We start from the raw sequence: 57671 nt of genomic DNA, 5'->3' as shown, positions 1-57671 counted from the left end.
TCTCGCTGGTGAGCTGCTGATTGTCAATATAGAGCCAGCCGTCATCGCCGATGCGCGACGAGCGGATCAGTTCAATCCCCGCGCGCATGCCCTGTTCGGTGATCTGTAGCGCCTCGGCGATGGCGGCGACTTCATCATCCCGCTTGATGGCGCGCTGGGGCCAGAAAGCGCCCTCAACCACCACCACCGTCACTCCCGCCATACGCAACGCCTCGGCCACGCCCAGAGGGAAGTCAAACGGCGCTTCAAGCTCGGTAATGCCCAGCGACAGCACAAACCCGGCGGCGATGCTCCCGGCGTTCAAGCTCCAATCGGGATGGTCCGCTTTGACCTGATTGCGCACCGCTTCCAGATCGTGCAATTGATCCACGCGGGCGCAACGGCGCGCGCGGTCGATCTCCAACGCGGAGATCACCATATGCGTCTTGCCATCCGCTTGTTGCACAAACAGAAACGGGTCGGGCACAAACATGCCCACGGCGTAGAACAGATCCGCAGAGCGTTCGCTATCGGCGTAGAGGATGCGCGCGCGGGACATGATCAGGCGCGCTTCAGCACTTCAGCCACCAGTTTCTCGATCCCTTCGCCCACTTGGGCGATGCTGGCGGCGCACATATAGGCCGCGGTGGTGACGATGTTGTTGGCGTCGTCCACCACAATTTGCTCCACCGCGCTGGTCTGGTGCGTATTGCCCATGGCTTCGATGGCGCCTGCGGTTCCAGCGTCGTCGCCAATGGTCACCGTGACGCCCTGTTCGGCCAACGCCTTGGAGACCACAGCGGGGCTGATGCACATGGCGCCGATGGGCTTGCCCGCAGCTTTGATCTCGCCCAGCAGTAGGGCCAGGTCGGAGTTGACGGTGGCTTCCGCGCCATCGAAGGCGACCGAGGAGAGATTCTTGGCGGCGCCAAAACCGCCGGGCAGAATCAGCGCGTCCATATCTTCGGCGCGGGCCTCCGACAATGGGGTGATTTTGCCGCGGGCGATGCGGGCGGACTCCACCATCACATTGCGGGTTTCGTCCATCTCACTGCCGGTGAGGTGGTTGATCACATGGTGTTGAGCGATGTCGGGGGCGTAGCAGATGGCCTCGGCGCCGACGCGATCCAGAAAGAACAGCGTCAGGGTCGCTTCGTGGATCTCCGCGCCGTCGAAAACGCCGCAACCGGAGAGCACAACGCCGATCTTCTTGCCCATGCCGCCGTCTCCTTAAAACCATAAACAGAAGCGATGCATCCCGCCAGATGGGGGGACGCTGCTCAATCAACCTGGGGTCCAGCGCGTTGTGCGAACCGGCGGGACGGATATCAGGGAGTGGCCCGAAAGCCGAGGCTTCCCCGTCTTGGGTGGATTAATCCATCCAGGAGTGGGGATTATTCACGCCGAACACGTTGCGACGTTTTTCGCCGGTTTTGATCTTGGCGTTCTTGAAGTAGACCGCCACCCGGTCGCCGTCAAAGGACTTGACGATGGCCATGATGACGAAATAGCCCAACAGGGCGATGGGCATAAGATTGACAAAATCCATCTCTTCCCCCAATAACGATTTCCTTGGGAACCGCTTGCGTCGCCGTACGCAGAATATGGTTGCGTCGGTCGATTCAAACGCGTTCCGCCTTCGCCACCCCGCCACGTCCCGATTCGAGACGCGGAAAATGTGGTAAGGGCCTGACGCGCAGCGGATTCTTTCGGCCGCTCTCCCGCTGACCGGGTATAAGGTTTACCGCACTCTTGGCTGTGTGAAAAGAGGGAAAATGCGCGCTTTTCCCAACAAGCGCGTCAAGTTTCGGAAAAGCCTGGAATCAAGTAAAAAATAAAAAAATCGCCCCCGCGCACGGGGCGCGGGGGCGATGGAAAAGTCGCTCTAAGTCGACGTTGGGAGCGGGCGAAATTACATGCCCATGCCGCCCATGCCGCCCATGCCGCCCATGTCGCCGCCGGGCATGGGGGCGTCTTTCTTGGGCAGTTCGGCCACCATGGCTTCGGTGGTGATCATCAGACCGGCCACGGAGGCGGCGGACTGCAGGGCGTTGCGCACCACTTTGGTCGGGTCGATGACGCCGGCGGCGATCATGTCGCCATACTCGTCGGTGGCGGCGTTGAAGCCGAAGTTGGTCTCGTTGGACTCAACGATCTTGTTGACCACCACCGAGCCTTCGTGACCGGCGTTCTCGGAGATGATGCGCAGGGGCTCTTCGATGGCGCGACGCACGATCTTGATGCCGACGTTCTGGTCGGCGTTGGCGCCGCTCAGGCCGTCCAGTTTGGCGCGAGCGCGCAGCAGGGCCACGCCGCCGCCGGGGACGATGCCCTCTTCCACCGCAGCGCGGGTGGCGTGCAGGGCGTCGTCGACGCGATCCTTACGCTCTTTCACTTCCACTTCGGTGGCGCCGCCGACTTTGATCACCGCCACGCCGCCGGCCAGTTTGGCCAGACGCTCTTGCAGCTTCTCACGGTCGTAGTCGGAGGTGGTCTCTTCGATCTGGGCGCGGATCTGGCCGATGCGGGCCTTGATGTTCTCCCCGGCGCCAGCGCCGTCGACGATGGTGGTCTCCTCTTTGGTGATGATCACCGACTTGGCGGTGCCCAGCATATCGAGGGTGACGCTCTCGAGCTTGACGCCGACGTCTTCGGAGACCAGGGTGCCGCCGGTGAGGATAGCGATATCCTCCATCATCGCCTTACGACGATCGCCGAAGCCGGGGGCTTTGACCGCCGCCACTTTCAGGCCGCCGCGCAGCTTGTTGACCACCAGGGTGGCCAGGGCTTCGCCTTCGATATCTTCGGCGATGATCAGCAGCGGACGCGAGGATTGCACCACGCCTTCGAGGATGGGCAGGATCTGCTGCAGGTTGGAGATCTTCTTCTCCACCAGCAGGATCAAGGGGTCATCCATTTCGCAGAGCATTTTGTCGGCGTTGGTGACGAAGTAGGGGGAGAGGTAGCCGCGGTCGAACTGCATGCCTTCCACCACGTCCAGGGTGGTCTCCAGGCCTTTGGCCTCTTCCACCGTGATGACGCCCTCTTTGCCGACTTTGTCCATGGCTTCGGCGATCATGTCGCCCACCACGCGGTCGGAGTTGGCGGAGATGGCGCCCACCTGGGAGATCTCATCGGAGTTGGCCACTTCGCGGGACAGACCTTTCAAGCCCACCACCACGGCCTCCACAGCGGCGTCGATGCCGCGCTTCAGATCCATGGGGTTCATGCCGGCGGCCACGGACTTCATGCCTTCGCGGATCAGCGCCTGGGCCAGCACGGTGGCGGTGGTGGTGCCGTCGCCGGCTTCGTCGGCGGTCTTGGAGGAGACCTCACGCAGCATCTGCGCGCCCATGTTCTCGAACTTGTCTTCCAGTTCGATCTCCTTGGCCACGGAGACGCCATCCTTGGTCACGCGGGGGGCGCCCCAGGACTTGTCCAACACCACGTTGCGGCCTTTGGGGCCCAGGGTCACTTTCACGGCGTTGGCCAGAATGTTGACGCCGTCGAGCATGCTGGCGCGGGCGATTTCGCCGAATTTCACTTCTTTGGCGGACATAGTGCTTTCCCTCTGTTTCTGAATCCCGCCGCGCAGGCGCGAGGCGGGAGATGATGACGAATGGATAGGCGCGCGGCGCGCAGACTTACTCGATGACGCCGAGGATGTCGGATTCGCGCATGATCAGCAGCTCTTCGCCGTCGATCTTGACGTCGGTGCCGGAGTACTTGGAGAACAGCACGCGGTCGCCCTCTTTGACATCCAGCGGACGCACTTTGCCCTCTTCGGAGACGGCGCCGGGTCCGGCGGCGATCACTTTACCCTCGATGGGCTTCTCTTTGGCGGTGTCGGGGATGATGATGCCGCCAGCGGTTTTTTCGTCGCCTTCGGTGCGCTTGACGACAACGCGATCATGCAACGGACGGAATTTGGTGCTCATAGCGCCTGTGCCTCCAGTGGGGTTGTTTCGGTCGATTCTTTGTGTGTCGATCCGGCCAACGGGGCCGGAAGAACGGTGTTTTGTTTGTCGCCTCCGGGCGGCGCAAGGAGCGCAGGGGCCGGAACGCGGTTGCAGTGCTGATGGCGCTTATGTAAGCACGCATTCCCCAGCGTCAACCCCCTGAAGGCGATTTTTTTTGTTTGAGAGGGAAAAAAGTTGCTGCGCCTGGGCGCCGGGTTGCTGCGCGCCCAGGCGTTGGAGCCGAGGGGAGGGGGCTTAAGCCGGACTCTTAGCCAACGAGCCGCTTGAGCGCCGTGAGGAGACGATAGAGCCGCGGGCAAGCGTGGTTGAGCCAGAGCCCCAGCATGCGGCGCGGGGCGATGTGGGGCAACACGCCGTGTTCGCCATAGCCGCCCGCCAGATCATGGAACTGGAAGTTGCGTTCGCCAGCGAGGGGTTTGCGGATCAAGAACTGGTTGTAGGGCAGGGTGTAGAGTTCTGCGCCCTGGCTCTCGGCAAAGTAGACCACAAAAGGAAACACCATGGTCGGTTCATACGCGGGGGCGTGTTGCCAGATGGTGCGCACCAGGTCGTCGCCGGTGAGCCACCCGCCTGGAGCCAGTTTGGGGTAGCAGGCGATCAGGTCGATGCTCACGCCGCGCAGAGAGTGGTCGCCATCCACATAGACCATGTCGAGGGAGCCGTCGGGCAGGGAGTCGATCACATCCACGGTGCGCCCGCGCAGCACCTCGCGCTTGTGCGCGTGGGCTTCGGTGGCTTGCATGGCGGCGGCGTAGGCGGCGTCCATGCGGGGTTGGGCCTGATTGAGCGGTTTGTTCCACTGGTCCAACTGGCGCCAGGGATCGATCATCACATAGCGCGTCACATTGGGGCAGTTATCCAGCACATGACGGGAGAACGCCCCTTCCCACACGCCGATTTCGGCAATGCTATGAGGCTCCAGGCGGTTGATGATGCTGGTCCAGAGCTGAGTGCGGGTGGAGGACTCGTTGATGCACTCCTGGAGGGTGGCGCTCAGGTTCACGTAGGGATCCTCATGTGTTGAATACGGCGGTTGCAGCGCGCATTGTCATTTTCACCTCATGGCAGGATAGCGCGCAGTGCAGGGGGAGACCAGGGCGCGGACTATTCAAAATCGGCCTGCTCGGCCTCCAGGTAGGCCAGTTCGATCTGCTTGCCGATGTTGCGCTCGAACTCCACCCAACCCTGGAACGGCGCCAGCGCCTGTTTAACCCGGGGTTTGGCTTCGTAGGCTTCGATGCCCTCACTGTAGTAGCGGCGGGTGGTCTCATACAGAGTGGTGAGCAGGGTGCGGAAGGTGATGATGGTCTCCACGCCACCGGTGGGGCCGTGGCCGGGCAGGATGATGCGCGCGCCGCTGGCCAGGGCCACGTTGCAGGCGTTGATGTTGCCGCGGAAGGTGGCGTCATCCATGCGTGCGATACGCCCTGAGAGCACGTTATCGCCTGCGAACAGCACCCCCTCTTCGCGCAGATGGATCATGATATCGGTACCGCTGTGGGCCTTGGGCGGCGCCAGGATATGAAAGGTGAGGCCGCCGATGGTCAGGGTGATGTCATTGTCCACCGCCTGGGCGGGGATCACCGCCTGGGTGCCGTCGGTATAGCCGTCGGTGACCTTGGACATCTGCGCCAGCCACTCGTCGGCGGCGGTGGCTTTGGCTTCGGCGATCATCAACGGATGCGCCAGAATATGCGCGTTGGGGTTCTCTTCCAGCATGGCCTGGTTGCCCAGCCAGTGATCGCCATGCACGTGGGTGTTGAATACATGGGAGATGGGCTTGCGGGTGTGCTGACGAATCTGATCCACCACCATGCGCCCGGCGTAGAGCGAGGAGCCGGGGTCGATCACCACCACGCTGTTGGCGGTCTCCACCCAGGCGGGGTTATTCATGAAGCCCTGATTCTCCACTGTGGGGCTGCCCAGTGGGCCATGGATCGCCCACACATGGGGGGCGATCCTCAGCGCCGGATAGGGGCGCACCGTTTTACGTTCATCCGCATTGGCCAGAGAGGCGTTCAGCATGCAAAAAGAAAACAGGCACAGCAGCAGGGCGGCGGAACGGCGCACGAACATAACCAAATCCTTATAAACGAGAGTGATTCTGCCTCATCGTTCCATATTCACCGCATGGGGCGCAATAATGGATGTTCCTGCAAATGGTTGTCAGAGGGAGGTGGGTGGGCTACGGTGCGCTGTTTTGGCTCTCTCTTTTGCCCCTCTATCGAGTTTGTGAAAATGGCTGATTCTCCTGTGACTGTTCTGGATCTGGACGCTCTGGCGCCGCTGCGCGCAAAGCTGAATGCGCACCCGGTGTATGCGGCGGTGGTGGATATGCCCACGGTGCGGCGTTTTATGGCGCACCACATCTTCTCGGTGTGGGATTTCATGTCGCTGCTGAAGTATTTGCAGGCGCGCCTGGCTCCGGCGCAGCAGCCGTGGGGGCCTGTTGGCGACCCCACGGTGCGGCGCTTCATCAATGAGATTGTGTTGGAGGAGGAGAGCGATCAGGGCATGCCGGGGCCGGAGGGGTCCGAGCCGACGTTCGCCAGCCATTTCGAACTCTACGCCATGGCCATGGAGGAGGTCGGCGCCAGCGCGGCCAACGCCCATGAATTTGTGGCGCGGGTGACGGAGTTGGGCGGGTTGGAGCCTGCTTTGGACGCTGTGCCGGATCATGCGCCAGTGGCGGCGCAGAGCTTTATGCGCTCCACCTTCGCGTTTATTGCGGGAGATCGCCCGCATGAGGTGGCGGCGGCGTTTGCGTTTGGGCGCGAGCAGATCATTCCGGCGATGTTCCGCGCGTTGTTGGCGCAGATGGCCATTGATGGCGACACGGCGCCGGCGTTCCACTACTACCTGGAGCGGCATATCCACTTGGATGAGGATCATCATGGTCCGTTGTCGCTGCGGATGTTGGACTATCTGTGCGACGACGACCCGGAGAAGATTGCCCAGGCGCAGGCGGCGGCGGAGCGGGCGATTCTGGCGCGGATTGCGTTCTGGGACGGCGTGCTGGCTGACTTGCAAAGCACAAAGTAAAAAGTGACTGCGTGACGCAGTTCGAGCTGGCGCTGTCTATTGGCCTCCGGCTGGCCGGAGGCGGGGTCTGGGGCCTGTGGCCCCAGCGGGTCCAGGGCGGCGCCCTGGCGGGGTGTGGGGCGGAGCCCCACGGGTTTCAGCCGTTTCCCCAGTGATCGAAGGCGGCGCCAGCACAAAGCGGCAAGAGAAGCTGGGGAGCTACGAGCCTGCACACAGGAAAACGGGAAACGGCGGTGAGCGATCTGTCGGCAAGGCCGACAGGAGCGAATGCTCTCAAAGCCGCCAACTCGTATGCGCACAAAGTGTTTGAGGGAAAGACGTTGCGCCCCAATATCGCGCCTGAGCAAGCAACCCAAGCATTTGCAGATGGCGCTCCCACCCAATAGCGCGTATGATCCCGCCGCTTGCCGGGAGCCTCCCGGCGTTCCAGCCCGAGCGGCGCGCCCGATGCTCTCCTACCAGCACGCTTATCACGCGGGTTCTCCCGCCGATGTTCACAAACACGCCATGCTGGCGGAAATTCTCACACTGCTCACACAAAAAGATCGCCCCATCAGCTACTTGGAGAGCCACGCCGGACGCGGCCTGTATGACCTCTCCGGCCCCGAGGCGAGCAAGACCGGCGAGGCGGCGGCGGGCATTGTGGCCATGACCGCAGCGGGGCGGATTCCCGCTGAACACCCTTACGCCCGCGCACTGTCGGCCATCTCTCAGCGTCACGGCTCCCACGCCTATCCCGGCTCGCCGCTCATCGCCCGCACGCTGCTGCGGGCGACGGACACGCTGCACCTGATGGAATTACATCCCGGCGAGCATAGCGCCCTACTGCGCCATCTGCGCGCAGCGGGCGTGGCGATTCACCGTCGCGACGGCCTGCAAGGGGCAATGGCGCTGATTCCGCCCACTCCCCGCCGGGGGCTGTTGATGATCGACCCGCCCTATGAAGAGAGCTTTGAATTCCGCCGCGTGGCCGATGTGGTTGTGCGGGCGCGGCGCAAGTGGCCCGAAGGGGTGGTGATGGTGTGGTATCCCATTTTGAACAATGGAACCCATGAGGAGCTGATGGAGCGGCTGAATCTACCGGAAGCAGAACCCGAGGCGTTGGTGAGTGAGGTGATTTTCCCCGTCCCCGAGGGACGCCGCATGATCGGCAGCGGCGTGGCGGTGCTCAAGCCGCCCTATGGGCTGCCTGAGCGCGTGATGGCCATCGCCAAATGGTTTGAGCGGGCGTGACGGCGGTTTTATAGTCGCTAGTATTCAAAAGTGCACATATGGGCGCTGAAAGATATCGAGGGCTCCGCCCTCGAGCTCCCAAGATCAAAATCCAAACCGTGATTCGGGCCATCCATGGCCCTCACCCTGCGGGCTCGCTGCGCGAGTCCGATTCGGCAATCCTGCCGAATCGTGGGCGCTGCCCATGTATGGTCCGCTCCGCCACGGCAAGAGAAAATGTCCACTGATGTGTGAGGCTTAGTCGCGCCCATGTATCCGGCCTGTTGATGAGGGGCTTGTCGCCCTCTGGCCCTGATGGAATTTGCGCGTGGCCCTCCTCAACACACCCTCGGCCTCTATGGGCCCTTGGGCGAAACAGGTTCTTGACCACGCAGGGCTATGCCGTTTCACGCCATCAATCTCGACTCTCTCTCGCAACCTGGCTGGTGGGATCTCTTTCTCTTTCCTTATCGGCCTGTTTTTCTTTTAGAGTTGTATTGCGCTCTCTCTACACAGCGGCGCTGGCCCCATAGGCCTCCTGCTTCACCAGCATCGCCCACGCGCTGCGCGCCATGCGGTTGGCCAGCGCCACCACTGCTCTATTTGCGCCGCGACGTTCCGACACCGACACTGCCCACTGGCTGCGGCGATCCGGCTTGTTTTCACACACGCGCAACGCCGCCCGCGCCCCATGAATCAACAGGGTGCGAAGATAACCGTTTCCCCGCTTGCTGATCCCCGTCAGCCACGCCTTGCCCCCTGTGGAGTGCTGATTCGGAACCAACCCTATCCATGCCGACAGCTCCCGGCCATTCTTAAACGCCCGCACATCCCCCACCGACGCCAACAGCGCCGTCGCCGTGATCGGTCCCACTCCCGGGATCGTCATCAGCAATCGACACTGCGGCTCCGCCTTGGCCAGCGCCTCAATCTCACGCTCATATTTGCCGATGCGCTCATCCAAATGCGCCAGCTCATCGCGCTCATCCTCCAGAATTACGCGAAAATTGGCGCTCATTTCCGAGCTCTCATCACTCAAAATCAGCACAATCGCCCGCCGCGCCTGCTTGATGCTCTTGGGAAAGACAATCCCATACTCGGCAAGCAGTCCGCGAATCTGGTTCACCAACGCCGTGCGGTTCTTCACCGCCAGACTGCGCACCCGATGCAACGCTAGAATTTCTTGCTGGGCAACGCTTTTGATCCCCACAAAACGCATATTCGGCCGCTGTACCGCTTCGCAAATCGCCTCTGCATCCACGCTGTCGTTCTTGTGCCGCTTCACGTAGGGCTTCACATATTGCGGCGCCATCAAACGCACATCATGCCCATATCCCTGAAATTTCCGCGCCCAATGGTGGGCGCCGCTACTGGCTTCCATCCCCACCAGGCACGGCGGCAGTTGCGCCATGAACTCCAGTAACTTATCTCGTTTCAAGCGCTGTTTCAGAACGCTCTTGCCGCTCGCATCGACGCCATGCAACTGAAACACGCTCTTGCCCAGATCAATACCCAGTACCCGTACCTGTCCGTTTTCGATATGATTGCTCATGGTCCGCTCCGACTCCGTTTAGATGGAAAAACACATCACCATCTTGGCCCATTGCGAGGCCGTTTGGGTAGCGGAGCGGACCATTCCATTACACCCGCTTAAGGGTCTCAGACCCTTAAGAATCCCGCCAAATTTCCGTTGGAAATTTGTCCCATAGTCAACGCAAGACCAACCAGTGTCACGCAAACATTGAGCGCTTTGGATTTGTGTCATTCTGGATTCAAGCGGCTATACCACCCCATGGGGCAATACCGCCCCCAACGATCACATGCGGAAGCGCGCCATCTGCTCTTCGAGGGAGTGACTGACCTGATTGAGGCTGGCGACGCTCTGCTGCACCTGTTGCCCCAATCCCGTCACCACCTGCACGGAACTCTCCATCTTCTCCATCAACGCGGTGATGCGGGAGAACTGCTCCACGGAGTCGGCGGTGCGCTGCTTGACCTGCTGACCGCCCGCTTCGGCGTCATCCACCTGGCGGGAGATGTGGTCCACCCCCACCGAGATGTCGGAGACGTTGCGATTGACCTCGCCAATGGCGGCGGAGACTTCGCTCACATTCCCTGCAATCTCCGTAATCGCCTGAGTGGACTCACGCAACTGCCGATGCATCTCTTCCGACTCCTTCACCGTGGCGGTGACGGTGGTGGAGACTTCGTGCAGGGTGTGTTTGAAGGTGTCCACAAACTCCACGATATCGCCGATGACCTGATTGACGCCGTCGATGGTGGTGGAGACGTCCATACTGTCCCGTGAGACGGCGTTGGCCTCCCGTTGAATCTTATCCACGGTCTCGCTGATCAGGTTCACCGATTCGCTGGTCTGTTTGGCCAGCTCCTTGACCTCATTGGCGACCACGGCAAAGCCCTTGCCCGCTTCGCCCGCGCCAGCGGATTCGATGGAGGCGTTGAGCGCCAACATGTTGGTCTGCTCGGCGATATTGTTGATGATGCCGACCACCTTGTTGATCTCATTGGTCATTTCGGTGAGTTGCTTGACCTTGCCCACGCTCTCGCGGGCGTTGGCGCTGGCCTGCTTGGCGCTGTCGTTGGCTTGATCACAACGCTGCTGCACCTCGTCGATGGCCTGATTGAGATCGACGATGGCGTGGGCCATGCCCTGGGCGTTCTCCTGGCTGCGCTGCGACGCCTGGGAGACTTGATCCATGCTGGCGGAGGCCTCTTCCACCGCAGCGGCCACGGTGTTGAGATTGCCCCCCACCTGTTCCGACGCGGCGGAGATGGTGGTCATGTTGGCGTTGATCTGCTGCATGGCGCTGGCGATGGCGCTTAAGTTTTGCGCGCTCTGCTCCACCGACTCGACATTGGCGCGATTGCCCGCATTGACCGCTTGGGCCGACTGGCCGACGGCGCTGCTATTGTCACGCATTTGCGCCATTTGGCCATCCATATCCTGGCTGATCTGACTCAACTGCTTGGCGGTGGCGCCGGTCTGGCCCGCCAAATTTTGGATCGACTCGATCATGCCGCGCAACTGGCCGGTCATATCCACCATGGCGCGGCAGACGCTGCCGGGAATCGATTGCGCGCTTTGCGGCGGCAGCGCCAGATCCCCCGACGCCACCTGCTGGGCGATGCGCGCCAAATGTTTGGGCTCATTGCCCAGAGTTTTGATGATGGCGGAGCTCAAACGTATGGCCAACACGATCCCAATGATCAGTGCCGCCAAGGTCGCCAAAGCGATTCCCCATCGCGCCTCACTGTAGTGCTCCCGGGTGTGCTCCAGAGTGGCCTCGGTGTTGCCCAACAGGGTCTCCTGCAGCTTGTCCATCACGTCGCGCACCCCTTCAAACAGCGCGCCGCCCTCCCCCAATGACAGGCTGCGGGCCGCATCACGCTCGGCGGGATCGGCGCTTTTCAACCCCGCGATGATGCGGTCGGAAACGGACTCCCAAGCTTTCAGCGCCACGTCGTACTCTGCAAACAGTTTGCGCTCCGCCTCGGTGGTTATCAGCGCCCGGTATTTGCCCATACGCTTGACCACTTGACCACGATTGGCCACCAGATCATCCATCTGCCCGGCAAATCCTTCATCCGCTTGGGTCAGCGTCACCAACGTGCGCTCGGCCACCAGCATCTGCTGGAAGTCGCGGTCGGCCTCAATCAAAAAGTCCAAACTGGGCAGATGGGTCTCATAGCCCAAACGGGTGTCATCATTGAGTGCTGAAAGGCCAACAAAGGCTGTGACACTGATGATGAGCATCAGACCGATTAAGGCGAAAAACGCCAGCAGCAACTGCAGACGCACGGTGAGATTGCGCATAGGGAACCCCCTCCCATAGGAGAATTTCCCGGATGCCCAGCAAGGATTCGAGGTTTACAACAACGTCATAAATGCATAGACCCATAATGCGGCGGTACGCAGGGAAAATCCACAAATTTCTCTTAGATACAATGCTATATAAGACTCCTCTAAATTGTCACATAAATTAACATAAATTAGGCTTGATCAATCAGACACCTTACAGTCATAAAATCTTCATATTTTATCTGGGCGTAAGATCGCTCTGCGCCTCTCTTATCTGGGTGGCGCGGGCTATTCCGGTTTGGAAAAATAGTGGCGAGGATTGTCCCACAGGCCGAAATGGCCGCTCTCAAGCCAAAATAACGCGCACGCCTTTTGGGAGATCCCAGGAGCCAACCGCGAATCGATTGTGCCTTGCATCCATCTCAATCAAATCGTTCGCAACTTTTTCATCGACTTGAATACGTATTGAAGTGAAAATTGGCCCCGCGCGTTGACAGCGAATTCGCCGCAAGTTGCCGCTGCTCAGAGTCAGACAGCACAGCCACCCTCCACAGCCGTCTGCGCCGACGGATTGAAAAGACGCCGCCCGATGCACAACGCCAAATCGATTCTGACCATCCTGGGAATCCTGATGCTCTTCGGCGCCCACGCCGTCCACGCGGAAACCCTGCTGCGCATCAGCCAGAGCCTCCCGGCGCACCAGAGCACCGTGGAACCGCAGGGGGTCATTACCCTGACCTTTGATCAACCGATCCCGCCCGGCGTGTCGCTCACCACCAACATCAATGACCGCGAGTGTCTGAATATCGAGAACATTCAGGTATCGACGACCAATTTCGCCTACTGCGTGCAGATGAAGGCGCAACCCAAGCTCTCGCCGGATCGTCGTTCGCTCACCCTGGAGCCCCTCGCTTGGGAGTCACAGTCGCGCTACCTCATGCGTCTGGTCGGGACCAAAAAGCTGTTGCAGGCGGGCGTTCGCCTGGATAACAAGTGGCTTGGGCGGTTTCGCACCGTCGGTCAGGATCTCACCCGCTGCGCGCCCGGCGCGGGAGGATATCGAACGCAACACTTCGCCACACCGCCATCGGACGCCAAACCGATCAAGACGCACATTGTGGTTTTGAGCGATGATTATGCGCTCAAACACACCTTTCCGCTGCGTCGCACGTGGGCCAACGGCTCGCGCGATCGCGCCTTCTTCAAGCTCTGTCCGGCGCCTGTGGGCAAGAATGGCAAACCCGACTGGGCGTCCTATGAGTTCAATGCGTGCATGGCGCCGCTGCTGATTGAGGATCTGAACCGGGAGTTCGCGCCGCTGGCGGCGGGAGAGTTTCAACGCTTTCAGCTCAGCGCCTACACCGTCGCTTGCGCCCCCAAGGCCATGCGCGCGTTGGATCATGCGCAACGCAACCAGCAGTTTGAAGCCATCCAGAACGCCCCGTACATCCTCAACGACCATCTCAATGTGGTCATCGGCTACTCGGGCCGCCAAGTGGGGGGCTTCTCCCTACCTGATCAGCCGATCTCTGAGAAGAGCGCGGGCGTGGTGGTGGTGGATGGCGGCGGACGTTACGACATGCCCATCGTGCATGAGGTTGGCCATCTGGTGGGTTTTCCCCATCTGGTGGGGGCGCGAAACTTTGACGTGATGCGCACCCTGTGCGGCAAGCCGGTGCGCTTTCACTCGTTGCGCGAAGATCAACGCTCTTGTGAGGCCAATATCATGGGAACCTGGCGCCTCAAGGGGTGCCCCAAGCTCAGTTTTGGCGATATCCGTTTTGACACCAGCACGCACAAGCAGATGCTGTCGGATATTTTCGGCTGCTGGCTGACCCAGTTTGACCAGGGGGAATTCTCAAGCGCGCAAGAGTCTGGCTCGCGGGGCAAGCATGTGACGAATTGATTGCCTGCCGGGTGTTTCGGGGAAGTCTGGGGGAGACGGCCCCCTCACGCACACACTTTATTGTCTTTCCTTGGCTTGGAGTTCTACGGCATTCGCTCCTGTCGGCTGCGCCGACATATCGCTCACCACCGTTTCCCGTTTTCCTCCGTGCTGGCTCAACGCCCTCAGCTTCCCTGATTGCTTCTTCTGGCTCCAACCTTGTTCAATGGGGAAACGGCTGAAAGACTCAAGATCGTGGGGCTTTGCCCCACACCCCATGAGGGCGCCGCCCTCAACCCGCCAGGGCGCCGCCCTGGACCCGCTGGGGGCAGCGGCCCCCAGACCCCGCCTCCGGCCAGCCGGAGGCCAATAGTCAGCGCCAGCTCGGACTGTGTCACGCACACACTGTTTATTTCGCGGCAGGCTCGCCTACATGCTCCTGCGCCAGCTCCGCCATCTGCGGCGCAGGCTTGCCCCCCACATCCTCAATAAACCAGCGGATGTATTCGCCCAATCGGCCCAGGAACGCCGCCAGCTCCTCCTCGTCCCGCACATACGGCGTGTTGCCCGTCGCCAAACTCGGCGAATGCAAACTCACCGTCACCACCCGCTCCCCACATCCCAGCAGATGCCGCGTCATACGCTGCATCTCGCCCAGATCATACCCCTCCGGCGACAGCCGCATGCGCGCCATGGCCCGACTGCGATCCAGCAGTGGCGTCAGTTTGAGCATCTGACCCAACGGCGATTCGCACGCATGCTGCAATGCTGGCCCCCATCCGCCCAGCCAACCCGCATAGCCGCCACTGGTGGGCAGACACAACAGACGCCGCCCTTCGCCACCGGAGAAAGTAAACGGCGCCGAGGGAAAACGCGCATAGTCCGGGCCGCCGTCGGCGCTCTGATCAAACCCCGGCGACGGGCTCAAATCCACCCGATAGCCCAGCTCTCCCAGCAAATGCGCCGTATGGGGACCGAAGCCATAGCGTCCTGCTTTGTACACCGTGGGGCGCTGGCCGAAATTCTGCGTGATGGCGTCGGTCAGATGCATCAGTTTGGCGCGCTCCAACGCCAGCGGCAGATTGCCCGGATAGGCATTGCGGGCGTTGACCTCTTCGTCAAACGGCGGCGTCACCCACGGATGCAGATGCGCGCCAATCTGCGCCCGCCCCGTTTGCAACAGGGCGCGCAGGGGTTCGTATCCAGCGGGCTGCGCAGCGACGGGACCATCCACCACGTAGCAGGGAGCGATGCCGTAAGGGTCACACAGGGCTTGCAGTCGGTCGGCGTGGGCCAGATGGGAGACATCGGTGGCGGCGCGGGTGAAGGGGGCGTTCCAGTCGAAGGACTCTTCGGTGTCCACCACAATGGCCAGACGCGGCGCAGCGGAGGCGTCGGCAGGGACGGGCTGCATATCGGGGTACCAACTGAGCGGATCAAAATTCGACATAAGAAAAGGCCTCAAACGAAGCGCAGGAGGGAAAGCCCAGTTAGGTGGAAATCTATTGCGAGTCAAAACCAAAACTGCACTGAACGGCCAATGTTTGCGTGACGTAGATTCGGCTTGCGCTGACTATTGGCCGCCGACTGGTCGGCGGCGGGGTCTGGGGGCCGCGCCCCCAGCGGGTCGAGGGCGGAGCCCCGTGGGTCCAGGGCAAAGCCCTGGTGGGGTTTGGGGCGAAGCCCCAATATCTTTCAGCTTCCAAATATCTTAACCATCACCGTCAGCTTCCGCACAACGCAACCATCACAGATCCAGCGTCATGCGTTCAGTATACAGATAGCTGCATTGCGCTTCAGTGACTCCCTCTTGCAGGCGCAATCCGGCGGGCGTTCCTCCCAGCTCCCGTTGCAGGGTGAACGCGGGCGTGGCGGGCAAGAATCGGCTCTCGATGTGGGAGGTGGCGATGCCTTCGCGCCACAGCAGATGGCGCGCCCAGGCGTTGCGATAGCGTAAAAAGCGCAGCGGATCGCTGATGTAGAGGATCTCCGCCGAGGGCAGACGTTTCCACACCCGGCGCTTATAGATCACATAACACCAGTTGCCCACACCGCCGCCCAACAGGGCGTGACGCAGCCAGGGATAATCACGATGATCGCGGTAAGCGTCGCGTTCGGCCTCGGGCATCAACTGATCGAGCATGGCCGCGTCGCGCTCCACCCAGCCACCGTGTTCATTGCGCTTGAATAGTTTCAGCAGCCCCGACTTGCTGGGGTTGTGCGCCTTGAGTAGCGGCAGGTGCGGCAGCACGATTACCGACGGCGCCACACAGGTGAGTTTGAGCAGGCGATAGATCTTCTCCACCAGGGGGCTGGGCGTGGTGCCGATGATGGTGGCGTCCGGCTGCGCCAGAGCCGCCTTGAGCAGCCCCAGGCTCATGGGCGCATGGCTCTCCAGAACGCGCCAACTGGTCACATTGCAGAAACTCCGCAGCTGCCCCTCCACCCGGCGCTGATGGTGAATCGCCCCCAGCGCGCCGACGATTTCGCCATTATCCTCCAGCATGAAGCCGTGATTGGGGGCATCGCGCAGCCAGTGCGGGGCCAGCGCCGCGCGCCACTGCGCCTCGCTCAGGTCGCTGTTCAGATGCTGATGCCAGAACGCGCATGCGCGCGGCAGGTCGTCCGGGGTGATGGGTCCGATACGGGCCATGGGATTCGATGTCAGATCCGAGTGGAAAGCGTTTCGCCAATTGGGCTTTTACGCTACGGTGATTGTTCCGGGAAGGCAATTGGCTATTTGAATCATCATGTGTTTTGGACGATGAAAGATATTGGGGCTTCGCCCCAAACCCCATGAGGGCGCTGCCCGGGACCCGCCAGGGCGTTGCCCTGGACCCACGGGGCGCCGCCCTGGACCCGCCAGGCCAATCGGGACAAATCCGATTTCCCTGGACCCTCGTTAATTTTGAACAGCGCGTTGGCCGCTCTGTTCTTGCCAACTTACTCCGTTTGCCGGGATTTCGATTGGCGTATGGCAAAGCAGACTCAACCACCCATTATCGCCTTTGCGCCCCACGCCTGGGACGACCGCTGGCTGTCGCGCCAGCAGTTGCTCACCCGCATGGGCGCGCGCGGCTGGCCCGTGCTCTACAGTTACGGTCCCCTCAGCCTGTGGGATCGCGGCGGACATCTGTGGAACAGCGCCCCCTGGCTAGGCCGCTTTAAGCAACAGGACAACGTCTGGCTCGATCAACCGGGCCGCTGGCCGCCGCGCTGGCCCAAACATCCCGCCTGGGACCGCTGGGCGCAGCGTCGCCACATGGCGCGCATGGCGTCGCTGTTTCCCGACCAGCGCGATGACTTGACCCTGATGCTGTTCCACCCCCGCTTCTGGCCCTATGTGGAGCGGCTCAAACCGCGCCGGGTGCTGTATCACGTCTACGACGTCTATTCGGCCATGGATCAATGGAACTCCGAACTGGAGCAGTGGCAGCGCCAACTGGTCCAACGAGCGGATTTGATCACCACCTCGTCACCGGCCATGGCGGCGCATCTGCCGGGGGATGGTCCGCAGCGAGCCCGGGTGCTGAACAATGGCGCGGACCCGGCGCCGTTCATCGCCGCGCAGGGGTGTGCGTGTCCGGCGGATTTGGCGGCGATTCCGAGCCCGCGCATTGGCTATTTGGGCACGGTGAACAGCAAGCTGGATCTGGAGATGGTTCTACATGTGGCGCGTACTGAGCCGACATGGCAGTGGGTGTTTATCGGCCCGGTGATGCTGGATGGACAATCCGAGCGCGACCGGGCGGCGCGGGGGTTGTGGGAGCAGTGTCGGGCGCTGCCTAACGTGCATGTGCTGGGGGCCAAGGCGCGGGATGCGGCGCCGGCGTATGTGCAGCATATGGATGTAAACGCCATCTGCTACCGGGTGAGCGGGGATGATTGGGTGGCGCATGGCTACCCGGTGAAATTGCATGAGTATTTGGCGGTGGGCAAACCGGTGGTGGCGGGGCCGCAGACGGTGATTGTAGAGGAGTTCAGCCATGTGGCGGCGACGCCAAGCACGCCGGAAGCGTGGCGGCAGGCGTTGGGCGAGGCGTTGGAGGCGGGCGGCGTGGGCACGCCGGAACTCAGAAGGGCGACGGCGTTGCAGAACACATGGGATCAGCGGGTGGACCAGTTGGAGGGGTGGTTGGTGGAAGCCAGCCAGAAGTAACAGTGTGTGCGGGAAAGAAGGCGAGCTATAGCAAGTCTAACCGAGAATCGGACATGTTCGGTTTTTGGATAATGAAAGATATCGAGGGCTCCGCCCTCGAGCTCCCTAAAACCAAACCGTGATTCGGGCTATCCTTGGCCCTCACCCTTCGGGCTCGCTACGCGAGTCCGATTTGGCAACCCTGCCAAATCGTGGGGCGCCGCCCCACACCCCGCTGGGGTCGCGGACCCCAGGCCCCGAAAAATCGGGCCAATAAATGTCCCGATTTTCCACATTTTCGTTTCGCGCCAAATGTCCAGTTTTGGTTTCGATTTACTATAGCGCTATGTCAGGCGCCAAACTGCCAGAGGCGATTTGTCGAGGTCCAGGAGGCTGGCCGCCTGGCGGGCGCCCGGCGGCGCCCTGGACCCGCTGGGCGCAAAGCCTCCAGACCCGCCTCCGACCAGCCGGAGGCCCATAGACAGCGCCAGCTCGGACTGCGTCACGCACACACTGTTTGACTCCCCAGGTCATAGATGCTGCCTGGCCTGCTCCTTTGCAAACGCCAGGATGCGCGCCACCCGGGCCTGCCACGCATACTGCGGAATCTCCTCCAGCGCCTTGGCCGCCAGCCGCTGCGCCAACGCCGAATCATCCAGCAGCGCCGCCATCCCCTCCGCCAACGCCGGGCCGCTATCGGGCGCCACCAGCCACGCATTCTCCCCATGCCGCAACACCGTGCGCAGCGCAGGCAGGTCAGAGGAGAGAATCACCCGGCCAGCGGCCATATACTCAAACATCTTCATCGGCGACATCCACTCCGCCGTCGCCCCCTCGCGGCTGTAGGGCATCAGCAGCACATCCGCCGCCCACAGGTAGTCGGGAATGCGCCCATTCTCCACAAAGCCGCTGAACAGCACGTTCTCCAACTTCAGATGCTCAATCTCGCGCCGACGCTTGGCCAGGTCGCTGTCCATCCCCCCCACCAGCAGGAAGTCCACATGGGGTAGCCGCTTGGCCGCCTCAAAAATCTCTTCGACTCCGCGTTTTTCATATAGATGGCCGCAATAGACCGCCAGCGGACGCGCGGGATTCAGCCCCAGCTTCTCCCGCGCCGCGCGTCTGTCCAACGGATTGGCGAAGCGCTCCAGATCCACCCCGTCGGGCTCCACGATCATCTTATGCGCGGGCACTCCAGCGGCGATCATGCCGTCAGCCAGGGGCTGGGAGATGGTCACCACCCCCAGCATGCGCGGATCCTGGGTGGCGCGCAGGAAGTTGCTGCGTTCCGGCTCGCGGGCGGGGACGTTGTGTCCCTCCATGATGGTGGGGATGCCCCGAGCGATGGCGTAGCGGGGGAAGTTGTAATTGCGTGAGAAGATGAGATCAAAACCGCGCAAACGGCAGTACCAGGAGGCGACGTGGTAGAACACCGGCATCAGCCAGCCATGGCGTTCATACTCCCAGTGGTAGAAGGGGAACGCGCGCATGGGGAAGGGGCGTTGCAGGCCGTAGAACTGCGCCAGTTGCTCGGGGTCCAGTCCGGCGCGCCAGGTGGCAGGGAAGACGTTGACGACGAATTCGAACGACTGCGCGGCATTGGCCCAGGCCTGGGCGTTTTTCATGATCTGCACCGCATGGGCGCGGCGATTGTTGTTCAGCTCCAGACCGATGACGTAAGCGATTTTCTGAAACATGGGCCGCCCGAAGCCAAAAGAGAACCGAACCCGCACAATTGTGCATGCATGCGCGGAGGGAAACTAACGAGGGTCCAGGGAAATCATTTCCCTGGCGGGTCGAGGGCAGAGCCCTCGTGGGTGCAGGGCAAAGCCCTGCCGGGTCCAGGGCGGCGCCCTGGTCGGGGTCTGGGGCGAAGCCCCAGTATCTTTCAGCATCCCAAATCAGTCCAAGGGCCTACCGTCGTCCGCCCTTATCCACAATCAGATGCGCCAGGATGCCGAAGAAGATGGTCTGCATGCCGAACAGGGTGAGCCCCAGCACCAGATTGACGTGCTGAATGGGTTTGGCGCCGGAGCCCCAAGCCCAGTCGAAGAACTCCCAAATGCCGATGAGGGCGCCCGGCAGCAGAAAGGCGAAACCGATGGGGGCGAACACTTTGAGCGGTCGCACCGCCACCAGCACCATGAAGATCTGCGGCAGCACTTTGAAGGGGTATTTGAAGCTGATGAAGGACTTGCCCGTGACCCGCTTGCGGAACGCCACCGGCACATGGGCGAAGCGCATCCCCTTGCGGTAGGCGTCCACCAGAATCTGCTGGGTGTAGTTGTAGTCGCCGGGCATGTAGAACATGCCGGTGAAGACCCGATGCACGGCGAAGATGCCTGGTTGGCTATCCTTGAGGGGCCATTTGGTGAGCCAGCGCATCAGGCCGGTGAAGACCCGGTTGCCCACTTTACGCACCAGCGGCATGGCGTACTCAATGCGCTCAAAGCGATTGCCATACACCACATCGGCCTCATCGTCGCGGATGGGCTGAATCAGCGGCAGAATGTCGTTGGGGTCGTGCTGCAGGTCGGCATCGAACTTGACCGTGATGTCGGCGCCGTCGTTGTGGGCGGCGGTCAGGCCGGTGCGCACCGCCGCGCCCAAGCCTTGATTGACCCGGTGGCGCAGCACCCGGTCGGCGCCTGCGTTCTCCGCCAGTTGGCGGGTGTCGTCGGCGGAGCCGTCATCCACCACGAAGATGCGCAGATCCAGCCCTTTCTCTTTGTATTCGGGCTTCAGATCCACCAGCGCCGCAACGGTGTTGCCAATCATCTCGGCTTCGTTGTAGGCGGGGATGATGATGGTGATGCGCAATTTTCGCTCCATGCCGCGCCGCTCCACTGGTGGATTTCTGATGATGGGGGATGGTGTTTGGAAGATGAAAGATATTGAGGGCTGCGCCCTCAAACTCCCCTAACACCGTGGGGCGCTGCCCAGTATTGTTAGATACGGCTTCGCCTATGGCCGCTGGGGGCGCGGCCCCCAGACCCCGGAAAAGCTGGCCATAAATGTCCAGCTTTTCCCCTTTTCTATTGTGCGAACTCTCGCAGCCGAGCGCTAGGGGGATTTATTTATTCTTCTTCAATGTCGCCCGGCGTTTGGCCGCCCACCCTTCAGTCACCCGCTGTCCCACGCGACTGGTGGCCAGCGCATCGCCCGGCACGTCCTTGGTGATGGTGCTGCCCGCGCCCACATAGGCGCCGTCGCCCAACGTCACCGGGGCCACCAACTGCGTGTCGGAGCCGATGAACACGCCATCGCCCAAAGTGGTCTTGTGCTTGTTCACCCCATCATAGTTGCAAGTGATGGTGCCGCAACCGATATTGCAGTTCTTGCCAATCTCCGCATCGCCCACATAGGCCAGATGCGGCACTTTGCTGCCTTCGCCCAGGTGGGTCTTCTTCAGCTCGACGAAATCGCCCACCTTGATGTTGGCCTCCAGCACCGTGCCGGGGCGCAAGCGCGCAAACGGGCCGATGCTGCCGGGCCCCTTGGCCACTGCGCCATCCACATGGCAATAGGCGTGCAGCACCGTGCCGGGACCGAGATCGGCGTTGCGTATCTCGCAGTAGGGGCCGATGACGCAGCCTTCGGCGATGGTCACATTGGGACCGATGATCACCCCAGGGGCGATCTGCGTATCGCGGCCAATTTTGGCGTCGGCGGCGATCCAGCAGGAGCCTGGATCGATGAAGCTGACGCCATCCATCATCAGGCGCTCGGTGAGGCGATTGCGGAACGCCGCGCCCAACTGCGCCAACTGCACGCGATTGTTGATGCCGGAGAGCTCCATGCCGTCGTGGTGGCAGAACGCCCCCGCCAGACCGCTGCCGGAGCCTTCGCGATGCTCGCTGTTGGCCATGGGCACGATGTCGGTGAGATAGTATTCGCCCTGGGCGTTGTCGGTGGAGAGCTGCGACAGCCAGCCGGGCAGACGCGCGGCGTCCACACAGTAGGTGCCGGAGTTGATCTCATTGATGGCGCGGGTCTCGGTGTCGGCGTCCTTCTCCTCGACGATGCGCTCCAGATTGCCCAGCTCGCCGCGCACCATGCGGCCATAGCCAGTGGGGGGATTCTGCATGCAGGAGAGTACGGTGACCGGATGGCCGCCGCGGCGATGCAGGTCCAGCAGTCCAGTGAGGGTTTCGGTGCGGATCAGCGGCACGTCGCCATTGAGAATGAGCAATTCGCCCGAGACTTCGCCCAGCGCCGTCAGGCCGCACTGTACGGCGTGGCCGGTGCCCAGTTGCGGTTCCTGGGTGACGAAGCTGACGTCATCAGCGGCCATGGCGGCGCGCACCTGATCGCCACCGTGGCCCACCACCACCACGATGCGGCTGGGGTTGAGTCCGCGCGCGGCGTCCAGCACATGGGCCAGGAGGGGTTTTTCCGCCAGGGGGTGCAGCACTTTGGGCAGCTCGGATTTCATGCGCGTGCCCTTGCCTGCGGCCAGAATCAAAACGGCGCAATCGGCCATGAGAAGCTCCTAAATGTTGAATAAATCGAGTAATTATCAAGCAATTTCATAACGCCAACACAGTGCGAACACACTCAATGGAATCTGAACAGGCCCATTAACAGAACAAAGCCAAACTAACGAGGGTCCAGGGAAATCATTTCCCTGGCGGGTGCAGGGCAGAGCCCTGCCGGGTTGAGGGCGGAGCCCTCATGGGTCCAGGGCAAAGCCCTGGCGGGTCGAGGGCGGCGCCCTCGTGGGGTCTGGGGCGAAGCCCCAGTCTCTTAAATCTTCCACGCAGATATGGCAACTGCTTGAATCGGGAACGATACTATAAGGAGGCGTTCTATCGCGCAACGCGCGGGCATAAAAAACGCCGCCCTGAATCGCTTCAGGGCGGCGTTGAATCACATCATATCGAGCCGCTTAGCTGTAACGCTTGGCGGCGGCGGCGATCTGCGCCTGATGGAAGGCGGCGCGATCACAGGCGTCGGCATGCTCATAGCCTTCGCAAGCGCTGTCGTTCATGCGCTTTTCTGCTTCGGACAGCGCGATCTCCGCTTCGTCCAGATCCACCTCGGTTCCCAGGGTGGCCTTGTCGATGAGCAGGGTCACGCGATCGGGACGCACCTCGGCGAAGCCCTTGGAGACGGCGATGTACACCGAATCATCGTCCTGGCCCACGCGCACCACACCGCTCTTGAGGGTGGTGATCATGGGCACGTGGCCGGGGATCACGCCAAAGTAGCCCTCACTGCCGGGCACGGTCACAATCTGCACATCTTCGGAGTAGATCACCTTTTCGGGGGTGATCAACTCCAGCTCCACGGAAACGCCGACCATGGAATCCTCCTGAATTCAAACCGCGCTGTGCGCGATCAAGGGCATGTAACGCCGGGACGGAAGCGCCGATTAGGCGTCAGCCGCCATCTTCTCAGCCTTCTCTTGCACTTCGGCCATGTTACTGACCATGTAGAAGGCGCCTTCGGGCAGGTGGTCGTACTTACCGGCGATGAGATCCTTAAAGCCCTTGATGGTGTCTTTGAGGGACACCAGCACGCCTTTTTGACCGGTGAAGGCCTCGGCGACGTGGAAGGGCTGGGAGAGGAAGCGCTGGATCTTACGCGCGCGGGCCACCACCAGTTTGTCCTCTTCGGAGAGCTCGTCCATACCCAGAATGGCGATGATGTCCTGCAGCGACTTGTAGGTCTGCAGAATACGCTGAACTTCACGCGCCACATCGTAGTGCTCCTGGCCCACGATCTGCGGGTCGAGGATGCGCGAGGTGGAGTCCAAGGGGTCCACCGCCGGGTAGATGCCCATCTCGGCGATGGAGCGCGACAACACGGTGGTGGCGTCCAAGTGCGAGAAGGCGGTGGCCGGGGCCGGGTCGGTCAAGTCGTCGGCGGGCACGTAGATGGCCTGCACCGAGGTGATGGAGCCGTCCTTGGTGGAGGTGATGCGCTCTTGCAGCTCACCCATGTCGGTGGCCAGGGTGGGCTGATAACCCACCGCCGAGGGGATGCGGCCCAACAGCGCCGACACCTCGGAGCCCGCCTGGGTGAAGCGGAAGATGTTGTCGATGAACATCAGCACGTCCTGACCGCCATGGTCACGGAAGTACTCGGCGATGGTCAGACCGGTCAACGCCACGCGGGCGCGGGCCCCGGGGGGCTCGTTCATCTGACCGTAAACCAGAGCCACTTTGGAGTTCTCCGGTTTGTCGGGATCGATCACGTTGGACTCGATCATCTCGTGGTAGAGGTCGTTGCCCTCACGGGTGCGCTCACCCACGCCGGCGAACACCGAGAAGCCGCCGTGACCCAGGGCCACGTTGTTGATCAGCTCCATGATGAGCACGGTCTTACCCACGCCCGCGCCGCCGAACAGGCCGACTTTACCGCCTTTGGCGTAGGGGGCGAGCAGGTCAATCACCTTAATGCCTGTCTCGAGGATCTCGGTCTCGGTGGATTGACGGGAGAACTCGGGGGCTTCGCGGTGGATGGCCCAGGAGTCTTCGGCGCCCACCGGACCCTTTTCGTCGATGGGGTCGCCCACCACGTTGAGGATGCGGCCCAGGGCTTTGTTGCCCACCGGCACTTTGATGGGGGCGCCGGTGTCGGACACCGTCTGACCGCGGACCACGCCGTCGGTGCTGTCCATGGCGATGGCGCGCACGGTGTTCTCACCCAGATGCTGCGCCACTTCCAGAACCAGGCGATTGTCGCCGTTGGTCAGGTGCAGGGCGTTCATGATGGCGGGCAGATCGCCGTCGAAGCGCACGTCGATGACCGGGCCGACGACCGAAATAACCTGTCCAGTGCTGGTTTCACTCATGGGATAGAACTCCGTTGCGTTACGTATCGACCGCGATGCGGATTAGTTTTTCAGGGACTCGGCGCCGCCGATGATCTCCATCAGCTCGGTGGTGATCGCCGCTTGGCGCGTCCGGTTGAATTTGATGCGCAGTTTGCGAATCATCTCGTTGGCGTTGCGCGAGGCGCTGTCCATGGCGGTCATGCGGGCGCCGTGCTCGGAGGCTTCCGACTCCGCTTGCGCCTGATAGATCTGCATGGACAAGTTGCGCGGCAGAATGGCCTCGAGGATCTCTTCCTCCTCGGGCTCATACATGTAGCTGGCCGCCGCTTCGGTCTCCGCGCCCTCTTCCGGCTGATCCACCGGCGCCGGGATGAGCTGACGCCAAGTCAACTCCTGGCTCATGGCCGACTTGAAGGTGTTGAACACGATGTAGCAGGCGTCAAACTTATCTTCATTGAAGGCTTTGACCAGCTCGCGACCCACTTCCTTCTCCAGGTATTCGAAGGTCATGTGCCGGGAGACGTCGGTGTGCACTTTGCGAATCAGCTTGCCATATTGACGCTTGAGCACGTCATGGCCTTTACGGCCCACGCAGGTGAGGGAGACTTGCAGACCCTCAGCTTGCAGACGGGCGATGCGCTCGCGCGTCGAGCGGATGATGCCGCTGTTGAAGCTGCCGCACAGACCGCGATCGGCGGTGAACACCACCAACTCGATGCGCTTATGCTCGCCGGGGCGACCGATGAGCAGGGTCGGCGCGCCGGGATTGTCGAGCATCGACGGCGCCAGCGAGCTGACCATGCGGTTCATGCGGCTGCTGTAGGCGCGCGATTGCACCGCGCGATCCGTTGCGCGGCGAAGTTTAGCGGCGGAGACCATTTTCATGGCCTTGGTGATCTGCCGGGTATTGGTAACCGACTTGATCCGACCGCGCAGGGCTTTCATATTGGCCATTGGCCTGAGCTCCTATGGTCGAGGTTGCCGTTTCGCTTAGGCCAGGAAGTCGGCGATGATGGACTTCAGGGCGTCGGCCAACGACTTTTCGATCTCGTCGGTCAGCTTGCCTTCGCTATCGATCTTGCTCACCACAGCCGCGTGCTTGGCGTGCATCTGCTTCAAGATCTCGGCTTCGGCGGCGGGGATGCGATCCACCGGGCAGTCGTCGAGGAAGCCTTTGGTGCCGGCGTAGAGCACGATCACCTGCTCGGGCATGGACTGGGGCGCATACTGGGGCTGCTTGAGCAGCTCCATCAGACGCTTGCCGCGGTGCAGCAGCTTCTGGGTGGCCGGATCCAGGTCGGAGCCGAACTGGGCGAAGGCGGCCATTTCGCGATATTGGGCCAGGTCCAGACGCAGGGTGCCGGCCACCTGTTTGGTGGCTTTGAGCTGCGCGGCGCCGCCCACGCGGGAGACCGACAGACCCACCGAGATGGCGGGACGCAGACCGGAGTAGAACAGGTCGGACTCCAGGAAGATCTGACCGTCGGTGATGGAGATCACGTTGGTCGGGATGTAGGCGGAGACGTCGCCATCCTGGGTCTCGATGATGGGCAGGGCGGTGAGCGAACCGGCGCCTTGCTCGTCGTTGAGTTTACACGCGCGCTCCAGCAGGCGCGAGTGGATGTAGAAGACGTCGCCGGGGTACGCTTCGCGGCCCGGAGGACGACGCAGGATCAGGGACATCTGACGATAGGCCACGGCCTGCTTGGAGAGGTCATCATACACGATCAAGGCGTGCATGCCGTTGTCGCGGAAGTACTCGCCCATGGCGCAGCCAGTGTAAGCGGCCAGGAACTGCATGGGGGCGGGATCCGACGCGGTGGCGGCCACCACGGTGGTGTACTCCATGGCGCCGTGCTCTTCCAGGGTCTTCACCACCTGGGCCACGGTGGAGCGCTTCTGACCGATGGCCACATAGATGCAGTAGACCGGCTTATCGGTGTCGTGGGTGCGCTTCTGGTTGATGATGGCGTCGATGGCCACGGCGGTTTTGCCGGTCTGGCGGTCGCCGATGATCAACTCGCGCTGGCCGCGGCCGATGGGCACCAGGCAGTCCAGGGCCTTGATGCCGGTGGCCAGAGGCTCATGCACCGATTTGCGGGGGATGATGCCGGGGGCTTTGACTTCGGCCAGACGACGCTCGCTGGTTTCGATCTCGCCTTTGCCGTCCACGGCGTTGCCCAGGGCGTCGACCACGCGACCCAGCAGGGGCTTGCCCACGCCGACGTCGACGATGCGGCCGGTGCGCTTGATGACGTCGCCTTCGGCGATGCCGATGACGTCGCCGAACACCACGATGCCGACATTGTCCTCTTCGAGGTTCAGGGCCATGCCTTCGGCGCCGTTCTCAAAGGCGACCAATTCGCCGGCCATGACGTTGTCCAGACCGTAGGCGCGCACGATGCCGTCGCCAACGGCGATGACGTGGCCGACCTCGGAGACTTCCGGCTCTTTGCCGTAGTCTGCGATCTGTTGCTTGAGGATTCCGCTGATTTCCGCGACGCTGATGGTCATCGGCCCTTATCCTTTCATGATCTCTTTGAGTCGGTGCAACTGATTGCGCACGGAGTAGTCCATCATTACGCTGCCCACCTGAACCACCAGGCCGCCCAGCAACTCGGGCTTCTCTTCCAGCTCCAGCTCGACTTGCTTGCCGGTGGCTGCCGAGAGGGAGGCGCCGAGGGCGTCGCTTTGACGCTTGAGCAGGGCTTTGGGCGTTTGCACGCGCACGGCGATTTTGCCAGCGCGGGCGTCCAGATCGCGCTGGTAAGCGGCGACGATATCCGAGAAGATGTTCATGCGACGCTTATCGAGCAGCAGGCGCAGGAAGTTCGCGCTCACCGGTTGCGGCTCGGCTTTGTCGATGTAGGTGGTCAGCGCGGCGTGTTGTTCGCTCTTGGCGGCTGTGGGGTTGGTCAGCAGCTGCGCGAAGGCGGGGGTCTCAGCGATCAACTCATTGAACTGAGCCAGATCCTGTCCCACGACTTCCAGCGCGTTCTGTTCTGCGGCCAGCTCCGCCAGGGCCGACGCATAGCGTTTGGCGATGGTGCTATCGTGCACGGCGATGGTCCTTACGCGACAAAGTGAAGCGGCGGCTTCGCCGGAAAGGGGCGAAACCAAAACCCGAACTGTTTACCATTCCTGGCCTGTAAGATCAATGTTTGAGCCGATTTTTGCGCGAGTTTTTGCCGATTTGAAAAAATGTCCGCAATCACTGATGGTGTTCTTTATCGGGCAAAGCAATGATATATAAGAAGTTTATAATATACTGCTTTGCAGGCCCTTGTCAGCGTCGCGTTGGGATGTGTCCAATGGCGTCATGCAAATGGCTTATGCACGTGGGTTCTGATGGGAGATGAGCGTGGGAAAAATCCTGGTTTGGTTGTTTACAGGGCTGATCATATTCGAGATCTGGCTGATGATCCAGGTGGGCGGAGAGATCGGCGCGGGCAATACGATTCTGGCGATGTTTGGCACCGCCATCATCGGCGTGGCGTTGGCCCAGCGCGAGGGGATGAAGACGCTGGTGACCATGCAGGAGCGTCTGGCGCGGCAGGAGACGCCGGGCAAGGAGATGGTCGACGGCGTAATGCTGCTGTTGGCGGGGGTGTTTCTGATTCTGCCCGGCTTCTTCACCGATACATTGGGCTTCTTGATGGTGTTTCCGTTCACCCGCGCGCCCATTCGTATCTGGTTGATGAAGCAGTTCCGCGCCGGATTGGCTTCTGGCAGTGTACGCGGATCGTTCCACGCCAGCCGTACGGTCAGTCGCCCGGCCTCGGAGACGGTGGTGGATGGCGAGGTGCTGCGCTCTGACGAACAGGCGGCGGGCTCTGATGTGCGGCGACTGCCCCATGGGAGCGAGGAGCCGCGGCGCGGGCCGGGTGAGGATTCTTGATCAGTTCTCTATGCGGTTGAATGTAAACTTTGGCATTGGCGATTTTGAAAATGAAAGATATCGAGGGCTCTGCCCTCGAGCTCCCAACTGCCACCCCATGGGCTCCGCCCATACCCGCTGGGGGCGCGGCCCCCAGACCCCGCCTCCGGCCAGCCGGAGGCCAATAGTCAGCGCTAGCTCGACCAGCATTACGCAAACATTGGCCGTTTTGTACAGTTTTGGTTGCGCCTGGTTAGCGTTGGTGCGCCCGCGAGACTCCGCGTCCGCACTCTAGCCCTGAATGGCTTGGTGAAGTTCCGCGTGGGTCAGGGCGCCTTGGCGCAGGATGGTCACGCCCTGGGCGTCGGCGCGGGCGATGGTGGAGGGGGGCGCTTGGGGGTGGTCCGCGCCGGGAATCAGGGCCGCCAGCGCAGCGCCCCACTGCGCCTGCATCTGCGCCGGAGTGAGCAGATCCGCGCCGCTGGGGTTGGCGCTGGTGGAGACCAGCGGTCTGCGCCACTGCGCCATCAACTGCGTCACAATTGGGTGCGGCGAGATGCGCACCGCGACTTCGCGCGCGCCCTCGGGGCCGCGCAGATCGCCGGTGATGCGGTCGGATAGGTGCGGCGCGGCGGGGAGGAGCAGAGTCAATGGACCAGGCCAGAAGCGTTGCATCAGGCGGCGCGACGGCGCGTTGATGCGCGCCGCCACCCGCGCCAGGGCGGCGGTGTCGGGCAGCAGAAGAATCAACCCTTTGCCTGCGTTGCGCCCTTTGAGGGCAAGCAGGCGCTTGAGCGCGACGGGATTGAACGGATCGACGCCCAGACCATGGACGGTTTCAGTGGGGTAGGCGATGACGCCGCCTGTCTGCAGGGCTGAGACGGCAAGGGAGATCTCGTCAGACATCGCCATAGGTGGAAGATCCTTTTTCCAAACCGGCTGCCAATTCCGTTGCAGTGCGCAGAGCTTGCAGAGGTGCGCGAAAGACAAACTAACGAGGGTCCAGGGAAATCATTTCCCTGGCGGGTCGAGGGCGGCGCCCTCGTGGGGTCTGGGGCGAAGCCCCAGTCTCTTATATTCCCCCAGATTTTTCCGTCATTTATCCGTATTGATCGCCCCTTACAGCTCGTCCATCTTCTTTTGCAAAGCGCGATCCTTGGCCTCCACGGCGGCGACCATCTCACGACGGGACTCCACCATGCGGGCGGCCAGATCCTCATCGGCCAGCGCCAGAATCTGCGCGGCGAAGATGCCCGCATTCTTGGCTCCAGCCTTGCCGATGGCCATGGAGGCCACCGGGATGCCGCCGGGCATCTGCACGGTGGAGAGCAGCGCGTCCATGCCTTTGAGATCGGTGGCCGAGAGCGGCACGCCAATCACCGGCAGGGTGGTCTCAGACGCGGTGACCCCCGCCAGGTGCGCTGCGGCGCCCGCGCCGACGATGAACAGCTTGACGCCGCGCGCAGGGGCGTTCTTGACGTACTCGTGGGTGCGCTCGGGGGTGCGGTGAGCGGAGGTGACGATCATCTCAAACGGGATGTCGAAGCTCTTTAGGCTGCGTCCGGCCTCTTTCATGACGTCGAAGTCGGAGTCGGAGCCCATCATAATGGCCACTTTCGGGGAGTCGGACATGGGTTCGGTTCCTCGAGAATTTGGGTAATCGTTACAGGGTTGAATTGTGGTGGGAGCAGCCGCGCAAAGGCGCGTTACTCCAAACCGGCCTCTTCCAGTTCGGCGGCTTCCTCCTCTTCGCGGGCCACGGCGCGGTGGCCGATGTCGCGACGGTAGTACGCCTCTTTCCATTCGATGCGGCGCACGGCGGCATAGGCCGCTTCGCGGGCGCCGGTGACGCCTTTGCCCAATGCGGTGACGCCCAGCACGCGGCCGCCATCGTTGATGATGCGTCCGTTCTGGCGCTTGGTGCCCGCATGGAACACCACGCAGTCTTCCATCTCCGCCACCGCGTCCAGGCCGTCGATGGTCTGGCCTTTCTCATAGGCGTTGGGGTAGCCGTTGGAGGCCATCACCACACATACGGCGGCGCGCTCGTCCCACTCGATCTCCTGCCCCTCCAGCTCGCCGCGGGCGGCGGCCAGCAGCACCGGGACCAGATCCGACTTCATGCGCATGAGCAGCGGTTGGCACTCGGGATCGCCAAAGCGGGCGTTGAACTCCAGGGTCTTGATGCGGCCATCGTCGATCATCAGACCGGCGTAGAGGATGCCCTGGAAGGGGCGTCCTTCCGCCACCATGGCGCGGGCGGTGGGCAGCATCACCTGATCCATGGCGCGACGCACCATCTCGGCGTCCAGCACCGGCGCGGGCGAGTAGGCGCCCATGCCGCCGGTGTTGGGGCCGGTATCGCCTTCGCCCACGGCTTTATGATCCTGCGATCCGGCCAGAGGGACCACGGTTTCGCCATCGACAATGGCCAGGAAGGAGGCCTCTTCGCCTGCGAGAAACTCCTCCACCACCACCTCATCGCCAGCATCGCCAAACTCGCGCTTGACCATGATGCGATCGAGGGCGTCCATGGCTTGGGAGATGGTTTGACACACCACCGCGCCTTTGCCCGCGGCCAGCCCGGAGGCCTTGATGACGATGGGGGCGCCCTGAATGCCGACGTAGGCTTTGGCGGCCTCGGCGTCGGAGAAGGTGCGATGTTCGGCGGTGGGGATGTTGTATTTGGCGAACAGGGACTTCATGAAGGCTTTGGAGCCTTCGATCTCGGCGGCGGCCTTGGAGGGGCCAAACACCAGCAGACCACGGGCGCGCAGGGCGTCGGCCAGGCCCAGCACCAGCGGCAATTCGGGGCCGATGACGGTCAGGTCGATATCCTTCTGCACGGCGAATTCGGTGAGCGCATGCACGTCGTCCACGGAGATGTTGACGCACTCGGCATGTTGCGCGATGCCCGGGTTGCCCGGGGCGCAGTAGATCTTCTCCACCAGCTCGGATTGGGCGATTTTCCACACCAGGGCGTGTTCGCGCCCGCCGCCGCCAACCACCAGAATGTTCATGCAGTCGTATCCTCGCGCCATGTCTCGCCGGGTGAGCGGCGGGTGAGAGTAAAAGGGAGGGGCCGGGTGTTGTCACGGCCCGCCGCAAATGAAAAGCCCCGCAGTGAGCGGGGCCGTTTTCATGCGGTCGCCAGGGGCCATTATGACGCTTTGGCGTCCCCTGCGTCACAGGTTTTAATCCCCAGCAGGGTGTAAGCGGGGCAGAATTTGATCAGGCCGGTGAGCAGCGGCACAACGCCGATGTAGCCCCAGGGGCCGACAATGCCCATCACCGCCAGCGCGATCAGCGCCGCGCCCGCCACAATCCGCAAAATCCGGTCGATACCGCCAACGTTGCAATTCATCGCCAATCTCCAGTTCAGTCTGCAGGGAATAGGGAGGAGACGCGCCAATACGCGCTCACGCTCTAACAGACAGTGAGCGGATCAATTGGTTGCAGTCGATTGCATCGCCAGAGCGTTCTTTTTGGCCAGCTCTTGGTAAAAGTCGGCGCGCTCCACATTGATGGCCACGCCATAGCGGCTGCGACGGAAGATGTCGTCAAGAATGTGCGCCGAGACGATGGAGCCCTCTTTGGCGGCGCTATCGAGCAGGTTGACGCCATAGTTCTTGTCGGTTTCAACGCCGATGCCCTTGAGGAAGCAGAGCCCCATCAGGCCGCGGTTGGCGCCTTCAAGCAGCTGCGGGATATTGCGTTGTTGCACTGGCGCGGCCAGGGCGCAGATCTGCTTCATGGGCGCCGAGCGCAGGCCGACGAAGCTGCTGCCCGCCGGTCCTTGCACCAAGGCGGTCACCAGGGGGTTGAGCACCCAGTTCTGACCGCCGTGGTAGGCTTTTTCATAGTAGGCCACGCCGTTGTTGTAGGCGATATCACAGCTCTTGTCGCCCAGTTTGCCGGTGAGGTAGCAGTGGCCGACAGCGGCTTGCGCCATGGCGTTGCCGCCCACCGCCTGGGAGACGATGGCGTCCCAGTTGGCTTGCTCTTTGGCCCACTCCATCACGCTGTGCGCATCGGCTCGAGCCTGGGTGGTCAGGAGGCTCAGCAACACGGCGGAGCACAGGGCAATCCAACGCTTAGTCATAATCAATCACCCAGTTGGCCAAAGTATTTTCAGAGGCTTGGGAAAAAAGGATAAAACAGAGCTTCATGCAGCGACGAACGCGCCAGCCGGGCCAGAATAGGGGCGCCCGGCTGGCGCTGTCAAGATGGCTGGAAGGCGGGCTTTAGTGGCGGAAGTGGCGCATGCCGGTGAACAGCATGGCCATGCGATGTTCGTTGGCGGCGGCGATCACCTCTTCATCGCGCATGGAGCCGCCGGGCTGAATCACCGCCGTGGCGCCCGCTTTGGCGGCGGCGTCAACGCCGTCGCGGAACGGGAAGAAGGCGTCCGAGGCCAGCACGCTGCCGGCGATGGGATTCTCTTTTTGTCCGGCGTTGCGAGCCGCCTCCTGCGCCTTCCACACGGCGATGCGGGAGCTGTCCACGCGGCTCATCTGCCCGGCGCCGACGCCGATGGTGCGGTCGCCTTTGCAGTAGACGATGGCGTTGGATTTGACGTGTTTGACGATCTTCCAGCCAAACAGCAGATCCTTCATCTCCTGCTCGGTGGGGGCGCGTTCGGTGACCACTTTCAGGTCGCCGTCGTTGAGCATCTTGAGGTCGCGATCCTGCAGCAGCAGGCCGCCGGTGACGCGCTTCATATCCCACGGGTTGCGCTTTTGCGCGCCGCCCAGAGTGGGCAGGCGCAGAATGCGCAGGTTCTTCTTGGCGGCGAACGCCTCCAAGGCCCCGCCGGTGTACTCCGGGGCGATGATCACCTCGGCGAACATGGCGGTGATCTCTTTGGCCAGGACCTCGTCCACGGTGGCGTTGAAGGCCAGGATGCCGCCGAAGGCGGAGATCGGATCGGTGTCGCGGGCCATGCGGTAGGCGGTCAGCAGCTCGGAACTCTGCGCCGCGCCGCAGGGGTTGGCGTGTTTCACCACCACCGCCGCTGGCGAGCTGTCGAACTCCTTGACCAGCTCCAGGGCGCCGTTGGCGTCGTGGATGTTGTTGAACGACAGCTCTTTGCCCTGCAGCTGCTCGGCGTTGGCCAGGGAGGGCTCGTCGCTTTCCGGCTGCTCCACGTAGAAGGCGGCGTTTTGGTGCGGGTTCTCCCCATAGCGCATGGCCTGGGATTTTTTGAACTGCACCGTGTAGGTGTCGGGGAAGCCGCCGGGGCGGCCCTGGCCGTCGAGGCTGGAGAGCCAGTTGGAGATGGCGGCGTCGTAGGCGGCGGTGCGGGCGTAGACCTTTTTCGCCAACTCGGCGTTGAGTTCGTAGGGAGCTTCGCCGCCGTTCTCAGTCAGGGCGGTGAGTACGCGCTCATAGTCCGCCGGGTCGGTGATGACGGTGACCGAGCGGTGGTTTTTGGCCGCCGAACGCAGCATGGAGGGGCCGCCGATATCGATGTTCTCGATGGCCTCTTCCAGGGTGCAGTCGGGGTTGGCCACGGTGGCTTCGAAGGGGTAGAGGTTCACCACCACCATATCGATGGTGTCGATGCCGTGGTCGGCCATCTGCTTTTGATGGTCGGCGTTGTCGCGCAGGCCCAGCAGGGCGCCGTGGACTTTGGGGTGCAGGGTTTTGACGCGACCGTCGAGCATCTCCGGGAAGCCGGTGAAGTCGGAGACGTCCATCACGTCGAGCCCGGCGTCGCGCAGCATTTTGGCGGTGCCGCCGGTGGAGAGGAAGCTGACTCCCAGTTTGGCCAGACCCTCACAGAAGGGGACCAGACCCGATTTATCCGAAACGCTGATCAGGGCGCGTTTAACAGCAGCCATTGGCGACTCTCCAAACAAAAGCGCGGCCAAAAGGCCGCCGAAGTGTATGTGTTTTTGGGTCATTGTTTCTCGGAACGACCCAAAAAGTCCGCAGCGCAAGGCGTGCGCCGATCTAGACATTTACGAGGGTCCAGGGAAATCATTTCCCTGGCGGGTCCAGGGCGGCGCCCTGGTCGGGGTCTGGGGCGAAGCCCCAGTCTCTTCACGCTTTCTATCAGTAGCGCTATATTATTCAGACCTTTGCCACACAGCGGCGAAGAAGCCATCGCTGGATTGATCCTGCGGCGCGGCGCGCAACCAGGGATCGACGCTCTCCTCGCGCCACAATCCCGGCGGCGTCATGCCCGCATGGCGCAAGAGATCCTGCGTCGGCAGCGGCGTCCAGTCGGGGTGCGCGGCGTCGAAGGCGCGCGCTTGCGCTTGATTCTCCGCCGCCAGCAGCGAGCAGGTGGCGTAGACCAGCCGTCCGCCGGGTTTGACCAGTTGCGCGGCGCGCGCCAGCAGTTGCGTCTGCAGCGCCGCCAAGCGGGTAATCTCTTCGGCGCGCAAGCGCCACGTCAGATGCGGTTGTCGCCGTAGTGTGCCCAGTCCGCTACAGGGGGCGTCGACCAGCACCGCATCGGCCTGCTGGCGCCAGGGCGTCAGGGCCGGGTCGTCATCGCCGCCAGTGAGCGGTTGAATCTCTACGCTGCGCGCGCCCGCGCGCTTGAGCCGGGGGCGCATCCTATCCAAACGGTGGGCGTGAACGTCACAGGCGATGATCTTGCCTTGGTCCCCCATCAGCGCGGCCAGATGCAGCGCCTTGCCGCCGCCGCCCGCGCACAGATCGATGATTGTTTGTCCCGCCTGGGCGCCGCACAGGGGCGCTATCAACTGACTGCCCGCGTCCTGAATCTCATACAGCCCATCGGCGAAGGCGCTATCATTTCGCAGATTCCGTCGCGCCGTCAACCGCAATCCGTCGGCGATGCCCGGCAGGGGCGTGGTCTCCACGCCGTCGCGCGCCAACCGCGCCTGCAGCTTGGTCGGGCTGGTGCGCAGCCGATTGACCCGCAAGTCCACCGGCGCGGGCTGCTGCAGCGCCGCCATCAGCGCGGTGAGTTCGGCTTCGTCACGCTCCGCCAGCAGCGCGTCACACAGCCAGTCGGGCAGACTCAAGCGTTGGGCGGTGGTCAGCGCGGGGTCAGGCGGCGGCGCGCCTTCGGCCAGCCATGTCTGCGCACGCTGCGCCAGCGGGGTCAGATCGGCCTGTTCAATCCAATTTTCCAGCGGCGTGGCGGGATCTTCCGCCCACCCAAGCAGACGCAAATGACGCAGCACAAAGTAGCTCAGATCGCCAATGCGGGCGCGGTCGCGCTTGCCCAGCTTGGGGTATTGGCGAAAGAAGCGCCGCAGCAGCCCCTCGGCGCCCTGGTCGCGTTGGCGCAACAGGTGCGCGGCCAGTTCAGCGGCCAGCGGCGGGTCGGAGCGCATGGATCAGGAGGCGGCGGGGGCGTCTGGCGCGGCGGGCGCGTTGTCCGTGCCATCCACCGCCGCAATGCCCGCGTGCACGCTCTTCACCAGCACCGCCAGCGGCACCGCGAAGAACACGCCGATGATGCCCCATAGCGAACCAAACACCAGCACGGCGATGATGATGGTGGTGGGGTGCACCTTGACCGATTCGCCCAGCACCAGCGGAATCAGGATGTTGGCGTCGATGATCTGCAGCACCGCATAGGCCAGAATCACCTGCCCGGCGTCCCAGGTGAGGCCCAGCTCCACCACCGCCAGCACCACCACCGGCACCGTCACCGCGATTACGCCCAGGAACGGAATCAATACCGAAACGCCGGTGAGAATGGCCAGCAGCAGGGCGTAGGGGAACGACATCACCGCAAAGGTGAAGAAGGTCATCGCCCCCAGCAGCATCATCTCCCAGAACTTGCCGCGCAGATAGCCGCCCATGCCCGCATCGGCGTCGGCCAGCACGCGGAACAACAGCGCCCGTTCGCCGGGCAGATACTGCATGTAGGTCTCCTTGAGCTTGCTCTTGTCCATGAGGAAGAAGAAGGCCATGAAGGGGACCAGGAACAGATAGATGACAATGGAGATCAAACCGGGGATGCCGGTGAGCAGAAAGCCCAGCGACTCGGTGGCCAGCTCCTGCAGGCGTTCGGAGACCGCCACCAGCAGATCCTCCACCAGACGCGGATTGACCACGCCTTCGGCCATGGCCACGCCCTGATAGGCCAGTTCACGCATTTTGGCGGTGATGCGGGGGGTCTGCTGCAGCAGATCCGTGACCTGCTGCACCAAAATGGGCGCCAGACCGAAGATCAGCGCCAGCATGCCCAGCACAAACAGCAGGAACACCAGGGAGGCCGCCACTTTGCGGGGAATTTTAATCCGCGTGAGGGGCCGCACCAGCCCTTCGAGCAGGTAGGCCACGAACAGCGCCACCAGCACCGGTCCCAGCGCCGCGCCCAGCAGCCAGATGCCCAGCGCGATCACCGCCAGCGTCGCCAACATGGCGATGACGTCGGGATTGTGCAGGCGCGTCCATTGGCGGGTCAGATAGTTGGACATGCTGGGCATGAGGGATTTCCAGGCCGGTGGGAGCGGTCAAAAAGGCTATTTATGGCAGAATCAACACAGGCGCGCCAGGGCTTTTCAGCCAATCGAACAGGGTCAGGATGTGCTGGCCGCGCATGCGGATGCAGCCATGGGAGGCGGGGATTCCCAGGCGCTCGAGGTAGGGCGTGCCGTGGATGTAGATGTAGCGTTCGAAGGAGTCCACTCCCGGCCCCTGATTGACGCCCGGCTCGGCGCCGCGCAGGCGCAGAATGCGGGTGGTGATGTAATCCTGCGTCTCATCTTCGCTTTCCAGCACCCGCACCGGCAGAGGCTGGCGACCGCGAAACAGACGCCCCAAGGGCTCGCCCGCGCCGATCATATCGCTCACAGAGTGCAGCCCGGTGGGGGTCTGATAGCTGTTTTCCCGGCAGCCGAAGCCGTTGGCGGCGGTGGAGATGACAAAACGCCCTCGCACCCGACCATTCGGGTGGAGGGCGTAGAGCATCTGCGACGCCCCCAGCACCACCAGGGCGGGGCCGGGCCCTGACCAGCCGGAGCTGGTCAGGGTCGCATAGGCCGTGGTGAGATGGTCCTGATCAGTCATCGCCGCCCATGATGCCGAGGATCTGCAGCAGGGAGATGAACAGGTTGAACAGATTGATGTACATGGACAGCGCCGCCGACCCCGGGGGGATGGCCCAGGGTTGGTTCTTGAGCTGCTGGGTCTCCCACACGATGATGCCGGAGAAGATCACCGCGCCCATGGCGGCCATGGCGAACTGCATGGCGCCCGACTGGAACAGGAAGGCGTTGAGCAGACCGCCGACGATGAGCACGATCACCCCCGCCATGAGCATGCCGCCCAGCATGGAGAGGTCACGCTTGGTGGTCAGGGCGTACATGGACAGACCGCCGAAGGCGGCGCCGGTCATGAAGGCGGCCTGGCCGACGATGTGGGACATACCCGCGCCCACGTAGTAGGCGATGATGGGGCCTGCGGAGAAGCCCAGGGCGCTCGCCGCCAGCAGCAGGGTGGCGGTGTTGCGCACGAACGAAGCCAGAATCACCGCGCCTAGGCCGATGAAGCTGACCAGCATGGGGTTCTGCAGGGCGAACGGGCTGTGCATGCCCATCCAGCCGCCGATCACGCCAAACACCATGGACAGCGCCAGGTAGGCGTAGACCTGTTTGAGGTAAGCGGCCGCGTCGGCGGTGAAATCCAGTCCGGCGGCCCGAGCGTCCGCTCGGCCCATCGTCTCGACGCGGGCTGTGGCGCGGGGGTCAAAACCGTGACGATCGTTCACAATAACTCTCCTTTTAGAGGGTAGACAAACACAATAACGAACAAGTGTTTAGCGTAGCGGAAAAGCCGCCTCACCCATTAGATAGGCGGTTTGTGGTTCGATTGCAAGCCAAGCCTGCTTGATGCGGCGATTGATCCCGGCTCGCTTGCCGAACGTGAGCGAAATTTACTTTCCCGTTCGCATCCTTTAGACTGCCGCCGTCTCCAACGATTCCAACGTGTGGTCGATTCGGTTCCGTCGCGCGACGCGCCGAATCCAGCAAATTTTGAGGTGTGCCATGTTTCCAGGCGTGATGTCCGCTTTGATCACTCCCTTCGCCGACGGCGTCTTTGACCGCGACGCCTTTGCCGCGCACATTGAGTACCAACTGGCTGGCGGCGTCGACGGCGTGGTGCCCTGCGGCACCACCGGCGAGTCCGCCACCCTGACCCACGATGAACACAAGACGGTGATCACCGCCTGTATCGAAATCGTCGCCGGTCGAGTCCCGGTGCTGGCGGGCACCGGCAGCAACAGCACCGCCGAATCCGTCGAGCTGACCAAGTTCGCCCAGAGCGCCGGGGCCGATGGGGCGCTGTTAATTACGCCCTACTACAACAAACCGACCCAAGGCGGTTTGATCGCCCACTACAAGGCCGTGGCCGAAGCGGTGGAGCTGCCCATCGTGCTCTACAACGTGCCCGGACGCACCGCCCTGAACATGCTGCCGGAGACCGTGGCGCAACTGTCGGATCTGCCCAACGTGGTGGCGATCAAAGAAGCCACCGCCAATATGGAGCAGTGCAGCAACATTCACCGTCTGTGCGGCGATAAGATCTCGCTGATCTCCGGCGATGACGCCACCTTCCTGCCGTTTTTGAGCATTGGCGGCTCCGGCGTGATCTCGGTGGCCTCCAATCTGGATCCCAAGCGCATGAGCGCCATCTACGAGCATTGGAACAAAGGCGAGATCGCCCAGGCCCGCGCGGTGCACGAGGAGCTGCTGATTCTCAACAATCTGCTGTTCTGCGAAACCAGCCCGATCCCGGTCAAGGCCGCGGTCTCCATGCTGGGCTTCTGCCGCGACGAGCTGCGTCTGCCGCTGCTGCCCATGAGCGACGCCCCGCGCGCCAATCTGCGTGATGAGTTGACGCGCCTGGGGCTGCCGCTCAAGTGAGGGCATGGGCGCACAGCGGTCATGCGGGGGCGCGTGAGGACGGGCGTGCCCTATGAACCAGGATCGCGACATCCTCACGGTGATCGTGGCCATCGTGCTGCTCTCGGCGCTGGCGCTGGGCTTCGGCGCCATCAAGGAGCAGTGGCGCCAGCAGGCCCCGGAGATGGTCAGCGGTCCGCCGCCAGCCTATGATGATCGCGGTCGCGCCTTGGCGCAGAAGTGCGCCGCCTGTCACGATCTGACCTCGGCGCGGGCGGTGCGGCCCTCCGGCCCGCCGCTGTGGGGGGTGGTGGACGCGCTGGCGGGGGGCTCGCGCTATGCCCATTCGCGCGCGTTTCGCGACGTCACCGGCGCCGAGTGCCTGATCTGGAGTCGGGACAATCTGGATCGTTATCTGCGCAATCCCAACGAGGTGTTGCCGGGGGGGGCGTCGGGCTTTGCGGGGTTGAGCAACCCGGAGGAGCGCGCGGCGCTGCTGGACTATCTGATGACCCTGCGCGACGAGCCGTCGCCGGTGGATCGCTCCTTGGCGCCGGACAATTACGATACTGTCTACAAGTCGTTGCGCGATAAGCGCGGGCGTTTGGGCAAGGAGTGGCGCCTGGTGGGCAAACGTGAGGCGCAGAAGTGCCAGGGGTGCCACGATTTGAGCCGCAAGAGCCGCGAGCTGTTGGCGCCGCCGTTGTGGCGCATGGTGGGGCGCGCGGCGGGTAAGGCGCGGGGGTTCTGCTACTCCCCGGCATTCCAGGCGGAGCTGAAACATCGCGGCGGCTGGCGTTGGGACGAGCGCGAACTCTACCGTTTCCTGTATAATCCTCAAGGGAGCATGCCGGGCACGCGCATGCTGTTCCGCGGCGTGCGCGACGATGCGGCGCGCATGGCGCTGATCGCCTATTTGAAAACCTTGCGCTAGGCCAAATGGCCGCGCTGAAAAGAGCTGCAGATGTCCATTCTCGTCATCGCCGAGAACCGCAAAGCGCGGTTCAACTATGAAATTCTCGACACCTTCGAGGCGGGCGTGCAGTTGCTCGGCACCGAGGTTAAGTCGGTCCGCAACGGCAAAATCAATATCGGCGACTCCTACTGCCTGGTGCGCAACAACGAGGCGTGGTGGATGAATGGCCACATTCCCGCCTACAGCCATGGCGGCTACGTCAATCACGAGCCGTTTCGCACCCGCAAACTGCTGCTGCATGGCTATGAGATCAAGCGCTTGGTGGGGTTGATTCAGGAGAAGGGTCTGACCCTGGTGCCGCTCAAGTGCTACTGGAAGGGCTCCAAGCTGAAGCTGGAGTTTGGCGTGGGGCGCGGCAAGAAGATGCACGACAAACGCGCCACCACCAAGGAGCGCGACTGGAAGCGCGAGCAGGGGCGCATCATGAAGGGCGGCTCCCACGATTGAGCGCAAGCGCTGTGACTGCTCGATATAGACTCAGTCAAATGCAGAATTGAACAGTGGCGGTTTTGGCGATGGAAGATATCGAGGGCTATGCCCTCGAGCTCCCAAGGTCAAAATCCAAACCGTGGGCGCCGCCCACACCCGCTGGGGGCGCGGCCCCCAGACGATTTGGCAGGATTGCCAAATCGGACTCGCACAACGAGCCCGAAGGGTGAGGGCCATGGATGGCCCGAATCACCCCGCCGCTGACCAGTCGGCGGCCAATATAGTCGCTAGCATTCAAAAGTGCACATATGGGCGCTGAAAGATATCGAGGGCTCCACCCTCGAGCTCCCAACATCAAAATCCAAACCGTGGGCGCTGCCCACACCCGCTTAAGGGTCTCAGACCCTTAAGAATCCCGCCAAATGTCTATTGGAAATTTGTCCCATAGTCAGCGCAAGACCAACCAGTGTCACGCAAACATTGAGCGCTTTGGATTTGTGTCATTCTGGATTCAAGCGGCTATAGTCAGCGCAAGCCGGGCCTACGTCACGCAAGCATTGGCTGTTCTGTGCAATTTTGGTTTCGCATAGCGATATCAGCAAAGACGTTCGGAATCGCCCAGGCACAAAAAAACCCCGACGGAAGCGTCGGGGTTTTTGCGTTGTATCCCACGTGTCAGGCGATGCGAGCGGCGCCGTTCAGTTCAGGGCTTGGGATTCACGGCTCCCTTCAGCCCCAGCGAACTGGGCGGCGCCATCCAGCGACGCATGCGTTCGATGAAGCGGCCGCGATTGGGCGGAACCGGACGTTCAGCCAGCAGCATCACCGCCGCGCCCATCTGCACCGAGGCGAAGGTGAGGCCGAGGAAGAAGGTGAGAATCACCTGCGCCAAGCCGCCGTTTTCTGCGCCGGAGAGCAGTTTGCCCAGTTGATCCACATCCCACAGGATCAAACACTGCACCGCCACAAAGGCCAGCACAAAGCCGGTAACAGCGTGGGTGATGAGAAAACGCACCAATTTGGGCAGCTTTTGCATAGCCTGATCTCCCGCGTTATGTTGAATGCCGTCGGCCATTGTGGCGGAAACCAGGTTGTGTCGTCAAGCGCCATGCCCTGGCCCATGGGCCTGAGTCAGGCGTCCTTCCGCTCGGTATGATCTTCAATAGCCCGCAGCAGCGTCTTCTTTTTCACCGGTTTGGCGACGTGGTCGTCACATCCTGCATGCAAAATTTGTTGTATTTCATTGGCCATGGCGTAGGCGGTGAGCGCCAGGATCGGCGTGGGGTCGCGCGTCTGCTCCTTCTCCCAGGCGCGAATGGCGCGCGTGGCCGCCAGGCCATCCATCTGCGGCATCTGCACATCCATCAACACCAGATCAAACGTCGCCTGTTGGAACAACTCCACCGCTTCAACGCCATTTTCGGCGAAGGTGAGTTGGTGTCCTCCGTCCCGGAGATAGGCCTCCACCAGGAGGCGGTTGTCGGCGGAGTCCTCCGCCACCAAGAGGCGCAATGAGCGCGTCGGGGAGTGGTCGCCGTCGTGGTCAGCGGCGTGGTGCGGCGCGGGCGCGCTGGGCAGATCAATGGTGAATTCGAACAGGCTGCCCTGCTCTGGTTCGCTCTCAACCCGAATGGCGCCGCCCATCAGATTGACCAGGCGTTGGGAGATGGTGAGCCCCAGGCCGGTGCCGCCAAAGCGCCGCGAAGTGGTGACATCCTCCTGGCTGAAACTGTCGAAGATCGACTCCAGCCGGTGCGGCGCGATGCCGATGCCGGTGTCCCGCACGCCCAGGTGGATGCGGTCTGTTGACGCAGGATTGGCCTGGAGGGTGACGCGCCCGTGTTCGGTGAATTTGATGGCGTTGCTCAGAAGGTTCACCAGCACCTGACGCAAGCGCAGGGCGTCGCCGCGCACCCAGCGCGGGGTCTGCGGCGCCAGCTCGGCGCGCAGGCGCAACTCTTTCTCCCCTGCGTGCGCCTCCATCATCTCCATCACGCCATCAATCAACTCATGCAGATCAAACACGGCGGACTCCAACTCAATGCGTCCCGCCTCAATCTTCGACAGGTCCAGAATATCATTGATGATGGACATCAACGTCTCGCCGGCGCTGTGGGCGATCTGCAGATAGCGCCGCGTCTCCGAGTGCAACTCCTGCTCCCGCTCCAGGGCCAACTCGCTCATGCCCAGCACAGCGTTCATGGGGGTGCGGATCTCATGGCTCATATTGGCCAGAAACTCGCTCTTGGCGCGGTTGGCCACCTCCGCCTCCTCCTTGGCGGCCACCAACGCCGCTTCGGCGCTCTTAAGGCGGGTGATGTCGATGTGAGTGCCCGCCATCCACAGCGGTTTGCCGTCATCGCTCCAGGAGACCACTGCGCCGCGGTCGAGAACCCACACCCAGTGGCCCGACTTGTGGCGCATGCGCGCTTCGCACTCGTAGTATTGACTCTCTCGCTTGAACAGACGTTGCAACTGGGCGTCAGAGTGTTTCAGATCATCCGGGTGGACCAGGTTGAGCCAGGTGTCGATGCTCACCGGCTCCAACTCTTCGAGGGTGTAGCCCACAATCTCCGCCCAGCGGGCGTTGAAAATGGTCTTGCCGCTCTGCACATTCCACTCCCACGAACCCGCCTGAGTGCCCTGCAGGATGTTCTCCAGGCGCTGCCGGGCGAACGCCAGCGCCTCTTCGGCTTCCTTGCGCTGGGTGATGTCGTGAACAATGACAAACAGCGTCTTGCCGCTGCTGGAGTGGATCGGGGTGGCGTAGAACTCCACCTGACGCAGCTCTCCGGAAGCAATGCGGTGAGTGAAGTGGAAGTAGTCGCGCTCCCCTTGCAGAATCAACTGGCAGACGCGCTGCATGTCGGGCTCGGGATTCACTGTGAGCGCATCCAGCGGCAGGTTGATCAGCTCCTTCTGGCCAAAGCCGTAGAAGCGCTGGGCGGCGTCGTTGGCGTTGACGATCTTGCCGGAGCTGGGCTCCACCAGCAGCATCACCGACTTGTTCTTTTCAAAGAAGGTGCGGAAGCGCGCCTCACTGGCTTTGAGTTGCCCCTCCAGGCGTTTGGCGGCGTCGATATCGCTATGGGCGCCCGCCATCTCCACCGGCTGGCCATGTTTGTCCCAGCGCGAGGCTTTGCCGCGCGCCAGAACCCACTTCCAGCGACCCGACTTGGCGCGCATCTGATAGGCGCACTCATAGTCGCTGGCGTGGCCGTGGAGATAGGCGTCCAATTTTTTCAGCACCTGCTGCTGCTGGTCCGGGTGGATCAGTTGGCGCCACTGGGCAAAGGCGCTGGGGGCCTCTTGCAGCGTGTAGCCCAGCATGGCGCACCAGCGCTCATCCACCTGCGTGCGATCGGTGGCGATATCCCAATGCCAACCGCCGTCGCCACTGCCCTTCAGCACCAGCTCCAGTTGGTTCTTGGCGCCATGCAATTCGGCGCGGGAGTCGCGGATCAGATCCAACACGCGGTTGATGGCGCCGATGACGGACACCACCTCGCGCGGGCCGATGGGTTCGATATTACTGCGCGGGATGCCATCGGCGTCACTATGCTCCATGGCGTGGGCAATATGCTGAATCGGCTGGATGATCTGCAGATGGAATAGCAGAAAGATGCCCACAAACAGCAGCAGCGAGATGATCAGCACGCTGAGTACGTCCGCGGTGAGAATGGCGCGCAGAGTTTTGTTCAGGTCACGGTCGGAGAAGTAGATGGTCACACGACCGATGGGGACGCCGTCGGCGTCGAGAATGGGTTTGGTCTCGCTAAAATAACTCGTTTGAAGGAGCCTCTTATGCGTGGAATTATTGGCCTCAAAGTCGATGATGCGCCAATCGGCGTCACGGATTTTGCCGCTGACGTATTCGGCTTGTCCCGCCACCTCCGCCATCAATCTATTGTTCACCACGATGGCGAAATTGTTCTCCCGATCCATTTCGTTATGCAGCAGCTTTTCATAGGCGAAGATGGAATAGGATTCGATCAGGTCGGCCAGATTGCGCTCCAATAACTGTACGCTGCGGGTGGCGCTGGCGTGCATGCGGTGTTGGATGTCCGTTTTGGCGGTTTGATAGTGATGCAGGGCGTGGGCGCTCATGGCCAGCGATACGCACACAATCACCGTGACGCCGATGACGACGTAGATGGATTGCTTGGCAATCAGCCGTTTCAGCCATGTGTTCATGACTCATCCACCCTCATTCAACCCCAACACGTTGCGGCGGATAATGGGCAGTTTTTCGGCGATATTGTTGGCGGAGATGGCGAGAATCGGCAGCTGGATCTCGCGGGGGACGCGCTGTCCAAGCAGGTGGCGATGCAGCGTGCTGACCGCTTTTTCGCCCATCAGGAACGGCTGCTGCATGGCGGCGCCCACCAGCGCGCCTTGGGGGATCAGCTGCAGAAACTCCGGTTCGGCGTCGAACGTCAGCAGCAGGATCTGGCCGGTTTTGCCGCTATCGTCGATGGCGTCCAGGGCGGCTTGATAGCGATCCGACCCTTGTAGCCACAGTGCGCGCATCTCCGGGTGTTCGGCGATCAGCGCGCGGGCGTGTTTGTAGGTTTCGTCGCGGGAGAAGTCGACCTGTTGGCGCAATCCGGCCCCGCGCACGCCATTTTCACTCAATGCTTTCATGAAGCCGCGCGTGCGCGCCTGACCATTCTCGCGCTTCTGCGGAATGGCGATGATGCCCACCGAGCCATCCATCCAATTGAGTTCGCGCAGTCGCTCCACCAACACCAGGCCAATTTCATAGGCGCCCTGGCGGTTGTCCGAGGAGATGTAGGAGACGTAGTGGCCGTCGTCGGCGCCGATATCGGCGATGATCACCGGAACCCCCGCTTTGGCGGCCATTTTGAGAATGGTTGCGCCTGCGGCGGAGTTGGTGGGGGAGGCAATGAGGCCGACAATATCGGATTTTAGCGCCGTCACGGCGTGCTGCAGTTCGTTGCGGGCGTCGTTTTCGGCGCTCATGACGGTGACCTGATAGCCCAACGCCTTGGCGCTGTGCTCAATGCCGCGGGCCATGATGCGCCAGAAGGGAATGCGCAGGTCGGAGACCAGGTAGGCCAGTTTGGGGGCGGCCGCAGTGGGGCTGGCGTGAGCAGGGGCGGGCTCCTGCGCCCTGGCGGCGGTGGCCAGCGTCATCAGAATACAGAGCAGGCCAATGAGCGGCGTGCGGCGGATCCAGGAATGAGTCGTAGCGCTTTTCATGGCTCCTCCAGGGCGTTGATGCGCTTTCAGCGGCGCATGGTTCTGCGTCGGAACTGGGTGAAAGCACAACAAAAATATGTGAACAGTGTCTCCATTATAGGCGATTGAAAAAATAAATGGCGGGTTAATGCAGAATGGAGATGACGGTTTTTCGTCGCCTCTCTATTTGTGCGGTCCGCTTGCAGCGCATGATGGCGCGCGCGTTCAGGCGCGACGGAATCCGTTGAACGGAGAGAGGACTATCGCCAAAATATTTTGTACTCTTTGTCGGGCTACAAAAGGCTGTGCATGCGAATCCGGGGCGTGCAGGCGAGGCGTTGGTTTGCGCGCGTGGGCGGCGTCGCCTTGCGGTGGAAGAGGTGTGTGTCGGCTGTGGTTGTATTGAAAAGAGGGCGGTGTGAAATACGCGTTCACTGAGATTTTTGATATTCCTGTTCTGACGCGGATTTGCGAGGGGTTTACGCGCATGACCGGCTCCACCACCGCGCTGCTCAGTCTGGATGGCCATGTGCATATCGCCACCGGCTGGCAGCCGGTGTGTATGCAGTTCCACCGCGTCAATCCCGGCACGGCGCAGCGCTGCACCGAGAGCGACACCATCCTGGCCGGGCAACTGAAAGAGGGCAATCAGTATAACGTTTATCAATGCAAAAACGGGCTGGTGGACGTGGCCGCGCCAATTCGCGTGCGCGGTGAGCACATGGCGAATTTCTTCATCGGGCAGTTCTTGTTTCAAGCGCCGGATACCGACTATTTCCATCAGCAGGCGCGCCAGTTCGGGCTTGATGAACCCGCCTATTTTGAGGCGTTGAGCCAAGTGCCCATCATCAGCCGGGAGGAGGTGAAACGGCGCATGGCGTTTTTGGTCGAACTGACCGAAGTGATCGCCCAGATGGGGGTGAGCAAGCTCGATGCGCTGATGTTCGAAGAGAAGTATCGCGCCGAGCTGGAAAAGCAGGTGCAGGACCGCACCCGTGAGCTACAGCGCAATGTGCAGGAATTGAACACGCTACAAGAGAAGCTCTCCGAGCAGTTGGACAGTCGGGAGGCGCTCAATTCGGAACTGCGGCGGGCCAAGGAGCGCGCCGATGCCTCCAACCGCGCCAAATCGGAGTTCCTGGCCAATATGAGCCACGAAATCCGCACCCCGCTCAACACCATCATGGGCATGGGCGAGTTGCTGCTGGAAGAGACGCAATCCACCCAGTGCCGTGATCATCTGATGGTGATGCACAGCGCCGGCGAAGCGTTGATGTCCTTGATTAATGACATTCTGGATCTGTCCAAGATCGAAGCGGGACAGTTGGCGCTGGAGCAGTGCGCGTTCGACCTCTACGAGTTGGGCGTCACGACCCTGAAGATCTTTCAATTCAAGTCGGAACAGGAGCGCGTGGTGGCGCTGGATTTCTATTATGACCCCGAGCTGCCGCAGTTTGTGGTGGGGGACCGGCAACGCATTCGGCAAGTGCTGATCAATTTGCTCGGCAACGCCCGAAAATTCACCCGCAGCGGCGGCGTCTGGATGGGGCTGAGCGCAGTGGCGGATGAGCGCGTCCTGTTTGAGGTGGTGGATACCGGCATCGGCATCGCCGTTGACAAGATGGAGCGGATTTTCCGCCCGTTCGAGCAGGCGGACAATTCGGTGGCGCGACAGTATGGCGGCACGGGGTTGGGACTCTCCATCAGCCGCCGCTTGGTGGAGGCTCTGGGCGGGATGCTGCGCGCCGAGAGCGAAGAGGGGCGGGGCAGCGTGTTTTCGTTCAGTATTCCCTTGCGCGCGGCGACGCATCAGGAGGTGGAGGGGCTGCAACGGGAGTTTGTGGAGCAGGGGGGCGGCTTGGTCAGCGAGCAGAGCGCTCCTCCGCAGCCACAAGGGTCTCCTCAGAGGGGCCGTCGTGTGCTGGTGGTGGATGATTCCGCAGACAATCGCAAATTGATCAGCGCATTTCTCGCTCGCACACAGCATGTGTTGGACTTGGCGGCCAATGGTCAGGAGGCGCTCAACATGTGGGCGGACAACCGCTATGACATTATCTTTATGGATGTGCAGATGCCGGTGATGGATGGCCTGACCGCGGTGCAGGAGATTCGGCGGATGGAGCGTGATCGCAACCGCGCGCCCACGCCCATTGTCGCCCTGACCGCCCACGCGATGCAGGAGGATGAGCGCAAGTCTCTGGCTGCAGGGTGTGATTTCCACATGACCAAGCCGGTCAAAAAGAATCTCTTGCTGGAGGTCATCCAGCTTCACGGAGTTTAGCCGACGAGCTTTGCTCCGTCGCAACGCGTTGGCCTGTTTCCGCTCCAGTGTCTCTTTTTTCTTTGGCTCACGCTCTATAGCCGCTTGAATCCAGAATGACACAAATCCAAAGCGCTCAATGTTTGCGTGACACTGGTTGGTCTTGCGCTGACTATTGGGACAAATTTCCAATGGAAATTTGGCGGGATTCTTAAGGGTCTGAGACCCTTAAGCGGGTGTGGGCAGCGCCCACGATTCGGCAGGATGGCCCGAATCACGGTTTGGATTTTGATGTTGGCAACTGGAGGGCGGAGCCCTCGATATCTTTCAGCGCCCATATGTGCACTTTTGAATGCTAGCGACTATATTCCTCTTACCTGCTTCGTTCAGTCTCTCCCTTGCATGCTCTGTGGGCGCCTTTGCGCGCGCTCACGAAAACAATGACTCTCCATTGAATCGATTCAGCATGGGCCTTGCTCAGAACGCCTTTGCGCCCTCTTGTCCTGGGCGACTGCTTGTGGGCGTCAGCGGTAAAGTCAGGAGCCGTTTTCCCGGGCAGCGTATTGTTGTTGGGGGGAAAGTTATTGTTTTGTTGGCATAAAATCAGCTTTTGTCCGCTTGGGTTAACGCCTGTGGATATTGATGGTCAACAATAATGATAGGCTTCACAAATTGAGAAACTTCTGCTAATAGTCTACAAGGTGGGAAAAGGTTTCTGCGTCTAGAGATGCTCAGATTCCCTCCTCTTGCTGACCTCTTGATCGTGCGTGCAAATTGTAGCCGCAGCCGGCGTATGGGCCAGGGTGGTCGGGCAAACTGAAGAGCCATACGGGTTTCCGTCAGGCGGTGATGTCATTTGTTTGAAATGGCTCCAAGCGCACAGCGCGACTTGCCAATCAGGGAAGGGCCTGGAAGGTTAAATGGCTGAAATTGGGGGTTAAGAATCATGAAGATTCTGGTTTCAGTACGCTCGCAAAAAGCGACGTACAATTTTTATTTATCTAAAAATTCCGTCATCACTGTGTTGTTTGTGCTGTTGTGTGGGGTTCTGGGCTGCTTCTTCTCTACAGCCATCTACCTCTATATGATCGGCGATGGCTTCCCGCTGCAGTTGTGTCAACTTGTCTACGTCAACGAGGCGGAATCGTTCTACCTGCCTTACGTCAAGGAAGCGCCCTTCCTGCAGATTCCGTTTGGGGCCGAGGCGGCGTGTTATATCGATTCGGCGTCCAATGACACCGTGCTGTTCATGCAAGTGATGTTTCTGCTGTTTGCCGGCTTGGCCTATACGCTGATCTGCTGTTATCCGGCGCTGCGCAGAGGCATGCAGTCGCGGATGCATGACGATCTGCATGAGAACGCCCACGAGAATATCTGATTACGCACTCTGCTGGACCGCTTGTCTGACGCGTTCTACTGCGTTGTCGCCGTTAAGCGCGCTTTTGGCGCGTACTCTCCCACCGCTCCATCCCTGGAAATCTCGCCTCATCCTCCCGCAGCGCTCCGGTTGCGTTCGATTGTCTCTGCCCGCTGTACGCTGTTTTTACCCGGCTGTTTTGAAGATCAAATGCAAACAGCGTTTGGCGCATTGTGTCGAGGCGTGCCGATTGGCTGTCACTGAGGGGCTCTATAGTCGCTTGAATTCAGAATGATACATATCCAAACACGCAATGTTTGCGTGACGTCGGCCCGGCTTGCTCTGACTATAGGCCGCCGACTGGTCGGCGGCGGGGGCTGGGGGCCGCTGCCCCCAGCGGGGTTTGGGGCAGAGCCCCAAGGTGTGGCTGTTGATCTTGGGAGCTGGAGGGCGGAGCCCTCGATATCTTCCAGCGCCCATATGTTCACTTTTGGATGCTAGCGACTCTATTGCGGCGACTTGGCGTTGGTGGGAAGCTTGGTCAGATTGTGTTGGGCGCCCGCATGCCCGTTGGCTATGGCCGCACGATAGAGGCGTTCCGCCAGCGACAGATCGATCTGACCGCCCAGACCCAAATGGTGCATCAGCCCCAGATCGTTTTGCGCATCGGCCAGCCCCTCTTTGGCGGCCAGCGCAAACCAGCGGCGCGCTGCGATATAATCCTGTTCAACGCCCAGACCGCGTAAGCGGCATACCCCCAGACGATAGGCCGCCAGGCCAAAGCCCTTGCGCGCTAGGCGGCGGTAAGTCTGCAGATCCACAAACGCATCCGGGTTGACTGCGGCGTCAAGCGCGTTGCAATCGCCCAGGCTCAAGCCCGCCAGCAGGTCGCCATGCCCCTTGGCGCTGTCAATCAGGCGCAAGCCAGCCTCGTGATCCGCTGTCTTGCCCCACCCCGCATGGCGCATCAGCCCCAGGATATGCTCGGCGCGGGCGTCGCCCCCTTGTGCGGCGGCTTGCATCCAGCGCTGAGTGTCAATGGCGCCCGAAAAATGCAGCACCATGGCGCCGCAATAATGCATCACTTGGGCATTGGTTGGGCGCGTAGCGCACAACGGGGTTTGCCGTTTTCCTTTGTCTTTAAAAAAACGAACAAAAACATCTTTTCAACACACTTGAGATTCAGAATGAGGGAGAGGCGGCAGACCTGTGGGAAACGTGTTTTCGTTTTCCACAGGGATAGCGGAGCGTCCGCCTCTCCCGGAGCCGCAAGTGGGCAGGATCGCCAGTTTCAGGAAGGGTCGGTTTTGCTATTTGAGCAGGAAGCTTTTGTTTCTGCAGCGCGCTTTTGCCGTTTGCTTTGATTCAGTCGATAGCTTTCGCCGTTCATCTCCAGGATGTGGACATGATGGGTCAACCGATCCAGCAGGGCGCCGGTGAGGCGCTCGGAGCCGAAGACCTCCGTCCACTCCTCGAACGGCAGGTTGCTGGTCACCATCACTGAACCCTGCTCATAGCGCTGGCTGATCACCTCAAAGAGCAGCTCAGCCCCCGTTTTGGAGAGTGGGACGAAGCCCAATTCGTCGATGATCAACAGCTTGTGTTTACTCAACTGACTCTGGAAACGCTGCAGCTGCTTTTCGTCGCGCGCCTCCATCAACTGGTGTACCAGCGACGCGGCAGTGGTGAAGCCAACCGCCAACCCCTGCTGACAGGCGGCCAGGCCCAATCCCAACGCAATATGGGTTTTCCCGGTTCCGCTGTTGCCCAAGGCGATGATATTGGCTCGGCGCTGAATGTATTCGCAACGCGCCAGCTCCATCACCAGAACCTTGTTCAATGAGGGCATGGCCAGGAAATCAAAGGAGTCCAGGCTCTTGATGGTGGGAAACCGGGCTTGTTTGATACGTCGCTCCACCATGCGCCGCTCCCGCTCAATCAACTCCAGTTCGCTCAGTCGCAGCAGGTATCGGCTATGATCAACGCCTTCCGCCGCGCACTGTTTGGCGATCTTTTCATATTCTCGATAAAATGTGGGCAGTTTGAGCGCTTTGAGGTGGTGCGCCAGGAGGATCTGCGGAGAGTCGTTCATGGTTGCTCTCCTGACGTCAACGCGGCGTAATCCCTGGCGGATGTACGCGCCACATGCACTTCGGGCAAAAAGGGATATCGGGACAGATCCAAACGGAGCGGACGTTGTTCAATGTGCCGGATCAGCAGATGTTTGACCGCCTCAAAGCCAATGGCGCCCAACTTCAACGCCTGTTGCACGGCAAAATGGACCTGTTCAAAGGAGAACGTCTCCAATAGGCGCAGAACCTGAATATATTCCCGCTTGCCCTTTTTACCCAGGCGGGACTCCATCAGACGGCGCAAGGTGGCGAACTCATCTGGCAGTTCCCATCCTTGCAACGGGGCGGCTTGATCCAGCGCCCTGGGTTTCTCCTCCAGCAGCGCCAGATAGTGCAAGGGGTCATAGATGGCGTCCTCACGCGCATAGGAGCGTGGATGCCGGGCAATCACCTCAGCGCCACAGGCGATCACCACTTCGTGGATGTAGCCCCGCACCTGCACATCGTGAAAGCCATAACGCACCGGAACCGAATAGTCATTGGTTCGATAGCGCACCAGCGCCTGGGATGTGACCTTGGCGCTCACCTTCTCGCAAGCGTCGTAGGGAATTGGCGGCAGCGGCAGGAACGCCGCCTGGTCTGTGGAAAATCGTTCTCCGATACTCCGCTGACAGCCTCGCAATGTCTGTTGACGACGCTCCAGGCATTTCTGGCGCAGGTGAGCGTTGAGCGCATCAAACGATTCAAAGCGGGGAGCCGGGACCATGAAGTTGCGTCGGGCGTAGCCGACCAGCCCCTCGACCTTGCCTTTGTCGTTACCTCGCGCCGGGCGGCCAAAGCGGCTATCGAACAGGTAATGGGATTGCAGCCGGATCATCTCTTCGGTCAGATCTCGGCGACCATCCCGGTAAACTTTGACCACGGCGATGCTGGTGTTGTCGTACAGAATGCTTTGGGGAACGCCGCCGAAGTGATCACAGGCGGCGTTATGCCCCGCACAAAACGCTTCCGTGGTTTCCGCGGGGAAGCCCATAACGAAGCTGTCGTCGCTGTAGGGCAGACTCATACAGAAAAAGTGGATCTTGCGCTCCACGCCGCCGATCACGCCGTGCGTTTGCCCAAAGTCCACCTGGGCGTGTCCGGGCGCATGGCTGAGGGGAACAAACTTCTCTTTCAGATGCAGACGCTTGCCGCGCACATACTCCTTGACCGCGCCATATTTCCCGTCGTAGCCGTATTCATCGCACAGCCGTTCATATATCCGCTGCGCGGTGTGGCGCTCCTTCTTGATCTTCTCCAGATCGTTCTTGAGAATCTGATCTATGAACCCGGTGAACGGCCCCAGTTTGGGCAATCGGACCGGCTTGCTCCGCTGGTAGCCTGGCGGCTCAGGGTTCTCCATCATTTTGCGCACGGTGCGCGGATCCAGCTCAAAGGCCTCCGCCGCCTTGCGCTTGCTCATCCCGCCTCTGGTTACCGCCAAACGCACTTCTCTGTACATGCTCACTGAATACATCCTCCCACCCCCTGACCCGGAAACTCTATGACTGAGTTTTCTGAGTTAGAGAGCTTTTTCTGGTGTGGGATTTTTGGACCGCCATTTTTGGACGATCCAAGCTGTTTCAGTGATGCATTTTTACGGCGCCATTCTCACCTGCAAAAGTGTTTCTCTTGCTGTTCGTGAATATGTTATCGTTTGTCTAATAGTGGTTTCTGCGCACGCTTCTGTTTTGTTGAGAAGCCCATTTCAAAGCCGTAATTGCGCACAGTTGCCGGACGAAGTGAGAGGATTCTCCTTGCCGGTTTTTCGCTCAATGTAACAAAGCGGCTGATATCATGGCGCGATATACACAAAGCAGGTCCCCCCTCTTTCTGCGCAGCTTAAGCCTGGCGGGCTTCGCCTTGGGGGCTGCTGTGCGCTCCCTTGTCTGTTCAAGCGCAGAATTCTCGCGGCGCCGCAGGGGACGAAACCGGATTCGCGCCGCTTTGGTCATTTCAGCTCGATAACGACAAAACCTCTGCTGAACAATCGCCCCTGCTGCAGATTGGGCGTCCCAGCGCGCCGCCAAAACGGCGCGTCAATCTCGAGTGGGATGGGGCGGCCTCGGATGGCATACAACGGGTTCTTCTGCGTCGCGGCGACGCTGCTGAGGCGCCCGTGATCAAGCCGTCTCAACCTCAGACGCAGACGGCTGACGCATTCGCCCAAAGCGCCGAAGAGCGCGCCATTATCGATGCGTTATTACAAGAGATTGGCGACGCGCCAGCCGCTGCGGAAACGGAGCCGGGCAACGTTTCCGCGTCCGGGCAAGAGTCGCAGAGCGCGCCGCCGCCGCTGACAGAACAAGACGGGGAGGCGTCTCAAACGTTATCCGAGCCCGTCAAGGCCGGTGCGACGGAAGCCGTTGCGCAATCAGTCGATTCAGGCGTCATTGACGCGCCGAAGGAGGCGCAGGCTCAAACATCAACGCCGCTGCGCATGGATGAGCCGGTTGCTGAGGGTGAGACAACGACTGCCGTGATGGCGTCGGCCAATGTGGCCCAGTCACATGAGCGTCCGGCGCCGACGTCCGTCGCTGAGCAGCCTGCAGACGCCAGCCTCACGACGCACAATCCGCCCAAGATGGAATCAAGCGCACACACGCAGCCCAAGGAGCGTGTGGAACAGGTTGTGGCGGCGTCCGCCGAGGCGCCTGTCAGCGGCGGCAACTCTCTGCTGATGTTTGTGCTGATGGCCAGCGTGGCCGTCATGTTTCTGTTTACGCAGCAGGGCGGTGTGTTGCGTCGGCGTGCGTGGATTTTATGGCGACGGCGATATCGCCCCCATCTGCGCGCCAGTTGGGGCGGCTATGGAGAGTACACGCCAGCGGGGGAGGCGCCGCCGGATCCGCCGACCTTCTTGGCCAATGAGCGGCGTCGGCGTTGGAGTGATCGTGTGGCGCGCCATCAGGAAGCCGCGCCGCCTGCGTCTGTCGAGTCAGATGGCGCGCCCTCCATGGCGCAAACCGGACAGGTCCCCTCTGAGGCGGTGTCGCCAAGCGTCAGCGCAAACGCGCCGCGTCTGGCTACGCGTGAGACCGACAGCGCCGCTGCGCCAGAGCCCGCAGCCGTGACGTCGGCGGAGTCCGATGCGGTCAGCTCGCCAGAGCCGTCAGGCCATGTTCATCGGGAGGATGCGTTTCCGCATCATCACAATCCCTATTTCCTGACGCCTCCGTGTGGTGAGAATGGCGCCGTAAAAATGCATCACTGAAACAGCTTGGATCGTCCAAAAATGGCGGTCCAAAAATCCCACACCAGAAAAAGCTCTCTAACTCAGAAAACTCAGTCATAGAGTTTCCGGGTCAGGGGGTGGGAGGATGTATTCAGTGAGCATGTACAGAGAAGTGCGTTTGGCGGTAACCAGAGGCGGGATGAGCAAGCGCAAGGCGGCGGAGGCCTTTGAGCTGGATCCGCGCACGGTGCGCAAAATGATGGAGAACCCTGAGCCGCCAGGCTACCAGCGGAGCAAGCCGGTCAGATTGCCCAAACTGGGGCCGTTCACCGGGTTCATAGATCAGATTCTCAAGAACGATCTGGAGAAGATCAAGAAGGAGCGCCACACCGCGCAGCGGATATATGAACGGCTGTGCGATGAATACGGCTACGACGGGAAATATGGCGCGGTCAAGGAGTATGTGCGCGGCAAGCGTCTGCATCTGAAAGAGAAGTTTGTTCCCCTCAGCCATGCGCCCGGACACGCCCAGGTGGACTTTGGGCAAACGCACGGCGTGATCGGCGGCGTGGAGCGCAAGATCCACTTTTTCTGTATGAGTCTGCCCTACAGCGACGACAGCTTCGTTATGGGCTTCCCCGCGGAAACCACGGAAGCGTTTTGTGCGGGGCATAACGCCGCCTGTGATCACTTCGGCGGCGTTCCCCAAAGCATTCTGTACGACAACACCAGCATCGCCGTGGTCAAAGTTTACCGGGATGGTCGCCGAGATCTGACCGAAGAGATGATCCGGCTGCAATCCCATTACCTGTTCGATAGCCGCTTTGGCCGCCCGGCGCGAGGTAACGACAAAGGCAAGGTCGAGGGGCTGGTCGGCTACGCCCGACGCAACTTCATGGTCCCGGCTCCCCGCTTTGAATCGTTTGATGCGCTCAACGCTCACCTGCGCCAGAAATGCCTGGAGCGTCGTCAACAGACATTGCGAGGCTGTCAGCGGAGTATCGGAGAACGATTTTCCACAGACCAGGCGGCGTTCCTGCCGCTGCCGCCAATTCCCTACGACGCTTGCGAGAAGGTGAGCGCCAAGGTCACATCCCAGGCGCTGGTGCGCTATCGAACCAATGACTATTCGGTTCCGGTGCGTTATGGCTTTCACGATGTGCAGGTGCGGGGCTACATCCACGAAGTGGTGATCGCCTGTGGCGCTGAGGTGATTGCCCGGCATCCACGCTCCTATGCGCGTGAGGACGCCATCTATGACCCCTTGCACTATCTGGCGCTGCTGGAGGAGAAACCCAGGGCGCTGGATCAAGCCGCCCCGTTGCAAGGATGGGAACTGCCAGATGAGTTCGCCACCTTGCGCCGTCTGATGGAGTCCCGCCTGGGTAAAAAGGGCAAGCGGGAATATATTCAGGTTCTGCGCCTATTGGAGACGTTCTCCTTTGAACAGGTCCATTTTGCCGTGCAACAGGCGTTGAAGTTGGGCGCCATTGGCTTTGAGGCGGTCAAACATCTGCTGATCCGGCACATTGAACAACGTCCGCTCCGTTTGGATCTGTCCCGATATCCCTTTTTGCCCGAAGTGCATGTGGCGCGTACATCCGCCAGGGATTACGCCGCGTTGACGTCAGGAGAGCAACCATGAACGACTCTCCGCAGATCCTCCTGGCGCACCACCTCAAAGCGCTCAAACTGCCCACATTTTATCGAGAATATGAAAAGATCGCCAAACAGTGCGCGGCGGAAGGCGTTGATCATAGCCGATACCTGCTGCGACTGAGCGAACTGGAGTTGATTGAGCGGGAGCGGCGCATGGTGGAGCGACGTATCAAACAAGCCCGGTTTCCCACCATCAAGAGCCTGGACTCCTTTGATTTCCTGGCCATGCCCTCATTGAACAAGGTTCTGGTGATGGAGCTGGCGCGTTGCGAATACATTCAGCGCCGAGCCAATATCATCGCCTTGGGCAACAGCGGAACCGGGAAAACCCATATTGCGTTGGGATTGGGCCTGGCCGCCTGTCAGCAGGGGTTGGCGGTTGGCTTCACCACTGCCGCGTCGCTGGTACACCAGTTGATGGAGGCGCGCGACGAAAAGCAGCTGCAGCGTTTCCAGAGTCAGTTGAGTAAACACAAGCTGTTGATCATCGACGAATAGGGCTTCGTCCCACTCTCCAAAACGGGGGCTGAGCTGCTCTTTGAGGTGATCAGCCAGCGCTATGAGCAGGGTTCAGTGATGGTGACCAGCAACCTGCCGTTCGAGGAGTGGACGGAGGTCTTCGGCTCCGAGCGCCTCACCGGCGCCCTGCTGGATCGGTTGACCCATCATGTCCACATCCTGGAGATGAACGGCGAAAGCTATCGACTGAATCAAAGCAAACGGCAAAAGCGCGCTGCAGAAACAAAAGCTTCCTGCTCAAATAGCAAAACCGACCCTTCCTGAAACTGGCGATCCTGCCCACTTGCGGCTCCGGGAGAGGCGGACGCTCCGCTATCCCTGTGGAAAACGAAAACACGTTTCCCACAGGTCTGCCGCCTCTCCCTCATTCTGAATCTCAAGTGTGTTGAAAAGATGTTTTTGTTCGTTTTTTTAAAGACAAAGGAAAACGG

47 protein-coding genes and 1 pseudogene (1 of these 48 running past the window's edge) are annotated in these 57671 nt (G+C 61.4%); 13 read left to right on the top strand and 35 right to left on the bottom strand.

Annotated elements, in window-relative coordinates; translation table 11 throughout:
* The 7 genes from MAIT1_RS19095 to MAIT1_RS19065 all read right to left on the bottom strand — a co-directional run.
* Positions 1-538, bottom strand: partial view of a M24 family metallopeptidase gene (locus tag MAIT1_RS19095; RefSeq protein ID WP_085446257.1) — the start only. 596 nt of this gene lie to the left of the window's left edge; only the first 538 of its 1134 coding nucleotides appear in the window; the start codon lies at positions 536-538; its stop codon lies beyond the left edge, outside the window.
* 2 nt (positions 539-540) lie between these two features.
* Positions 541-1197, bottom strand: coding sequence for an isoprenoid biosynthesis glyoxalase ElbB (elbB, locus tag MAIT1_RS19090; RefSeq protein WP_085446256.1), 657 nt, complete (start codon positions 1195-1197; stop codon positions 541-543).
* A 154-nt stretch (positions 1198-1351) separates the two neighbouring features.
* Positions 1352-1510 carry a hypothetical protein gene (locus MAIT1_RS21935; protein ID WP_158089625.1) on the bottom strand — a complete coding sequence of 53 codons (159 nt, stop codon included), beginning with the start codon at positions 1508-1510 and terminating at the stop codon, positions 1352-1354.
* A 381-nt stretch (positions 1511-1891) separates the two neighbouring features.
* On the bottom strand, positions 1892-3538 hold the full coding sequence (gene groL, locus MAIT1_RS19080) for a chaperonin GroEL (RefSeq protein ID WP_085446254.1): 1647 nt from the start codon (positions 3536-3538) through the stop codon (positions 1892-1894).
* Positions 3539-3623: 85 nt separating this feature from the next.
* The gene (gene groES / locus MAIT1_RS19075) at positions 3624-3917 is read right to left on the bottom strand and encodes a co-chaperone GroES (protein WP_085446253.1); all 294 of its coding nucleotides are present in this window, start codon (positions 3915-3917) and stop codon (positions 3624-3626) included.
* A gap of 289 nt (positions 3918-4206) precedes the next feature.
* Positions 4207-4962, bottom strand: a complete 756-nt coding sequence (locus MAIT1_RS19070; protein WP_158089624.1) for a class I SAM-dependent methyltransferase — start codon at positions 4960-4962, stop codon at positions 4207-4209.
* Between the two features lie 101 nt (positions 4963-5063).
* Positions 5064-6035 (bottom strand): MBL fold metallo-hydrolase, encoded by a 972-nt coding sequence (locus MAIT1_RS19065; protein ID WP_085446251.1) that lies wholly within the window; start codon positions 6033-6035, stop codon positions 5064-5066.
* A gap of 162 nt (positions 6036-6197) precedes the next feature.
* On the opposite strand from MAIT1_RS19065, the gene MAIT1_RS19060 reads away from it, so the two are divergent.
* Entirely contained in the window at positions 6198-7001 is an 804-nt protein-coding gene (locus MAIT1_RS19060) for a DUF3050 domain-containing protein (RefSeq protein WP_198947962.1), read from the top strand.
* 366 nt (positions 7002-7367) lie between these two features.
* On the top strand, positions 7368-8234 hold the full coding sequence (rlmJ, locus tag MAIT1_RS19055; protein ID WP_198947961.1) for a 23S rRNA (adenine(2030)-N(6))-methyltransferase RlmJ: 867 nt from the start codon (positions 7368-7370) through the stop codon (positions 8232-8234).
* 487 nt (positions 8235-8721) lie between these two features.
* On the opposite strand, the gene MAIT1_RS19050 is transcribed toward rlmJ, so the two are convergent.
* Positions 8722-9765, bottom strand: a complete 1044-nt coding sequence (locus tag MAIT1_RS19050) for an IS110 family RNA-guided transposase (RefSeq protein ID WP_085444483.1) — start codon at positions 9763-9765, stop codon at positions 8722-8724.
* A gap of 264 nt (positions 9766-10029) precedes the next feature.
* The gene (locus MAIT1_RS19045; RefSeq protein ID WP_085446248.1) at positions 10030-12048 is read right to left on the bottom strand and encodes a methyl-accepting chemotaxis protein; all 2019 of its coding nucleotides are present in this window, start codon (positions 12046-12048) and stop codon (positions 10030-10032) included.
* 574 nt (positions 12049-12622) lie between these two features.
* Between MAIT1_RS19045 and MAIT1_RS19040 the strand changes: the two genes are divergently transcribed.
* The gene (locus tag MAIT1_RS19040) at positions 12623-13939 is read left to right on the top strand and encodes a hypothetical protein (protein ID WP_085446247.1); all 1317 of its coding nucleotides are present in this window, start codon (positions 12623-12625) and stop codon (positions 13937-13939) included.
* A 388-nt stretch (positions 13940-14327) separates the two neighbouring features.
* Here MAIT1_RS19040 and MAIT1_RS19030 read toward each other — a convergent pair whose 3' ends face one another.
* Both MAIT1_RS19030 and MAIT1_RS19025 read right to left on the bottom strand, forming a co-directional pair.
* Positions 14328-15368: a polysaccharide deacetylase family protein gene (locus MAIT1_RS19030; protein ID WP_085446245.1), complete on the bottom strand. Its 1041-nt coding sequence runs from the start codon at positions 15366-15368 to the stop codon at positions 14328-14330.
* Positions 15369-15665: 297 nt separating this feature from the next.
* Positions 15666-16571, bottom strand: coding sequence for a hypothetical protein (locus MAIT1_RS19025; RefSeq protein WP_085446244.1), 906 nt, complete (start codon positions 16569-16571; stop codon positions 15666-15668).
* 321 nt (positions 16572-16892) lie between these two features.
* Between MAIT1_RS19025 and MAIT1_RS19020 the strand changes: the two genes are divergently transcribed.
* Complete coding sequence (locus MAIT1_RS19020) at positions 16893-18077, top strand: glycosyltransferase (RefSeq protein WP_085446243.1); 1185 nt, start codon at positions 16893-16895, stop codon at positions 18075-18077.
* A gap of 509 nt (positions 18078-18586) precedes the next feature.
* Here the strand turns inward: MAIT1_RS19020 and MAIT1_RS19015 are convergent.
* The 8 genes from MAIT1_RS19015 to atpH form a co-directional block, all read right to left on the bottom strand.
* Positions 18587-19753: a glycosyltransferase family 4 protein gene (locus MAIT1_RS19015; RefSeq protein WP_085446242.1), complete on the bottom strand. Its 1167-nt coding sequence runs from the start codon at positions 19751-19753 to the stop codon at positions 18587-18589.
* 217 nt (positions 19754-19970) lie between these two features.
* Positions 19971-20888, bottom strand: a complete 918-nt coding sequence (locus tag MAIT1_RS19010; protein ID WP_085446241.1) for a glycosyltransferase family 2 protein — start codon at positions 20886-20888, stop codon at positions 19971-19973.
* A 241-nt stretch (positions 20889-21129) separates the two neighbouring features.
* Positions 21130-22539: a bifunctional UDP-N-acetylglucosamine diphosphorylase/glucosamine-1-phosphate N-acetyltransferase GlmU gene (gene glmU / locus MAIT1_RS19005; protein ID WP_085446240.1), complete on the bottom strand. Its 1410-nt coding sequence runs from the start codon at positions 22537-22539 to the stop codon at positions 21130-21132.
* Positions 22540-22944: 405 nt separating this feature from the next.
* Complete coding sequence (gene atpC / locus MAIT1_RS19000; protein WP_085446239.1) at positions 22945-23361, bottom strand: ATP synthase F1 subunit epsilon; 417 nt, start codon at positions 23359-23361, stop codon at positions 22945-22947.
* Between the two features lie 69 nt (positions 23362-23430).
* Positions 23431-24855 carry a F0F1 ATP synthase subunit beta gene (atpD, locus tag MAIT1_RS18995; protein WP_085446238.1) on the bottom strand — a complete coding sequence of 475 codons (1425 nt, stop codon included), beginning with the start codon at positions 24853-24855 and terminating at the stop codon, positions 23431-23433.
* Between the two features lie 42 nt (positions 24856-24897).
* A complete protein-coding gene (locus tag MAIT1_RS18990; protein WP_085446237.1) occupies positions 24898-25791 on the bottom strand; it encodes a F0F1 ATP synthase subunit gamma in 894 nt (297 codons plus the stop codon).
* A gap of 36 nt (positions 25792-25827) precedes the next feature.
* Positions 25828-27351, bottom strand: a complete 1524-nt coding sequence (gene atpA, locus MAIT1_RS18985) for a F0F1 ATP synthase subunit alpha (protein ID WP_085446236.1) — start codon at positions 27349-27351, stop codon at positions 25828-25830.
* A gap of 6 nt (positions 27352-27357) precedes the next feature.
* Positions 27358-27897: an ATP synthase F1 subunit delta gene (gene atpH / locus MAIT1_RS18980; protein WP_158089623.1), complete on the bottom strand. Its 540-nt coding sequence runs from the start codon at positions 27895-27897 to the stop codon at positions 27358-27360.
* A gap of 301 nt (positions 27898-28198) precedes the next feature.
* Between atpH and MAIT1_RS18975 the strand changes: the two genes are divergently transcribed.
* Positions 28199-28735: an FxsA family protein gene (locus MAIT1_RS18975; RefSeq protein WP_158089622.1), complete on the top strand. Its 537-nt coding sequence runs from the start codon at positions 28199-28201 to the stop codon at positions 28733-28735.
* A gap of 270 nt (positions 28736-29005) precedes the next feature.
* Here MAIT1_RS18975 and MAIT1_RS18970 read toward each other — a convergent pair whose 3' ends face one another.
* From MAIT1_RS18970 to MAIT1_RS18925, 10 genes are all read right to left on the bottom strand, one after another.
* Entirely contained in the window at positions 29006-29626 is a 621-nt protein-coding gene (locus tag MAIT1_RS18970; protein WP_085446233.1) for an L-threonylcarbamoyladenylate synthase, read from the bottom strand.
* A 207-nt stretch (positions 29627-29833) separates the two neighbouring features.
* Positions 29834-30346 (bottom strand): 5-(carboxyamino)imidazole ribonucleotide mutase, encoded by a 513-nt coding sequence (gene purE / locus MAIT1_RS18965; RefSeq protein ID WP_085446232.1) that lies wholly within the window; start codon positions 30344-30346, stop codon positions 29834-29836.
* A 74-nt stretch (positions 30347-30420) separates the two neighbouring features.
* Positions 30421-31734 carry a phosphoribosylamine--glycine ligase gene (gene purD / locus MAIT1_RS18960; RefSeq protein ID WP_085446231.1) on the bottom strand — a complete coding sequence of 438 codons (1314 nt, stop codon included), beginning with the start codon at positions 31732-31734 and terminating at the stop codon, positions 30421-30423.
* Positions 31735-31874: 140 nt separating this feature from the next.
* Complete coding sequence (locus MAIT1_RS18955) at positions 31875-32078, bottom strand: YgaP family membrane protein (RefSeq protein ID WP_085446230.1); 204 nt, start codon at positions 32076-32078, stop codon at positions 31875-31877.
* 81 nt (positions 32079-32159) lie between these two features.
* Positions 32160-32816 carry a hypothetical protein gene (locus MAIT1_RS21930; RefSeq protein WP_085446229.1) on the bottom strand — a complete coding sequence of 219 codons (657 nt, stop codon included), beginning with the start codon at positions 32814-32816 and terminating at the stop codon, positions 32160-32162.
* Positions 32817-32958: 142 nt separating this feature from the next.
* Positions 32959-34557 carry a bifunctional phosphoribosylaminoimidazolecarboxamide formyltransferase/IMP cyclohydrolase gene (gene purH, locus MAIT1_RS18945; RefSeq protein WP_085446228.1) on the bottom strand — a complete coding sequence of 533 codons (1599 nt, stop codon included), beginning with the start codon at positions 34555-34557 and terminating at the stop codon, positions 32959-32961.
* Between the two features lie 228 nt (positions 34558-34785).
* The gene (locus MAIT1_RS18940; RefSeq protein WP_085446227.1) at positions 34786-36030 is read right to left on the bottom strand and encodes an RsmB/NOP family class I SAM-dependent RNA methyltransferase; all 1245 of its coding nucleotides are present in this window, start codon (positions 36028-36030) and stop codon (positions 34786-34788) included.
* A gap of 3 nt (positions 36031-36033) precedes the next feature.
* The gene (locus MAIT1_RS18935) at positions 36034-37134 is read right to left on the bottom strand and encodes an AI-2E family transporter (protein ID WP_085446226.1); all 1101 of its coding nucleotides are present in this window, start codon (positions 37132-37134) and stop codon (positions 36034-36036) included.
* A gap of 40 nt (positions 37135-37174) precedes the next feature.
* Positions 37175-37717, bottom strand: coding sequence for a L,D-transpeptidase (locus MAIT1_RS18930; protein WP_085446225.1), 543 nt, complete (start codon positions 37715-37717; stop codon positions 37175-37177).
* Complete coding sequence (locus MAIT1_RS18925) at positions 37710-38417, bottom strand: Bax inhibitor-1/YccA family protein (protein ID WP_085446224.1); 708 nt, start codon at positions 38415-38417, stop codon at positions 37710-37712. Before MAIT1_RS18925 ends, MAIT1_RS18930 begins: the two co-directional genes overlap by 8 nt.
* Positions 38418-38694: 277 nt before the next feature.
* Here MAIT1_RS18925 and dapA point away from each other — a divergent pair, with 277 nt between their 5' ends.
* From dapA to smpB, 3 genes are read left to right on the top strand one after another with little or no spacing between them, the layout of a single operon-like run.
* Positions 38695-39573, top strand: coding sequence for a 4-hydroxy-tetrahydrodipicolinate synthase (gene dapA, locus MAIT1_RS18920; RefSeq protein ID WP_085446223.1), 879 nt, complete (start codon positions 38695-38697; stop codon positions 39571-39573).
* Between the two features lie 52 nt (positions 39574-39625).
* Positions 39626-40486, top strand: coding sequence for a c-type cytochrome (locus MAIT1_RS18915; RefSeq protein ID WP_085446222.1), 861 nt, complete (start codon positions 39626-39628; stop codon positions 40484-40486).
* A gap of 30 nt (positions 40487-40516) precedes the next feature.
* Positions 40517-40975 carry an SsrA-binding protein SmpB gene (smpB, locus tag MAIT1_RS18910; RefSeq protein ID WP_085446221.1) on the top strand — a complete coding sequence of 153 codons (459 nt, stop codon included), beginning with the start codon at positions 40517-40519 and terminating at the stop codon, positions 40973-40975.
* A gap of 685 nt (positions 40976-41660) precedes the next feature.
* On the opposite strand, the gene MAIT1_RS18905 is transcribed toward smpB, so the two are convergent.
* The 3 genes from MAIT1_RS18905 to MAIT1_RS18895 all read right to left on the bottom strand — a co-directional run bounded on the left by MAIT1_RS18905 (position 41661) and on the right by MAIT1_RS18895 (position 46180).
* Positions 41661-41993, bottom strand: coding sequence for a hypothetical protein (locus MAIT1_RS18905; protein WP_198947959.1), 333 nt, complete (start codon positions 41991-41993; stop codon positions 41661-41663).
* Positions 41994-42088: 95 nt separating this feature from the next.
* Positions 42089-45151, bottom strand: coding sequence for a PAS domain-containing protein (locus MAIT1_RS18900; RefSeq protein ID WP_085446220.1), 3063 nt, complete (start codon positions 45149-45151; stop codon positions 42089-42091).
* Positions 45152-45154: 3 nt separating this feature from the next.
* A complete protein-coding gene (locus MAIT1_RS18895; RefSeq protein ID WP_198947958.1) occupies positions 45155-46180 on the bottom strand; it encodes a substrate-binding domain-containing protein in 1026 nt (341 codons plus the stop codon).
* Positions 46181-46577: 397 nt separating this feature from the next.
* Here MAIT1_RS18895 and MAIT1_RS18890 point away from each other — a divergent pair, with 397 nt between their 5' ends.
* Together MAIT1_RS18890 and MAIT1_RS18885 are read left to right on the top strand one after the other, a co-directional pair.
* Positions 46578-48440, top strand: coding sequence for a PocR ligand-binding domain-containing protein (locus tag MAIT1_RS18890; RefSeq protein WP_085446219.1), 1863 nt, complete (start codon positions 46578-46580; stop codon positions 48438-48440).
* Positions 48441-49365: 925 nt separating this feature from the next.
* Positions 49366-49797 carry a hypothetical protein gene (locus MAIT1_RS18885; RefSeq protein WP_085446218.1) on the top strand — a complete coding sequence of 144 codons (432 nt, stop codon included), beginning with the start codon at positions 49366-49368 and terminating at the stop codon, positions 49795-49797.
* A 485-nt stretch (positions 49798-50282) separates the two neighbouring features.
* Here MAIT1_RS18885 and MAIT1_RS18880 read toward each other — a convergent pair whose 3' ends face one another.
* From MAIT1_RS18880 to istA (MAIT1_RS18870), 3 genes are all read right to left on the bottom strand, one after another.
* Positions 50283-50840: a tetratricopeptide repeat protein gene (locus tag MAIT1_RS18880; protein ID WP_158089621.1), complete on the bottom strand. Its 558-nt coding sequence runs from the start codon at positions 50838-50840 to the stop codon at positions 50283-50285.
* Positions 50841-51067: 227 nt separating this feature from the next.
* A complete protein-coding gene (istB, locus tag MAIT1_RS18875) occupies positions 51068-51868 on the bottom strand; it encodes an IS21-like element helper ATPase IstB (RefSeq protein WP_085440234.1) in 801 nt (266 codons plus the stop codon).
* A complete protein-coding gene (gene istA / locus MAIT1_RS18870; RefSeq protein ID WP_143814765.1) occupies positions 51865-53364 on the bottom strand; it encodes an IS21 family transposase in 1500 nt (499 codons plus the stop codon). The genes istB (MAIT1_RS18875) and istA (MAIT1_RS18870) overlap by 4 nt, the downstream gene beginning before the upstream one ends.
* Positions 53365-54006: 642 nt before the next feature.
* On the opposite strand from istA (MAIT1_RS18870), the gene MAIT1_RS18865 reads away from it, so the two are divergent.
* From MAIT1_RS18865 to istB (MAIT1_RS18855), 3 genes and pseudogenes are all read left to right on the top strand, one after another.
* Positions 54007-55101: a hypothetical protein gene (locus MAIT1_RS18865; RefSeq protein WP_143814961.1), complete on the top strand. Its 1095-nt coding sequence runs from the start codon at positions 54007-54009 to the stop codon at positions 55099-55101.
* A gap of 106 nt (positions 55102-55207) precedes the next feature.
* A complete protein-coding gene (istA, locus tag MAIT1_RS18860; RefSeq protein ID WP_143814765.1) occupies positions 55208-56707 on the top strand; it encodes an IS21 family transposase in 1500 nt (499 codons plus the stop codon).
* Positions 56704-57504: pseudogene (istB, locus tag MAIT1_RS18855) on the top strand (IS21-like element helper ATPase IstB). Before istA (MAIT1_RS18860) ends, istB (MAIT1_RS18855) begins: the two are co-directional and overlap by 4 nt.
* The last annotated feature ends 167 nt before the right edge of the window (positions 57505-57671 follow it).

This window comes from Magnetofaba australis IT-1 (genome assembly GCF_002109495.1).
Classification (GTDB): Bacteria; Pseudomonadota; Magnetococcia; order Magnetococcales; family Magnetococcaceae; genus Magnetofaba; species Magnetofaba australis.
Note: the sequence above shows the minus strand (reverse complement) of the source record. Positions and strands in the feature narration are given on the sequence as shown.

Excerpts from the sequence above, each read along its gene's own strand:
- elbB (WP_085446256.1), bottom strand. The coding sequence starts at position 1,197 with ATGGGCAAGAAGATCGGCGTTGTGCTCTCCGGTTGCGGCGTTTTCGAC.
- MAIT1_RS21935 (WP_158089625.1), bottom strand. The coding sequence starts at position 1,510 with ATGCCCATCGCCCTGTTGGGCTATTTCGTCATCATGGCCATCGTCAAG.
- groL (WP_085446254.1), bottom strand. The coding sequence starts at position 3,538 with ATGTCCGCCAAAGAAGTGAAATTCGGCGAAATCGCCCGCGCCAGCATG.
- groES (WP_085446253.1), bottom strand. The coding sequence starts at position 3,917 with ATGAGCACCAAATTCCGTCCGTTGCATGATCGCGTTGTCGTCAAGCGC.
- MAIT1_RS19065 (WP_085446251.1), bottom strand. The coding sequence starts at position 6,035 with ATGTTCGTGCGCCGTTCCGCCGCCCTGCTGCTGTGCCTGTTTTCTTTT.
- MAIT1_RS19060 (WP_198947962.1), top strand. The coding sequence starts at position 6,198 with ATGGCTGATTCTCCTGTGACTGTTCTGGATCTGGACGCTCTGGCGCCG.
- rlmJ (WP_198947961.1), top strand. The coding sequence starts at position 7,368 with ATGGCGCTCCCACCCAATAGCGCGTATGATCCCGCCGCTTGCCGGGAG.
- MAIT1_RS19050 (WP_085444483.1), bottom strand. The coding sequence starts at position 9,765 with ATGAGCAATCATATCGAAAACGGACAGGTACGGGTACTGGGTATTGAT.
- MAIT1_RS19045 (WP_085446248.1), bottom strand. The coding sequence starts at position 12,048 with ATGCGCAATCTCACCGTGCGTCTGCAGTTGCTGCTGGCGTTTTTCGCC.
- MAIT1_RS19040 (WP_085446247.1), top strand. The coding sequence starts at position 12,623 with ATGCACAACGCCAAATCGATTCTGACCATCCTGGGAATCCTGATGCTC.
- MAIT1_RS19030 (WP_085446245.1), bottom strand. The coding sequence starts at position 15,368 with ATGTCGAATTTTGATCCGCTCAGTTGGTACCCCGATATGCAGCCCGTC.
- MAIT1_RS19025 (WP_085446244.1), bottom strand. The coding sequence starts at position 16,571 with ATGGCCCGTATCGGACCCATCACCCCGGACGACCTGCCGCGCGCATGC.
- MAIT1_RS19020 (WP_085446243.1), top strand. The coding sequence starts at position 16,893 with ATGGCAAAGCAGACTCAACCACCCATTATCGCCTTTGCGCCCCACGCC.
- MAIT1_RS19015 (WP_085446242.1), bottom strand. The coding sequence starts at position 19,753 with ATGTTTCAGAAAATCGCTTACGTCATCGGTCTGGAGCTGAACAACAAT.
- MAIT1_RS19010 (WP_085446241.1), bottom strand. The coding sequence starts at position 20,888 with ATGGAGCGAAAATTGCGCATCACCATCATCATCCCCGCCTACAACGAA.
- glmU (WP_085446240.1), bottom strand. The coding sequence starts at position 22,539 with ATGGCCGATTGCGCCGTTTTGATTCTGGCCGCAGGCAAGGGCACGCGC.
- atpC (WP_085446239.1), bottom strand. The coding sequence starts at position 23,361 with ATGGTCGGCGTTTCCGTGGAGCTGGAGTTGATCACCCCCGAAAAGGTG.
- atpD (WP_085446238.1), bottom strand. The coding sequence starts at position 24,855 with ATGAGTGAAACCAGCACTGGACAGGTTATTTCGGTCGTCGGCCCGGTC.
- MAIT1_RS18990 (WP_085446237.1), bottom strand. The coding sequence starts at position 25,791 with ATGGCCAATATGAAAGCCCTGCGCGGTCGGATCAAGTCGGTTACCAAT.
- atpA (WP_085446236.1), bottom strand. The coding sequence starts at position 27,351 with ATGACCATCAGCGTCGCGGAAATCAGCGGAATCCTCAAGCAACAGATC.
- MAIT1_RS18970 (WP_085446233.1), bottom strand. The coding sequence starts at position 29,626 with ATGGCGATGTCTGACGAGATCTCCCTTGCCGTCTCAGCCCTGCAGACA.
- purE (WP_085446232.1), bottom strand. The coding sequence starts at position 30,346 with ATGTCCGACTCCCCGAAAGTGGCCATTATGATGGGCTCCGACTCCGAC.
- purD (WP_085446231.1), bottom strand. The coding sequence starts at position 31,734 with ATGAACATTCTGGTGGTTGGCGGCGGCGGGCGCGAACACGCCCTGGTG.
- MAIT1_RS18955 (WP_085446230.1), bottom strand. The coding sequence starts at position 32,078 with ATGAATTGCAACGTTGGCGGTATCGACCGGATTTTGCGGATTGTGGCG.
- MAIT1_RS21930 (WP_085446229.1), bottom strand. The coding sequence starts at position 32,816 with ATGACTAAGCGTTGGATTGCCCTGTGCTCCGCCGTGTTGCTGAGCCTC.
- purH (WP_085446228.1), bottom strand. The coding sequence starts at position 34,557 with ATGGCTGCTGTTAAACGCGCCCTGATCAGCGTTTCGGATAAATCGGGT.
- MAIT1_RS18940 (WP_085446227.1), bottom strand. The coding sequence starts at position 36,030 with ATGCGCTCCGACCCGCCGCTGGCCGCTGAACTGGCCGCGCACCTGTTG.
- MAIT1_RS18935 (WP_085446226.1), bottom strand. The coding sequence starts at position 37,134 with ATGCCCAGCATGTCCAACTATCTGACCCGCCAATGGACGCGCCTGCAC.
- MAIT1_RS18930 (WP_085446225.1), bottom strand. The coding sequence starts at position 37,717 with ATGACTGATCAGGACCATCTCACCACGGCCTATGCGACCCTGACCAGC.
- dapA (WP_085446223.1), top strand. The coding sequence starts at position 38,695 with ATGTTTCCAGGCGTGATGTCCGCTTTGATCACTCCCTTCGCCGACGGC.
- MAIT1_RS18915 (WP_085446222.1), top strand. The coding sequence starts at position 39,626 with ATGAACCAGGATCGCGACATCCTCACGGTGATCGTGGCCATCGTGCTG.
- smpB (WP_085446221.1), top strand. The coding sequence starts at position 40,517 with ATGTCCATTCTCGTCATCGCCGAGAACCGCAAAGCGCGGTTCAACTAT.
- MAIT1_RS18905 (WP_198947959.1), bottom strand. The coding sequence starts at position 41,993 with ATGCAAAAGCTGCCCAAATTGGTGCGTTTTCTCATCACCCACGCTGTT.
- MAIT1_RS18900 (WP_085446220.1), bottom strand. The coding sequence starts at position 45,151 with ATGAACACATGGCTGAAACGGCTGATTGCCAAGCAATCCATCTACGTC.
- MAIT1_RS18895 (WP_198947958.1), bottom strand. The coding sequence starts at position 46,180 with ATGAAAAGCGCTACGACTCATTCCTGGATCCGCCGCACGCCGCTCATT.
- MAIT1_RS18885 (WP_085446218.1), top strand. The coding sequence starts at position 49,366 with ATGAAGATTCTGGTTTCAGTACGCTCGCAAAAAGCGACGTACAATTTT.
- MAIT1_RS18880 (WP_158089621.1), bottom strand. The coding sequence starts at position 50,840 with ATGGTGCTGCATTTTTCGGGCGCCATTGACACTCAGCGCTGGATGCAA.
- istB (WP_085440234.1), bottom strand. The coding sequence starts at position 51,868 with ATGAACGACTCTCCGCAGATCCTCCTGGCGCACCACCTCAAAGCGCTC.
- istA (WP_143814765.1), bottom strand. The coding sequence starts at position 53,364 with ATGTATTCAGTGAGCATGTACAGAGAAGTGCGTTTGGCGGTAACCAGA.
- istA (WP_143814765.1), top strand. The coding sequence starts at position 55,208 with ATGTATTCAGTGAGCATGTACAGAGAAGTGCGTTTGGCGGTAACCAGA.